This window comes from Pseudomonas sp. MG-9, from assembly GCF_018729515.1.
Classification (GTDB): Bacteria; Pseudomonadota; Gammaproteobacteria; order Pseudomonadales; family Pseudomonadaceae; genus Aquipseudomonas; species Aquipseudomonas serboccidentalis.
The window spans coordinates 110,805-166,460 of the sequence record NZ_JAHHZH010000011.1; the positions used below are offsets into that span (position 1 = coordinate 110,805).

Below are 55,656 nucleotides of genomic sequence, written 5' to 3' on the forward strand. Positions count from 1 at the left end.
CCTGCTCGCGATAGGGCCAGCCGATTCAAAGAAGATTTTGAATGGACAAAAAAAGACCCGGTGCAACGCAAGTCGCACCGGGTTTTTGTTGCCAGCGAGCAGTGGATGTCGTGGATCCGCCACCCGCCGTTGAACTCGTTGTTTAAGTGCGTTCCAGCGCCAGCGCCACGCCCTGACCACCGCCAATGCACAAGGTCGCCAGACCTTTTTTCGCATCACGCTTGATCATCTCGTGCAGCAGGGTCACCAGCACGCGGCAGCCCGACGCACCGATCGGGTGACCGAGGGCGATGGCGCCGCCGTTGACGTTGACCTTGTCCAGATCCCATTGCAGATCCTTGGCCACCGCCAGCGATTGTGCGGCGAAGGCTTCGTTGGCTTCGATCAGGTCCAGTTGGCCGATGTTCCAGCCCGCCTTGTCCAGGCAGCGGCGGGTAGCGGAAACCGGGCCGATGCCCATGATCGCCGGATCAACGCCCGCATTGGCATACGCGGCTATTTTCGCCAGCACTGGTAGGCCCAATGCTTTGGCTTTTTCTGCGCTCATCAGGATCACCGCAGCGGCGCCATCGTTCAGCGACGAGGCGTTGCCGGCGGTGACGCTGCCATCCTTTTTGAACGCCGGGCGCAGTTTTGCCAGGGATTCGGCGGTGGTGTCGCCACGCGGTTGTTCATCGACCTTGAACGCCACCGGATCGCCTTTGCGCTGTGGAATCAGGATCGGGGTGATCTCATCAACGAAGCGACCCGCCTCAATCGCGGCGGCCGCTTTCTGCTGCGAGGCCGCGGCGAAGGCGTCCTGCTGCTCGCGGCTGATGTCGTACTTGTCGACCAGATTTTCTGCGGTGATGCCCATGTGGTAATCGTTGAACGCATCCCACAGGCCATCGCTGATCATGGTGTCGACCATTTGCGCATGGCCCATGCGCAGACCGGTGCGCGCACCCGGCATGACGTAGTTGGACAGGCTCATGTTTTCCTGACCGCCGGCGATGATCACGTCAGCGTCGCCGCAACGGATCGCTTGCGCGCCCAGATGCAGGGCTTTGAGGCCCGAGCCGCAGACCTTGTTCAGGGTCATGGCCGGAACGGCGTGGGGTAGCCCGGCCTTGATGGCGGCCTGACGCGCCGGGTTCTGGCCGGCGCCGGCGGTCAGCACCTGGCCCATGATCACTTCATCGACCTGCGCACCGTCCAGGCCGGTCTGTTCGAGCAACTGGCGGATCACCGCCGCGCCCAGATCAACCGCGGACACGCTGGCCAGGGAACCCTGGAAACTGCCGATCGCGGTGCGCGTGGCGGCAACAATTACGACGTCTTGCATTTTCGAATTCCTCACTGGGCAGTGAACTGCATTTCCGGTACGTGATCCGGGACGATCAGTTTACCAGCGGTTTTGGCGACGATTTCCTCGACGCTGACGCCAGGTGCGCGTTCCTTGAGGACAAAAGCGCCATTTTCGATTTCCAGGTAGGCGAGGTCAGTCAGCACCCGCTTGATGCACCCGGCGCCAGTCAGCGGCAGGCTGCACTTGGACAGCAGCTTGGACTCACCGTCCTTGGATGCGTGGGTCATGATCACGATGATGTTGTCGGCACCGGCCACCAGGTCCATGGCGCCGCCCATGCCCTTGACCAGCTTGCCGGGAATCATCCACGAGGCGATGTTGCCTTCGACGTCGACTTCGAACGCGCCCAGCACGGTCAGGTCGACATGACCGCCACGGATCATCGCGAAGGATTCGGCGGAGTTGAAGATCGACGCACCGATGCGTGCGGTCACGGTTTGTTTGCCGGCGTTGATCATGTCGGCATCAATGGTTTCTTCAGTCGGAAACGGACCCATGCCGAGCAGGCCGTTTTCCGATTGCAGCATGACTTCCATGCCTTCGGGAATGTAGTTGGCGACCAGGGTCGGAATGCCGATACCGAGGTTCACGTAAAAGCCGTCCTGCATTTCGCGGGCGACGCGCTGAGCCATTTGTTCGCGGGAAAGTGCCATGTTGTTGTTCTCCGTCTGGGCTTGAGTTATTTGCGGATGGTGCGCTGTTCGATGCGTTTTTCGAACGTGCCGCAAATGACCCGGTCGACGTAGATGCCGGGGGTATGGATCTGCGACGGATCCAGCTCGCCGGGTTCGACGATTTCTTCGACTTCGACCACGGTGATCTTGCCGGCGGTGGCGGCCAGCGGGTTGAAGTTCTGCGCGGTGTGACGGTAGATGACGTTGCCGAAATGGTCGGCTTTCCAGCCTTTGACGATGGCGAAGTCACCGGTGATGGACTCTTCCATCAGGTACTTGCGCCCTTTGAACTCACGCACTTCCTTGCCTTCGGCGACCGGGGTGCCGACCCCGGTGGCGGTGAAGAACGCCGGGATGCCGGCGCCGCCTGCGCGCATTTTCTCGGCGAGGGTGCCTTGCGGGGTCAGGATGACTTCGATGTCGCCCTTGAGCAGTTGCTCTTCGAACAGTTTGTTTTCGCCAACGTAGGAGGCGATGACTTTGCTGATCTGGCGGTCGGTCAGCAGCACGCCGAGACCGAAACCGTCGACGCCACAGTTGTTGGAGACCACGGTGAGGTTGCGGGTGCCTTTGCGCTTGATCTCGGCGATCAGATTTTCCGGGATGCCGCACAGGCCGAAGCCGCCGGCGATCACGGTCATGCCGTCCTCAAGACCCGCCAAGGCTTCCTCGTAGGAACTCACGCGCTTGTCGAAACCTGCCATATGCACCTCTTTTATTGTTTGTCGGGCGGCTGGCTAGCCGAATGACTGGAGTGTCTCGCTGGAGGATATATTTGTTAAGTTGATTTTTAAGGTTGATTGATAGATAAAACTCAACAATAGACTCCATTACCGGTAGGAGCTGCCGCAGGCTGCGATCTTTTGCTCTTGTCTTTTAAAGTCAAAAGATCGCAGCCTGCGGCAGCTCCTACAAGGATCAAGGCGTATTCAGTATGACCATCAAACAGATCCGCGCCTTTCTCGCCGTGGCCCAGAGCCTGAGCTTCGCCGTGGCTTGCGAGCGTCTGCACCTGTCGCAATCGGCGCTGAGCCTGACCATCAAGGCGCTGGAAGAGGGCCTGGGCGGGCGGCTGTTCAGTCGCAACACGCGCAACGTGGCGCTGACCGCCGAGGGTGAGTCACTGCTGCCGTTGGCCCGGCGCCTGATCGCCGACTGGGACAACGCCGAAGACGAAATGCGCCAGCGCTTCAGCCTGCAACGCGGGCGGGTGACGCTGGCGGCGATGCCGTCGTTTGCCGGCAATCTGCTGCCGCCGATCCTCAAGACCTTCCGTGCGCGCTATCCGAACGTCAACGTCACGGTCAACGACGTGATCAACGAACAAGTGCTGGAAATGGTCCGCGACCGGCAGGTGGAACTGGGCGTGGCGTTCGAGCCGATGCAGAGCACCTCGCTGACGTTCACGCCGCTGTACATGGACCGTTTTGTCGCCGTGGTGCCGCAGGATTCGGCGCTGGCCGGGCGCAACGAAATCGACTGGCAGACCTTGCTGCAGGAACCGTTCATCACCCTGCAACGGCCGTCGACGGTGCGGGTGATGCTCGAAGAACACCTGCAGGCCCGGGGCATGAAGCTGCCGGTGGAATTCGAAAGCCATCAACTGGCAACGGTCGGGCGTATGGTCGCCAGCGGGCTGGGGGTCAGTGCGGTGCCGGCGTTGTGCGCCGAGCAGATGCTGGAGCTGGGCGCCTGTTGCCTGACCTTGAATGACTCGGTGGAGCGGGCGATTGGCGTGCTGACCGACCCGGGTAATGACCTGTCGGCGGCGGCGCAGGCACTGTTCGACATCCTCAAAGCCGAACACTGAACTGCGATCCCATCCCTGTAGGAGCTGCCGCAGGCTGCGATCTTTTGATCTTGCTTCTAAACACAACGTCAAAAGATCGTCCGAACGCGGCCCGAGCCTGCGGCAGCGCCTACAGGGGAGTGCGGATTCAGGTGGTCAGGTGTTGCGCCAGCAACGGCAGCAGCTGTTCGCACGACGCTTCGATCTTCAAATCCAGCAACTCATCCGCCCGGGTCTTGCCCAGATTGATCGCCATCAACGGCTTGCCCCGATCGGCGATCACCCGGCACAGGCGAAATGCCGAATACGCCATCAGCGACGAGCCCACCACCAGCAAGCCCTTGGCATCTTCCGCTGCGGCCATGGCCCGGGCCGCCGTCGGCTGCGCCACGTTCTCGCCGAAGAACACCACGTCCGGTTTCATCCGCTCGCCTGCGCAATAGGGGCATTGCGGTGTCTGAAAACGTGCTTCGAACGCCGGGTCGAGCAGGGTATCGCCGTCCGGCGCCTGCACCGCGTCGACCCCGGCCAGATACGGATTCTGCTCAACCATTCGCTGCTGAATATCATCGCGCGCGCTGCGCTGGCCGCAATCCAGGCACAACACCCGGTGCAGGCTGCCGTGCAGTTCGATCACGTCATGACTGCCGGCCTGATCGTGCAGGGTGTCGACGTTCTGGGTGATCAATGCGTCGATTTGCCCTTGGCGCTGCAACTCGGCCAGCGCCGAATGTGCTGCATTCGGCTGCGCCTGACGCACCCGCGGCCAGCCGAGCATGGCCCGCGCCCAGTAGCGACGGCGGGATTCGGGGGCGGCGAGAAATTCCTGGTACATCATCGGCTGCCGGCCCCGGCGCACACCTTCGCTGTCGCGGTAATCCGGGATGCCCGACGGCGTGCTGATGCCGGCGCCGGTCAGCACCACAAAGCCACCATCGGCCATGGCCTGGTGCAGGATGTCGAGGTGTTCGCGGATCGGGCTGTCGAGCATGGTCAGCACTCCGGGGCAATTGGGGTGCCAAGCAGATTAGCACCTACCTCTGTGGCGAGGGGGCTTGCCCCCGTCGGGGTGCGGAGCAGCCCTCAAAAAGCGGGCCTGTTGCGCAGTCCAACGGGGGCAAGCCCCCTCGCCACGGGTTTCAGTCCCGGTATCTATTTGCGCGCCTCCAGAATCAGATTGAACGGTGTCTGCGTCGCCCGGCGAAAATGCTTGAACCCGGCCTCGGCAAACACTTTGCGCAAGCGCATTTCACCGGCCTGTGCACCGAGGCCGAGACCGACTTCCTGTGACAGCGAGTTCGGCGTGCAAATAAAGGTCGACGCCGCATAAAACAGCCGACCGACCGGGTTGATGTTGTCGTCCAGCGTATCGTTGGCGAACGGTTCGACCAGCAGCACCGTGCCGTCGTCCTTCAGCGATTCGTAAGCGTGCCGGGCCGCACCGACCGGGTCGCCCATGTCGTGCAGGCAGTCGAAATAGCAGATCAGGTCATAGTCGCCGCCGGGATAGCTTTTGGCGGTGTTCTGGAAGAATTTCGCCCGGCTGCTGACACCCCCTTCTTCAGCGCGCTGGGTGGCGACGGTGATCGACGGCGCGTGGTAATCGAAGCCGACGAAGCGCGAGTTGGGAAACGCCTGGGCCATGATCACCGTCGAGGCGCCGTGGCCGCAGCCGATGTCGGCGACCTTGGCGCCGTCTTCGAGTTTCGCCACCACGCCGTCCAGCGCCGGCAGCCATTCAGCGATCAAGTGACCTTTGTAGCCGGGGCGGAAGAAGCGTTCGGTGCCGCTGAACATGCACGGGTGGTGGTCACCCCAGGGCAGGGCGCCGTTGCCGCGCATCGCCTTGACCAGTTTGTCCTTGTCGTGGAAAAACGATGCCACCACGCCGAGCCCGCCGGCGACGTACACCGGTGAGTCTTCGACGGCCAGTGCCAGCGCCTGTTCTTCCGGCAGGCGAAACTGGCCATCGTGATGTTCCATGTAGCCGGACGCGGCATGGGCGCTGAGCCACTCACGGACGAGTCGGGGGTTGCAGGTGGTTTTTTCGGCGAGGGCTTGCGGGGTGATCGGCTGACTGTCGGCCATTGCCCGGTACAGCCCGAGTTCTTCGCCAACGATGACGTTCGCCAGCATCGCGGCGCCGCCCATGTCGTTGACCAGTTTGCCCATGAATGCGTTGAGTCGGGCCTCGTCCATCACATGTGCTCCTGAAACAGGATCACAGTCCGGCGGCGTTGAAGGTCGAGGCATACGCCACCGGGCGGTGGTCGTGGAAACGGGCAGGGCGACGGATGCGTCCTGCAGCCCCCTCGACTGGGTCATCAGTCAGTCTAGCCGGGCTGGGGCAACCTGCAGACTTTGTGAACCCTGCGAATCCCCTTGTAGGCGTGAGCCTGCAGGGATTTGTATGGGTCAGGCATGCAGTGGCAATTTCAGTTCTGCACACAGCCCACCGCCCTCGCGGTTGCTCAGGGTCAGCGACCCGCCAAGGGCCATGGCCAGTTGCTGGGCGATCGCCAGGCCCAGGCCGGTGCCGCCGGTGCTGCGGTTGCGAGAGTTTTCCACGCGGTAGAACGGCTGCATGACCTGTTGCAACTCGGCTTCGGCGATGCCCGGCCCGCGATCCATGACCTTGATCGACAGACCGTCGCTTGTGTCGACCTGCAACTGCGCCGCCCCGGCGAATTTCAGCGCGTTATCGGTCAGGTTCACCAGCACCCGGCGCAGGGCCTGGGGCCGGGTCTCGATCACCGCCGCGCTCTTGCCCTGAAGCTGCACGTCCTGGCCCATGTCCTGATAGTCGAACACCAGGCTGTCGAGGAACGAGTCGAGGTCGGTGCGCCGGCTTTCTTCGGTCGAACCGTGGATGCTGCGGGCGTACGCCACGCCTTCGCGCACCAGATGCTCCATCTCGCCGAGGTCGTTCCACAGTTTGTCTTTCTCCACCGAGTCGTCCATGAATTCTGCGCGCAGCTTCATGCGGGTGATCGGGGTTTGCAGGTCGTGGGAGATCGCCGCCAGCAGTTGCATGCGCTCTTTCAGATACGCGGCGATGCGCGCCTGCATCGCGTTGAAGGCCCGTGCGGCGTAGGCCACTTCCGTAGGGCCACGCTCGTCGAGCATGACCGGGTGAGCGTTGGGATCGAGGGTTTCCACGGCGTTGGCGAGGCGGGCGAGGGGGCGGATGGCGATGCGCACTGCCAGCCAGGTGCAGGCGATCAGCAGCGCCAATTGCCCGAGCAAGACCCCCGGCAGCCACGGCGACAGCGGCGGCATGGCCGGACGCACATCGATGGTCACCGGGCTGCCGTCGCTCAGGCGCACATGGGCCTGAAAGTGTTTTTGCTCCCCGGCAAACCGAGTGAAAGTCAGTGGGTGGGCGCCGCCGATTGCGGCGCTGATCGAAGTCGCGGCCACCGGCACTTCGTCGGCGTCGAGCGGGGCACCGGGATCGCCGTCGCTCAACAGATAGTCGTAGTGGGTGCGGGCCAGTTGCTTGAGCCAGGCGGGGCGTTCCTGCGCGGGCAAGCGGTCGAGGATCGCGATCGAAGTCGAGACGTCGCTTCGCATATTGCCGAGCATGGTGCTTCTGGCACTCTGGAAGCGCTCGTAATACTGCGCGCCGAACGACAGTGCCTGGGCGAGCATCAGCCCGACCAGAAAGATCAGCGACAACCGCGACGCCAGGGTGCGCGGCCACTGCAACTTGAGGCTCATGCCGAGGCCCCGAGGATCTCCACCGGCAGCGAGAACACGTAGCCCTCGCTGCGCACGGTCTTGATGCAGGCCGGTTCGCGCGCATCGTCGAGCAGACGCTGGCGCAGGCGGCTGACCAGCAGATCAATGGAACGGTCGAACAGATCAGCCTCGCGACCTTGAGTCAGGTTGAGCAATTGATCGCGGCTGAGCACTCGTTGCGGATGATCGAGGAACACCCGCAGCAAGCGGTATTCGGCACCGCTCAGCGCCACCAGCGTACCGTCCTGGTCCAGTAGATGGCGGGCCGAGGTGTCCAGTCGCCAACGGCCGAAGGCGAGCAGGCGACCGCTTTCGGTGACCACCAGATTCGGCGGCAGCATCCGCGTGCGACGCAGCACGGCGTTGATCCGCGCCAGCAATTCGCGGGCGGCGAACGGCTTGGTCAGGTAATCGTCGGCGCCCATTTCCAGACCGATGATACGGTCGGTTTCATCGTTGCGCGCCGTGAGCATCAGCACCGGCGTGGCCTTGTGTTTGCCCACGCGCAGTTCGCGGCACAGCTGCAGGCCATCGTCGCCGGGCATCATGATGTCGAGCACGATCAGGTCGACGGTGTTGGCTTCGAGGAAGCTGCGCATCTGCCGGCCATCGGCGACCACCGTGGTGCGCAGGCCGTTCTTCTTCAGGTAATTGCCGACCAGTTCGCGGATCTCGCGGTCGTCGTCGACGATGAGAATGTGATCGACATGTTCCATCGGTGCAGAACCTCTATCAAAGGGCAATGCCGTGCAGTCTATCGATGCTGGGCCGGTTCGCCTGCCCGGGTTTGTATTGCAGTGTATCTGGCGCAACGCGGGATACACACAAACGCAAAAACGCGATTTCTGCAGGGTTTTGTATCGCTGTGTATCTCCGGGCAGCGGGGATACACAGCGAGTTATAGCGGGTGTTTTCTGACACAGACGCGATACCTCACGCGCCTCAAATAGGCTCCATCGAGGCCCACACAGCTTGCCTCGGCTCAACCCACACCAGCCTTGAGGAAACCGCCATGACCCACAAAACCGTTGTCGCCGCCTGCCTGTTCGCTGCTCTGAACATCTGCACCCTGTCGGCTCGCGCCGAAGCCGACGTCAGCCCGCACACCTACACCTACGGCACACACCTGGACGTGCAGAAAGTGCTGTCGATGACTCAGGACACCTCGGTGAACTGCGGCATTGTCGACGCGCGCATGACCTACCTCGATTCGGCCGGCAAAACCCAGGTGCTGGATTACCGCAAATTCGCCGACGGCTGCAACAACGAAAACTGAGTGCTCACCGGCATCCGCGGTCGCTGGCCGTTCGCATCAATGGCTCACAGCTCGCGCACCATGAGCCATTGCTCGTTGTCCCAGGCGTGAAAGCGCTCCAGCACTGTCCAGCCACGTTTGGCGTAGTAGTTCTGTTTGTTTTGCGTGTGCAGGTAGAACCGCGCGCAGCCACGCTGTTTCGCCGCCTGGCTGATGCCTTCGATCAAGCGTTCCGCCAAGCCCTGGCCCCGAGCCTGCGGGCTGACAAATACGCATGCCAGCCACGGGCCGAGATCCGGGCGCAGGTCCAGATCCGCCCGGGCCAGCGCCGCACCGCCGAGCAGTCGGTCGCCATCCAGCGCAATCAGGCACGGCCAGTCGCCGTTGCTCTGGCCGGCAGCGAACTCGCGTTGCCATTCGGCCAAGGGTTGCCGGGCGTATTCGTAGGCGAATTGCCGGTGGATCCACTCGGCGTAAGTGTCGCTGTGTTGCAGGTGATCGACGAGCCATTCAAGGCGCAGGGACATGACGGGAATCCATTCTCGGAACACGGGAAGGCATAAGAGCCGATTGCCCCCGCCTGTGGCAATCCCGACAGTGTTTCGAGGGCTTTACAAAACCCCGCCATTCATCGGCCCGGCCCTTGTTTTACTGGCTCTTCGGACGATTGGCAGGGACGCCGACGACCCTCGGCGCGATAGTGAGTGAGTGGGTCAGTTCTGCAACCTGCTGTGGAGCACGATTGATGAGTACACCCATTGATCTGGCGGGCCTGAAAGAACGCCAGAAAGTCGCCTGGGCCAGCGGCGATTACGCGCTGATCGGTACCACCTTGCAGATCGTCGGCGAGAACCTTGCCGAGGCCTGCGACCTGCGCTGCGATGAACAGGTGCTGGATGTCGCGGCCGGCAATGGCAATGCCACTTTGGCGGCGGCGCGACGTGGTTGTCAGGTGACTTCCACCGACTACGTGGCGGCGCTGCTGGAACGTGGCCAGGACCGGGCGCGGGCCGAGCATCTGGACGTGATCTTTCAAGTCGCTGATGCCGAAGCGTTGCCGTTCGCCGATGAGAGTTACGACGCGGTGCTCTCGACGTTCGGCGTGATGTTTGCCCCGGATCAGGCCACAGCCGCTGCGGAACTGGCGCGGGTCTGTCGGCGGGGCGGGCGGATCGGCCTGGCGAACTGGACGCCGGAAGGGTTCGTCGGCCAGATGTTCAAGGTGCTGGGTCGCCACGTACCGCCGCCCGCCGTGGCGCAACCGCCGTCGAACTGGGGCACCGAAGCGTGGTTGCACAGCCACTTCGGCGAACGTGAATTCCTGCTGCAGGTGACGCGCCGCACGTTCAACTTCCGCTATCGCTCGGCGGCGCATTTCATCGACATTTTCCGCCACTGGTACGGGCCGGTGCACAAGGCATTCGCGGCGCTGCCGCCGGAAAGCGGGCAGGCGCTGGAGAGTGATCTGGCGGATCTGCTGAACCGGTCGAACCGGGCGGGGGAGGGATCGCTGGTGGTACCGAGCGAGTATCTGGAGGTGGTCATCACCAAGCGCTGAACGTCCGGAAAGATGCAAAACCGTTGTGGGAGCCTGCTCGCGAAGGCGGTGTGTCAGTGGAAAAATATCCGACTGACGCACCGCGATCGCGAGCAGGCTCGCTCTTTCAGAAAACGTTTCAGTCGTTGATTTCGGACACTACGCCTCGACCGACTGTTCGGCTGTCTTCACGGATATCGAAATGCTGACCTGGCTCCATTGCGATTGATTTGGACAGTTCAACTTTGAGTTCCACGGTGTCCCCCGGCATTACCGTTTCAACGCCACTTGGCAATTCGATCGCTCCGGTCACGTCAGACTTATGGAAGTAGAACTGGGGTCGGAACTCCCTGGAAAACGCGGTATGACGTCCGCCTTCTTCCTTCGACAATACATAGATACTGGCGGTAAATTTTTTGTGAGGTTTGATTGATCCTGGTTTGGCCACAACCTGGCCAAGTTCAATGTCTTGAGGCTGGAGCCCGGCCAGCAACAGGCCGATATTTTCCCCTGCGTGGCCCTCATCCGGCATTTTGTTGGACGTTGCGACGCCAGTGCAGGTGGTTTTTCTTGTGTCACGTCTACCGACTAATTCCACTTCGTCGCCAACCTTGATAACACCTCGCTCAATGCGCCCCGTTACCACAGTACCGCGACCTTTGAGCGTGAAAACTTCCTGCACAGGCATCAGAAAAGCCCCAGCTTCAGCCGGGGGAGTAGGACGGGGGTCATCGAAAACATCTACCGGGCCGCTCATGGCAATGACGCCCCCGAATGTGACGCCTCCGTATGATCCGGATAGTCCAAATGCTCGAAGTCGAGACCTTTTTGTCCGAGGGTACCGACGTAGATGATGGGTTTGTCAGTGTTGGCGACCATGATGATGAGCTCCCGTGAGTAGCGGCGAATCGTGTTTTCGATTTCACGGTAGCGAGTTCAGAGTAAAGGCGGCAACTGTCAAAGCTGACAGTTGACGGGCATTCAAAGATTCACTAAGAGAGCTGCTGAACACCAAGAAATCGGCTGTTTTAATAGCCTTGAACGCTAAAAAGAGAGTGTTAGTAGTGAATAGATCTAGAGGCAGGAGATTGTGGTCACCCAGCGTTGATTCAGCATCATGAAGATCCCCTCTAGACCTTCGCTTGCTCGCGAAGGCCTAGAGGGAGATGGTGTTTGGCGGGGCTGGCAGCTATTTCAAGTGCGGCCGATCAAACCACTCCAGCGCCGTGCGCCAGATGCAGATTCCCAGAAAGTACGCCGACATCAGCAGCCACAAAGCCATCACCAGCGGATTGAGCGCTGGGTGGTTGAGCACCAGCGACAGGCTGCACAGCAGCCAGATCGCCGTCACCGCGATGTTGATCGGCATGAACCGGCGCACGCGGAACGGGTGGAGGAATTTCATCCGGGTGACGGTCAGCAGGGCCAGGCCGATCACCGTCAAAAAGGTGATCCACGGCCCCGGGCCGATGATGTACAGGCACAGGGCAACCACGTTCCACGCGGCCGGGAAGCCGACGAAATAGTTGTCCTTGCTCTTCATGTTGACGTTGCAGAAGCAGAACAGCGACGACACCAGAATCAGCGACACGGTCAGCAGCAGGGTGTAGTCGGGCAGGGGAATGTAGCGGTAGATGAACAGTGCCGGGATGAACACGTAGGTGAGGTAGTCGATTACCAGATCGAGGATCGAACCGTCGAAACTCGGCAACACCGATTGCACATTGACCTTGCGTGCCAGCGCGCCGTCGAGACCATCGACGATCAACGCCACGCCCAGCCACATCAGGCAATGGGTCGGCTGGTTTTCCAGCAGCGCGAGGGTTGCCAGAAAGGCAGTGACCACGCCGGTCGCGGTAAAACCATGGGCGCCCCATGCTTTGAGCCTGGCGATGTGTACGGTCGATATCACAGGGGCGTTCTCCAGAAAAATGAAGCAAGCCGGGTATCACCCTTGGGCACAGGGCGCCGGCAAACCGGGTCGGGGTTGCAGCTATCGACCGGTTCGGCCGGGATAAGGTTCACCACCTTTGAATCTTAGCTGGCCGCACAAAAAATACCTCGGCGAAATCCGCCGGTGGCGCCAGGCGTCAGCTAAATGGTGTTGGCGCGATGGCTGCGGCAGTCTATCGTTGCCTGACGCAATTAATGCCAATGCCTGAGGACGACATCATGAACACCAGCGATTTGCTCGAACAACTGCTGCGGGGCCAGGCCTCGGCAGGACAACAAAGTGGTGCCTCGGCCGGTGGTGGTCTGGATGGGTTGGGCGGCTTGCTCGGCGGCCTGTTGGGCGGCGGTGCGAGCGCTGGCGGCAGTGGGGCGCAGTCCGGTGGGCTGGGTGGTCTGGGCGGCTTGCTCGGTGGCCTGCTCGGCGGTGGCAGCGGCGGTGGTTTGGGCGGCGCGCTCGGCGGAGCACTGGGCGGCGGCGGTACGCAAAGCCGCTCCGGCGGCACCAATTATGCGGCGCTGGCCTCGCTGGGGATGATGGCGTTCCAGGCGTATCAGGCCTGGCAACGCAGTCAGGCCTCGGCCGCACCACAACAGATCCCGCAAACGGCGAATCTGCTGGCCGGGCCCGAGGTCGAGGAACACAGTCACGCGGTGCTGCGGGCGCTGATCGCGGCAGCCAAGGCTGACGGTGAGATCGATGAACGTGAACAACAGATGATCAACGGTGAAATCAGCAAGCACACCGACGATCCGCAATTGCAGCAGTGGTTTGAAAGCGAAGTCGCCAAACCGCTGGATGCGAACGAAGTCGCGCAGGCGGCCAACGGCGATCCGGCCATGGCCGCTGAGATGTATCTGGTCAGTGTGATCCTGGTGGACGACCAGCAGGATGCCGAGCGCAACTACCTGGATGAACTGGCAGCGGCGCTGCAGATCGATCCGCAATTGCAGGTGCATCTGGAACAACAGGCCAAGGGTACGGCTTAAGGCAAAGTCAAAAGATTGTCCGCACGCGGCCCGAACCTTCGGCAGCTCCTACAGAGGATTGGCGGTGTACTCCAGATACCTGTAGGAGCTGCCGAAGGCTGCGATCTTTTGATCTTCAGAGCCAGATTGCGTCCCACAACGGATAATCACCCAAGCGCTGCACCAGTCCGGCTCGCAATGGGTTCATGACGATATAACGGGCTGCCGCTTTAAGATCTTCATCGCGACGCAAGGCCCGGTCGTAATAGCCGCGTTGCCATAGACCTCCCTGGCTGCCAGACATCAGGTTTACCGACCGACAACTGCGCGACTTGACGCGGCACATCAACTGCGCCAAGGAACCTTGTTGCAACTCAACCAGCCAGTGCAGGTGGTCCGGCATGACCACCCAAGCCAAAGATTCAATCAATCCTGCCTCATCGGCCGCGCGCATCTGTTCAACCAATAATCGTCCCGTTCTCCAGTCGGAAAAAACCGGTCGACGCGCCTCAACCACCGCCGTCAGCAAATAGACACGCCCAACCTCCGAATATCGCCCCTTGCGCAAACCACATGCTCTTGCAGCTTCAGGCATTCCATTGCCCTCCGTGACCATCGTCTTGGAACACTAGCGTTTCCGAGGCCAATCGCGAATCCAGCTCATTACACGATGTAAATGTAGGAGCTGCCGAAGGTTCGGGCCGCGTGCGGACGATCTTTTGATCTTCAAAAATCAAAAGATCGCAGCCTTCGGCAGCTCCTACAGTGATCGAGTGATCGAGTGATCGAGTGATCAAGTGATCAAGTGATCAAGTGATCAAGTGATCGAGTGATCAAGTGATCGAGGGTTGATCGGGCCGTCCGTCAGGGCGATTTTCATGTCGATTGAATTTTTCTCCGTAGCGGTTGCTCTGCTGCTGTAGAGGCGTGAAGCAACGCCCTGACAGGCCAACCGACCGAGAACATTGACATGACTGCCCTGACTTCCCTGCAAGCGCCGAGCGCGCAGCAACAGCCGATCATTGCCGACGGTGATCTGCGGCGCATTTATGAGGCACTGCTGCTTGAGGATTCGCCTGAAACCCTGGCGCAGGATTTTCTCGATGAACAATTGCTGCGTGCCGCGCAGTTACCCGAAGCGCTGCCGCAGGATCCGTCTGCCTGGCAGGCCTGGGTCGCTCAACGCTGCACCGAGGTTGCCCGGCAATATGCCGAGTACCTGCAACAGCGCCAGGCCGGCGGGCCGCGCCAGTTCTTCAGCAACAAGGCTCACGCGCTGTACTTTCTGCAAGCCGTGGCGCCGACCAAACTGGTCGATGGCGCGTGGCTGTACGGATTGTTGCCGCAATGGCGCGACCCGCGTTTTGACGGCTTGCTGTGCACCTATCTGGAAGAACTCGGCGACGGCAATCCTGCGCAAAACCATGTGGTGATCTACCGCAAACTGCTCGCCGAACATGGCTTGCAGGACGCCAGCGCCATCACGGATGAGCGCTACCTGCAAGGCGCGCTGCAACTGGCACTCGGTGCCTGTGGCGAGAACGTTCTGCCGGAGGTCATCGGCTACAACCTGGGCTATGAACAACTGCCGCTGCACTTGCTGATCAGTGCCTATGAACTCAGCGAGTTGGGCATCGATCCGTACTACTTCACGCTGCACGTGACCATCGATAACGCCAGCACCGGCCATGCGCAAAAAGCCGTGCAGTCAGTGCTCGACCTGCTGCCACTGGAAGCCGATCGCGGCGAATTCCTGCGCCGGGTGTCGCTGGGTTATCGACTCAACGATCTGGGGCAGGGCAGCCGCGCGATCATCGAGAGCTTTGACCTGGAACACGAAGTGCTGGCGATGCTCGAACGCAAGCGTCCGTTCGGCCAGCACATGCATTCGGACTACTGCCGCTTCGAAGGCAAAACCGTCAATCAGTGGCTGGCCACGCCCGAGCAACTGCCCGGATTTTTGCAGGCGATGCAGGACAAAGGCTGGATCAAACGCAACCAAGACCCACAGGCCAGTCGCTTCTGGCAGTTGATCGACGGTGACGGTGCGGCAATGTTCGGCGTGTTCAGCCCGTATGAAAAACAGCTGCTGCACGACTGGATTGCCGGTGACTGGACGCCATCCGACCCACGCAAGGCGCCACGACGCAGCCGTCAGGTCGCGACTCCCGACGCCGCCGTGCCCGCACACGATCCCGATGTGCAACGCCTGACCGCCGCCCTGCAAGGCCAGGACGGTCACGGGCAAATGGCAACGCTGATCCCGTGGCTGGCGCCAACCCGTCACGCCCACCCGGCGGGGCTGTTGGCGACGCGCCGTTTCATCGAACTCAAATCCAGTCTGCGCTAAGGAAATCCCCATGAATCAGGAAGAACAACTGTCCGCCAACGACCTCACGCTGCTGCAACTCGGCCGACGCTTGCAGGCCGACGGCTACCGTTTCATCACGCCGACGCCCTTGACCCATCAACGCGTCAACCAGCGAGATGAGGGGCAGGCCGCCGAGACCCTGCGCGACGTCTTCGGCTGGTCGCGTCCGTTCGAGCCGGGGTTGTTGTCTGCTGACGAACAGCGGCAATTGCAGGAGGCGCAAGTGATCGATGTCTACGACGGCCGCTTGAAAAGCCGGGTGCGCTGGTCGAGTCTGGATGACTTGCTCTTCGTCCACTCGGGGTTTCCCACCGACGCCGCCGACTCGGTGTTTTTCGGCCCGGACACCTACCGTTTCGCACAGCTGATTCACGCGCACCTGCAACAGAACTTCGCGCCGATTCAGCGCGCCGTGGACATCGGCTGCGGTGCCGGCGTCGGTGCGATCCTGATTGCCCGCGCGCGACGTGAAGCCGAAGTGCTGGCGGTGGACATCAATCCCGCCGCGCTGCGCCTGACCGCAATCAACGCGGCATTGGCCGAGGTTGCCAATGTCGAGTTGCAGGCCAGCGATGTGCTGCAGGGCATTGACGGCAGCTTCGACCTGATTGTCGCCAACCCGCCGTACATGGCCGACCCGGCCGGACGTGCCTACCGGCATGGCGGTGGCTCACTCGGTGCCGGGTTGTCGCTGCGCATCGTCGAGCAGGCCCTCAATCGACTGGCGCCCGGTGGTTCGTTGCTGCTGTACACCGGCGTGGCGATGGTCGACGGTCGCGACCCGTTTTTCGACACCGTGGTGCCACGGCTGGACTCGACGCGATTCGGCTGGACCTATCGTGAACTGGACCCCGACGTGTTCGGTGAAGAGTTGTTGAACCCCGGTTACCAGCGTGTGGACCGGATCGCCGTGGTCGCGCTGACCGTGACCCGCATGGGCTGAAACAAGGCAGGTGCGCCATGAACCGGAACCTCGACGACTACAACCGCATGCGCGATTTCTCGGCGACCTCAGAGCCCGCCGCCGTCAAGCGCCGTGCCCGCAGCAAGGCCACCGAGCATGCGCTGCAGTTCTGCATCCAGAAGCACGACGCGTCGCATCTGCATTACGACTTTCGCCTGGAACTCGATGGCGCACTCAAGAGCTGGGCAGTGCCCAAGGGGCCGTCGCTCGACCCCAAGGTCAAGCGCCTGGCCGTGCATGTCGAAGACCATCCGCTGGATTACGCCACGTTCGAGGGCAGCATTCCCGAAGGGCATTACGGCGCCGGCGATGTGATCGTCTGGGATCGTGGCGTGTGGATCCCGCTGGAAGACCCGGCCAAGGCCTACGCCAAGGGCAAACTCAAGTTCGAGCTGCAGGGCGAGAAGCTGTCCGGCCTCTGGAACCTGGTGCGCACGCACATGCCGGGCAAGAAGGAAAACTGGTTCCTGATCAAGCATCAGGACAGCGCCGCCCGCCCGCAAGACGACTACGATGTGCTCAGCGCGGAGCCGAACAGCGTGCTCAGCGAGCGAACCCTGATCAGCAAACCGAGGCTCGCCGCCGAGCAAGCCAAACCCGTGAAAAAGGCCCCGGCCAAACCGCGCAAAGCCGCGTCCGGGACGCTCACCGGTGCGCGCAAGGCCAAGCTCCCGGCGCAACTCAAACCGGAGCTGGCGACCCTGGTCGACAGCGCACCCGAAGGGCAGTGGAGTTACGAGATCAAGTTCGACGGCTACCGGATCATGGCGCGCATCGATCACGGCGAGGTGCAACTGTTTACCCGCAACGGTCACGACTGGACGCACAAACTGCCGCAACAGGCGCAAGCACTGGCCACGTTGGGGCTGGAATCGGCTTGGCTGGACGGTGAAATGGTGGTGGCCAACGAGCAAGGCGTGCCGGATTTTCAGGCGCTGCAAAACGCCTTCGAAGCCGGGCGCAGCGGCAACATCGTCTATTACCTGTTCGACTTGCCGTACCTCAACGGCGTGGACCTGCGTGAGGTGCCGGTCGAGGAGCGCCGCGCGGCACTGTCCACGGTGCTCGGTGGGCATGAGCAGCCCTTGCTGCGCTTCTCCGAAGCCTTTGACGAAGCCCCGGACGCGCTGCTCAACAGCGCCTGCCAGATGCAGATGGAAGGGCTGATCGGCAAACGCCTTGGCTCACCCTACGTGTCGCGGCGCAGCAGCGACTGGATCAAGCTCAAGTGCAAGCATCGGCAGGAATTCGTGATTGTCGGCTACACCGATCCGCAAGGCGCGCGCAGTGCCTTCGGTGCCTTGCTGTTGGGCCTGCATGATCGTGACAACGGCGAGCTGCGCTACGCCGGCAAGGTCGGCACCGGGTTCAACGAAGCGACGCTGAAAAGCATCCTCGCCCAACTCAAGCCGTTGCAGGTGAAGAAGGCCACGGTGGTCAATCCGCCAAGTGGCTTCGACGCCAAAGGCGTGCACTGGCTCAAGCCGAGCCTGTTGGCAGAAGTGGCGTTCGCCGAAATGACCAAGGACGGCTCGGTGCGTCACGCCGTGTTCCATGGTTTGCGCAATGACAAACCGGCCAGGGCCATTACCGAGGAGCGAGCGAAAACCGTGAAGACGTCAGCCAAAGCCAGCCCATCGAAAAAGGCACCTTCAGCAAAAAAAACCACCCCTTCGAAGACCAGCGAACCGGCACCGTCGCAGCTTGGCCTCGCCAGCGGCAAGGTGCGCATCACCCACCCCGATCGGGTGATCGATGCAGTCAGTGGCACCACCAAGATGCAACTGGCCGAGTATTACGCCAGTGTTGCCGAATGGATTCTGCCGCAACTCAAGGATCGCCCGGTGGCGCTGGTGCGGGCGCCGGACGGTATTGCCGGCGAACTGTTCTTCCAGAAAAACGCCGAGCGCCTGGCGATTCCCGGCATCACCACGCTGGACAAAGACGTCATCGGCCAACCGGTGATGCTGATCAACAACGCCGAAGCGCTGATTGGTGCGGTGCAGATGAGCACGGTCGAGTTGCACACCTGGAACGCCACCACGGTCGATCTGGACAAGCCTGATCGATTCGTCCTCGATCTCGACCCGGACCCCGCGCTGCCGTGGAAAAGCATGGTCGAAGCCACCGCGTTGACCCTGACCGTGCTCGATGAACTGGGACTCAAGGCGTTCCTCAAGACCAGCGGCGGCAAGGGTATTCACCTGGTGGTGCCGTTGACCCGCAAACATGGCTGGGACGAGGTCAAGGATTTCAGCCACGCGATCGTCAGCCATATGGCGAACCTCTTGCCGGAGCGGTTTTCAGCGGTGTCCGGGCCGAAAAACCGTGTCGGGCGGATCTTCATCGATTACCTGCGCAACGGTCTGGGTGCCACCACCATTTGTGCCTACGCGGCGCGCACCCGTGAAGGGTTGCCGGTGTCGGTGCCGCTGTTTCGTGACGAGGTGGCGGAGATCAAGGGCGGCAATCAGTGGAACATCAGCAATGCCCATGAGCGTCTGAACGAGGTCGGCGATGAGCCGTGGGCCGAGATGAAGAAAACCCGCCAGAGCATCACGGCCGAGATGCGCAAGCGGGTTGGCATGAAAAAGTGATCAGGTGTCGCGCAGCAAGTCGTGGGCGTTGAGCAGTTCGAAGGCGATTTCGGGGTGGTTGTTCAGGCCCCGACGAATCGCTGCGGGGATCGACTTGCGCGTCTTGCGACACATCCCCGGCAGCTCCGCGATCTGAATGTCGATGCCAAGCATGGTGCGCACTTCATGAAATCCCGGGGCGACTTCCACACGTACGCCTAACTGCTCGTACATACGGTTCTGCAGGTGCCGCAGGTCGGCGAGGTCCTGTAGTTGTTCCAGGCGCGCGAGGAGGATTTTTTCCTGCTCGCGCGTGAGACGAAGGATGCGTAGATCCGTGCCGGGCGTCTCCAGCAACGATTCGCGCCCGCAATCGCAGGCGCCGGGCGGGCAGGGTGAGCGCAAAGGCGCAAGGGGCGCAAGAGTCGTCATGGCCTCCATCATAGAGGCCGTCGGACCGTTTTGCCTATGCGCCTTCAGCTGCCGTCCATCGGCCGCCGCATCCGTGACAGCTACTGATTCAGGCCTTCGTAATGCACCAGAATCGCGTTGGCGAGGTCCTCATCGCTGGCGTTCAGACCAGGGTTGTCGTGGCGCACCTGTTGCAGTACCGACTCAAGATAAACGCCACGGATGGCCCCGCCGCTGGCGACAAATGCGGACAAGTCGTCGCGTGCCGGGATCACCATTTTGTGATCCTTGAAGGTCGAGTACAGCGAGGCGGACACACCCGCCGAAGTGGCGACGTCTCCGGCATCGACACGAGCCAGAGCCGAGCCGACAGGGAGGCACAGCAGGAGAGAAGAAATGAGCACTAACTTGCGCATGACGGTGTTCCTCCACAAGCGCGAAGCAAAAAGGAAGGACTACATAATCTCAGAGGGGCGCCGCTTGCCGGAGTTCCATTCGAGCGCAAGGATACTTGCTGAAACGCTCTGGGGCGGCGCATTTGCCCAAATAGGCTTAACTGAAACCCTGACAGGCGCATTCCAGCGAGCCTCAGGAGGAACCCACGGTGTCGATCAAATTGCGTTTGCTGTTGCTGATTGCAACCAGCCTGCTGACGGCGCTGATCGTGAGTCTGGTCAGCTATGTGGGGAATACGCGGATGTCCGGCGCGGTGAACGACAACGCGGTGAGCATGACCGCGCTGCGCAATCATATGGAAGCCGACATGATGCACGATGCGCTGCGTGCCGATGTGTACTCGGCGATGCTGGCGGGCCTGGGCAAAAGCACCGGCACGGCGTCCGAGGTGCGGGAGTCGATCAACGAGCACGCGACGCACTTTCGCGAAGTGCTGGATGAAAACCTCAAACTGCCGGTCAACCCGACGCTCAAGGCTGCGCTGGAACAGATCAAGCCCAGCCTGGACACCTACATCGAGGCGGCCGAGCGCATTGTCGGCCTGGCACTGGACAACCCGGACAGTGCCCAGCGGGAACTGGGTACGTTCAACGCGGCGTTCAGTCACCTCGAAGAGCAGATGGCCGCGCTCAGCGAACTGATCGAAAGCAATACCCGCGACACCAGTCAGGCCACCGAAAGCGCCATCCGCAGTGCCAACATCGCCCTCGGTGCGGTGTTGCTCGCCAGCCTGTTGCTGTTATTGGCGCAAGGGCGCTGGGTGACCCGCAGCATCATGGGGCCGCTGAAGTCCGCCAACCACATCGCCCAAAGCATCGCCCACGGCAACCTCAGCGAGCCGATCAGCGAACCGACCGGCAAGGACGAAGCCAGCACATTGATTCGCAGCCTGGCGACCATGCAGCGCGATCTGCGCAACATGATCGACGCGGTGCGACGCAACGCCCATGGCGTCAGCGGCATGAGCGAGCAACTGAGCCAGGGCTGCCATCAGGTGGCCGACAGCAGTCAGCAGCAAAGCGCCGCCGCCGGCACCATGGCTGCTGCCGCCAGCCAGATGACTGCCAGCATCGAGGAAATCACCCGCCACGCCGAACGTGCGCTGGGCATGGCCAATCAGGCTGAGTCGCTGGCCAAGAGCGGCGGGCAGGTGATCCATCAGGTGGTCAGCGACATGGACGACATCGCCCGCTCGGCGCAGCAGTCGGCGCAGGTGATCCGTACGCTGGATCAGGAATCCGAAGGCATCTTCAACATCATTCAAGTGATCAAGAGCATTGCCGACCAGACCAACCTGCTGGCGCTCAACGCGGCCATCGAAGCAGCGCGAGCCGGCGAGCAGGGCCGGGGCTTTGCGGTGGTCGCCGACGAAGTGCGCAGTCTGGCCGCACGCACCAGTGCCTCAACCCAGGAAATCGCCGCCATGGTCGCGCGCATCCAGCACAGCACCCGCGAGGCGGTCAGCAGCATGGAGGCCGGCGTGGCTCAGGTCGACAAGGGCATGGCGGTCACGGCCGAAGTCGAACGGGCGATCCGCGAGATCCTCGACGCCACCCTCAGCACCACACAACTGGTCAACGACATCACCCGCACCATCGGCGAGCAGAGCCAGGCCAGCAACGAAATCGCCCATCAGGTGGAAATGATCGCCGGCATGTCCGAGGGCAACAGCAAGGTGATCGGGCAGACGGCCAATACCACGGATGAATTGTCGAGTCTGGCGGGGGCGTTGGCGCTGTCGGTGGATCGGTTTCGGTTGTGAGGCGAATGTGGATGTTTGCTCACGACGAACTGAGCATATCGATCACTGATCCGCCTTTCGCCGGACCTTTATCGCGGCCTCAATCTTCAGCCTGAAATTGTATTTCGAGAAAAGATTCTTCGCGTTGAATTCTGGTTTAACGAAGGGGGATTTTTTGTTGCAGACGTACGCTATTTTGGGATGGTAGCTAGCCAAGAATTGTTCGCCGTGTGCTGCAATCAAAAATTTAATAGTCGACTCTAATTGCTTTATTCCTTGGCTTTGCCAGCCACTTCCAGCTCGATCCTTGAGCTCCACCAAGTACAAGGCGTCTTCGGTATTCAGCATGCAGTCACAGCGCTCCCGACCTTTTTCCTCTCCGTCTTTGATCACGCATTTGTCAATCGCGGTAAATACAACCGATCTTTGGAGGGGATTTACTACGGACGCTACCCATGTTGCCCGGTTTCCGGCGTCAACATAGGCTACGGGAAACTCTTGATCGTCACGTATTCCAAATTCGGCATCAGTAAACGGGCCTGTCTGGCAGCGAGTATCAAGAAAATTCACCCTTTCAGCTCCTCCTCAATATCGAGGAGTGCGTCAAATAGATCATTGCCTTCTTGCAAGGATCTGTTCAGAAAGTTGTCATCGGAAGGGATGCCATCAACTATCGGCAGCGTCTTGATTGATCCGTTTTTTTCATCTGCTTGGTAAATTGCCAACTCGTTGATGTCCACCAAAGCATGTAAAGGGATAACCGTGGCAAGTTTAGGGAGGAGGTCCTTATCGCGTTTTTTCTTGTGAATGCTGTCCTGCAGATGTTTGCCTTGTACGGCAATCGTCAAGTAATTAACCACATAGGGGCTATGGGTTGTCATCACCAGACGATTGTTCTCTCCCTGATTATTGAACTGCAGGAGACTCTGCAAAACGCTCCATTGCGACTGCGGATAAAGATTTTGTTCCGGCTCTTCCACTATATTGATAAACGCTGACTTGTTGAATCTGGACGAGAGAGCGGAGAGAGCGATACGCCGCTGTTCCTCCGTCAGAGAATCGATAGAAAATATTTGTACGACCTCCTTTCTGAAGCGATCCAGTTCTTCGGCGCTCATGTTCTCCTGTCGCTCTTCACTGTGTACTTGAACAGCATTGGCCAGGTAATGGCTTACTAAATGCAATGGCACAGCAGATTGAAATCCACTGGAGGCGTCGGCCAATCTGAGCTTGTAATCGGAGTCACGAATATTGAGGAGGTCGTTCAGTTTGTCGTATTCGAGTTCTGCCTGGTTGATAGGCAATAACAGAGTGCCCTTCATATTGGCTTTGGCTGCATCGAACTCAGTCAGAAATTCCTTAAGCGAGTCAGAGGATAATTTCAGCTCGCGAGGGTGTCTGACGTACGAGATGAAGTTGCGCTCAGCAGGCACATACATAATCTGAGGCAGATGGTAATTTCCGCCCTTCGAAGCAGTGATATGTAGTTGGCCCCGCAGGTAGCGAATGGAAAAGGCCTCACCTTCGTATTCGATCTCTGAGGAGTCAGAGATGTAGTGTTCTAGCCTGTGATAAGTCAAAAAGGGTTTGATGAATTTATTCTTTCGTTCAAACCATTTTTGTTCGTAATCCCCGCGCACCAAAGCCTTTTCTATCCACGAAAAGGTTGAGTACAGCTTGGCCAGCGTGCTTTTCCCGGAGCCCTGATTGCCCACGAATACGGTCACGCGTTTGAACTCTATCCAACCGTCATTCTCAACTCCATCGCGGATAGGGCCAAAATGCTTGACGCGTAGTCGGGTCATTGAACACTCCATGAGAAATAGCTTGGCAGGTACAGCTGTGCAGCATATCAGGGCGTTAAGCAAACGGGAGGGGCAAATGCGTGAAGCTTGCCGGCGGAACGTGCTTTTCTCCTAAGAATAAAAGCTCCGCCAATTCAAATCGGCGGAGTGCTACACATCAGTCAGAATTTGTACGCCTGTCTCCCGACCAGCAACCACGTTCCTTGCTGCTTCTGCCAGATCTGGAAATTCTCGATCTCCGTCGGTACCACCTCTGTGCCTTTCAGTGCCTGCGCCGAAAAATGATGACGCACCAGTGCGGTGTCACCAGAAAGGGTGATGGTCTGGTTCTGCATTTCAAGTGTCTTGAATGCACTTTTGCCTGTTTCGATGTCGGCGATGAACGCTTTTTTGTCCTGGATCTTGCCGTTGGAGTGGCCGTAGGTCAGGTTGTCGGCTGTCAGGGCGTTCAACTCGGGGATGTTTTTGTGCAGCATCGCCTGGGTCAGATGATCGACCGCTTGGGCGACATCTTTTTCTGCCGGGGCAGGGGCAGCCATGGTGTAACCGCAGAAGGTGCAGAGAAATCCGATCAGAAGTCGGGTCCTGGTCATGGGGCTGTTTCCTTGTAGTTATGGGGTTGATGACTGATCACCTGACTGCTCATCATCAGTCATCGTACAACGTAGCAGGTTTTGGATTGTTCAGGCAGCCGTTCCAGGCTTTCCGTCACAAGGGCGCTAAACTGGAAGGGTTAAAAGGCTTCAATCAGAGTCTCACCGGATCATGTTCGGCCTTTGGCAGCCGATAAGACCCAGAGCAGAAAAAGACTCTCAAGTCGGGAACAGACGCGCGGGTTTGCCCTGACGTGATATTCTTCGCGCCAACTTGGTTTGACCTTATTCGGTTTGCCTGCCTTTTGGGCGGGCTGACGGAATCCCTGTCGCTCAAGTAGCTGAAGCCAATAATGATAAGAAGTCAGTTCAGAAGGGACATTAACTGAGGTCGATGCGGTACATCGGCCTTGTGTGCCCACCCGTCAAAATTGCAGTGTGAAGGTGCCCGCGACCCTGGCCTGAGTGTCGCGACAAAAGGCTCTCATACCCACAACAGCGGCGGGCGGAAGGCGTTTTATCATAGGTGCAACGGATGTTTAAGAAAGTGAACACAGCCTTGCTGGGGCTGGCTTTGGCGATGGGGATGTCGTCTGCCAATGCTGCAGAAGCAAAGAAAGTCGACGTTCTGCTGATCGGCGGCGGCATCATGAGCACCACCCTGGGTGTGTGGATCAATGAGCTGGAACCGAGCTGGTCGATGCAAATGGTCGAGCGCCTCGATGGCGTCGCCCTGGAAAGCTCCAACGGCTGGAACAACGCCGGTACCGGTCACTCGGCTCTGGCCGAGCTGAACTACACCCCGGAAGACGACAAAGGCAACGTGACGATCCCGAAAGCTGTCGAGATCAACGAAGCGTTCCAGGTGTCCCGTCAGTTCTGGGCCTGGCAGGTTCAGCAAGGCGTTCTGAAGAACCCTCGCTCGTTCATCAACACCACGCCGCACATGAGTTTCGTGTGGGGTGATGACAACATCAAGTTCCTGAAAAAGCGCTACGAAGCCCTGCAGGCGAGCCCGCTGTTCGCCGGCATGCAGTACTCCGAAGACCCGGCTGTGATCAAGAAGTGGGTCCCGCTGATGATGGAAGGGCGTGACCCGAACCAGAAAATCGCGGCCACCTGGAGCCCGCTGGGTACCGACATGAACTTCGGTGAAATCACCCGCCAGTTCGCCGGTTACCTGCAGACCAAGCCTAACTTCGACCTGAAGCTGTCGAGTGAAGTCGAAGACATCACCAAGAACGCCGACGGCACCTGGCGTGTCAGCTACAAAAACCTGAAAGACGGCACCAAGACCGAAACCGACGCCAAGTTCGTGTTCATCGGCGCCGGTGGCGGCGCTCTGCACCTGCTGCAGAAGTCCGGCATTCCTGAAGCCAAGGAATACGCTGGCTTCCCGGTCGGCGGCTCGTTCCTGGTGACCGATAACCCGGCCATCGCCGAGCAGCACCTGGCCAAGGCCTACGGTAAAGCTTCGGTGGGCGCACCGCCGATGTCGGTTCCGCACCTGGACACCCGTGTCCTGGACGGCAAGCGCGTCATCCTGTTTGGCCCATTCGCGACCTTCAGCACCAAGTTCCTGAAAGAAGGCTCGTACCTGGACCTGCTGACCAGCACCACCACCCACAACATCTGGCCGATGACCAAGGTCGGCATCAAGGAATACCCGCTGGTCGAGTACCTGGCCGGTCAACTGATGCTGTCGGATGAAGACCGTCTGAACGCGCTGAAGGAATACTTCCCGAACGCCAAAGCCGAAGACTGGCGCCTGTGGCAAGCCGGCCAACGCGTGCAGATCATCAAGCGTGATGAAGCCGCTGGCGGCGTGCTGAAACTGGGCACCGAAATCGTTGCCGCACAAGACGGCTCCATCGCCGGTCTGCTGGGCGCATCGCCAGGCGCATCGACCGCTGCACCGATCATGCTGAGCGTGCTGCAGAAAGTCTTCAAAGACAAAGTCGCGACCCCTGAGTGGCAAGCCAAGCTGCACCAGATCGTTCCAAGCTACGGCACCCAGCTGAACAACGATCCGGCCAAAGTGGCACAAGAGTGGGCGTACACCGCCAAGATCCTCGAACTGCCAACCCCTCCGGTGATTGGTCAGGCTGTTGCTCCGGCAGCACCTGCAGCTGAAAAAGCTGAAGCGCCGAAGGAAAACGCTGCACGTGACATGGCCCTGTAACTAGACGCCAGACACACAAAAGCCCACTGAATCGGTAACGGTCAGTGGGCTTTTTTTTGAGCAGTACAAATCGGAGTCGACCTGCCAATTCACCCGTTCGAGGGTGTCTCCTATCGGTTTTTTGTCTCACGAGGCATTGATCGTACGCGCGATAAGTATCTGATGGTCTTTATGGATAGATAGGATCGTGCATATGCCACTGTGAATATATTGCGTCTCTGCCAGTGCTATTGCCCCTGTCTTTTTTACAAGCTTCGCAAATACAGGTGCATCTGTGCAACTGAGGTGATGGGCTGCGATTGAATTCATTTGGGGCACCCGGGCTGAGGGTAGGTTTTGGTACGCCTGACTCATGTCTGTTGCCAACTTGGTCTTTGAATTCCATTTTCATCTCTCCTTGCTTATAGGAATTTAGCATCTCCCGGGAACCCGCATACCAGCGAATTTCCCAATGATTGAACCTCAGGTTAATTATTTTTTCTCTTTCGTTCACCTGTAAAATCTGACAGGTTTTTATAATTTTTCTTCATTTCCTAATTACAAATGAAGGATATCGAATATAAGATTTTTCATTAAAAAACCCACTGAGCCTGGAACGGTCAGTGGGCTTTTTTGTGTCGCCATTTTGATTGGAACTGCCAGCGATCTGTTTTTGAAGATCAAAGTCAAAAGATCGCAGCCTGCGGCAGCTCCTACAAAGGTTTCGCTTTCGCTAGATAGGCGGCGAGACGCCGCCCCATTTCTTCCCCCAGCGCTTGTAAGCCGCTCAGCGGGCGCACCATCACTTCAAACTCGACAATCTTCCCGCGCTCATCAAAGCGAATCATGTCGACGCCCTTGAGTTCTTTCGAGCCGACTTTCGCGCTGAATTCCAGAATCACGTTCAAGCCATCGGCAGTCGCCAGTTTGCGGTGGTATTTGAAGTCTTCGAACACGTTGAACACGGTGTTGAGGATCATTGTCACCACCTGCGCGCCGGGGTAGGGCGTGTGGGCCATGGGCGAGCGGAACAGCGCGTTCGGGTCGAGCAGCTCGGGCAGGGCCTTGAGGTTGCCGGTGCGGATCATTTCGTGCCAGCGCTGCAGAGATTCGGCGGCGTTGGGGTGCAGGTTCAGTTTGGACATGGGCCACTCCTGGGATTGTTGTTCTTCACGCGACGGCAATGACTCTAGATCAAAGCGGCCGAGGGCGAACCTTTGTGGGGCGATCTGAATACCGGGTCATGGCCGGAGCAGATCAGATTGGCATCTGATCCGTATTTTTCTGTTGAATCTGCCTCTGTTACCGGTTCAGTCAGGCGCTCAAAATACCCCTGCAGTTCGGTTACCCGCGGCAGCCCTTCATCCCGAAGCGCCCGGTGCACCGCAAGCTCAGCATTGAGGAGAGCAGCATGAACAAGATGGCGATTTTCCTGGGTGGGTTTCTGACATTGACCATTCTGATCGGAATGCTCGCGACGATTTCTCCGGTCTGACCCCCGGCCGTTCCAACAGCGACCTCCGGCGCCCTTTTTTTGTGGAAGGGCGCGTCTGTTTCTGCTGCTTTGTCATTTCTCGCATCACACTGCACTGGTGCCCACCTGCGAACTGAACTAAACCGGGATATCCAATCCCGGGAATGTTCACTGTGCCTGATCTGTCATGGACTCGTTGATCAACGCCGCCGGCCGTGCGCTTGCGGCGGGTGATCCGCTGGCCGCACTTAAGCTTGTCGCCCTGCGCGAAGACCCGCCTGCGCTGGCCCTGCGTGGTATTGCCATGGCTCAGCTTGGGGATTTGTCCCGGGCGAGAGCGTTGCTGCAGCGGGCGGTCAAGGCGTTCGGCGCCAATGAGCCGTTGTCGCGGGCGCGCTGTGTGGTGGCCGAGGCTGAAGTGGCGCTGGCGACGCGGGATCTGGGCTGGCCGGTGAAAGCGCTGGAGGCCGCGCGGCGAGTCTTGCTTGATCACGCCGATCACCTGAATGCGGCGCACGCCCGGTATTTGCAGATCCGTCGTTTGCTGCTGATCGGTCAGCTCGATGCGGCGCAGGCGCTGCTCGCGGAGCTGGATCCCGCGCCGTGGCCTCCGTCGTTGCGCGCCGTCCACGAGTTGCTGACAGCAGGGATCGCGCTGCGTCAGGTGCAGGCGCACACGGCGCGGGCGGCGCTGGAACGTGCGCAACGGGCGGCGCAGCAGGCCGCTATCCCGGCGCTGACGGCAGAAATCGAACATGCCCTGCAAATGCTCGATGCTCCAGCGGCGCGATTAATCATTTCTGGCCAGTCTCAAACAGTGACGCTTGCGCAGGTTGAAGCGCTGCTCGCCTCGTCGACGCTGGTGGTCGACGCCTGTCGCTACAGCGTGCGCGGCGCCGGGATGACAGTGGCGTTGGCGACCCGGCCGGTGCTGTTCAGTCTGCTGCGGATGCTGGCTCAGGCGTGGCCGGCGGATGTGCCGAGAGACGCGCTGATCGCCCAGGCGTTTCGCTTGAAACTGAGTGACGATTCCCATCGTGCACGCCTGCGGGTGGAGATCGGCCGGTTGCGTTCGGCGTTGCAGCCGCTGGCGCGGATCGTCGCGACCGCGCGCGGTTTTGCCCTGGCGGCCGATGACGTGGCGTTGCTCACTTTGCCGGTCGAGGACAAACACGCCGCGCTGCTGGCCTTGCTCGCCGATGGCGAAGCCTGGTCAAGTTCGGCGCTGGCCCTGGCGTTGGGCAGCAGCCAGCGGCAAGTGCAGCGCTCACTGGAAGCGCTGGCGCTGGCGGAAAAGGTGCAGTGGTTTGGCGTCGGCCGTGCGCGGCGCTGGACCACGCCGCCGGTGCCGGGTTTCGCGACGATCTTGTTACTCCCGGTGGCGTTGGGCAATGGTTAGGCTGGACTCACTCAGACTCACCCACCAGCGAGGAAGGCATCATGAAACAGGCAAAGGCAGAAATCCTTCGTGAGTACGGCCCGTTCGAAGGCGTCGAACGTGTCCACGGCGTGACCTTCGATGGCCAGCAAGTGTGGTTCGCCAGCGACGGCCAGCTCAATGCGCTGGACCCGGCCAGCGGTGAAACCGTGCGCACGCTCAAGGTCGGCGCCGACGCCGGCACCGCGTTCGACGGCCAGCATCTGTTCCAGATCGCGGACAGCCGCATCCAGAAAATCGACCCGGCCACCGGTCGTGTGCTCAGTACCCTCCCGGCGCCGGGCGGCGGTAACGATTCGGGGATGGCCTGGGCCGAAGGCTCGCTGTGGATCGGCCAGTATCGCGAGCGCAAGATCTATCAGGTCGATCCGGAGACCGGCGAGGTTTTGCGCACGCTGACGTCAGACCGTTTTGTCACCGGGGTGACCTGGGTTGACGGTGCGTTGTGGCATGGCACCTGGGAGGGTGATGAAATTGAATTGCGTCGGGTCGATCCGCAAGATGGCGAGGTGCTGGAAAGCCTGATGATGCCCGCAGGGATCGGCGTTTCCGGGTTGGAAGCGGATGGCGGTGAGCGGTTTTATTGCGGCGGCGGGGGGAGTGGGCGATTGCGGGCGGTGCGTCGGCCCAAGTGATTGATGGTGTTTGTGCTGGCCCTTTCGCGAGCAGGCTCGCACATTTTCACCGGTTAACGCTGAACCAATGTGTGCGAGCCTGCTCGCGAAAGGGCCAGTAGCTCCAGTGAAAATCTCCCAGGCGAATCAAGGCGCGCCAAACACCATCGTCCAGTAAACCCCCTCATCACTGCGCGCCTCACTGGCAAACCCGGCGCCGACCTGGGTGAACATCGGGTTCATCAGGTTGGCGCAATGCCCGGGGCTGGCCAGCCACCCGGCCATCGCCTTGCCCGGTGAACTCTGGCCGGCGGCGATGTTTTCGCCGATCTGCCGACCCCGATAACCCGCCGCCCGGGCGCGATCCGCCGGCATGTCGCCGTCCGGGTCACGGTGGGCGAAATAGTTGCCGTAGGCCATGGCCTTGCTGTGCCCCTGTGCGGCGGCGCCCAGTGCCGGGTTCCAGCTCAAGGGGCGGGCGGCGGCGAAACGCTGGCGTCCGCACATCCGTGGGCGTGCCCGGGCGGCGTTGACCTCGGCGAGCAGGGCTTTACCGACGCTGCGGTTGTCGCCGACACGACTGTCGAGCACCGGTTGCGCCAGCACCACTTGCCATTCACCCCGGGAACGGCTGATGCCGATGTCGGCGTATTGGGCGTCAAGCAGTGCGCCACAATAACGGTCTTGCAGCCTGTCGAATGCCTCATCGGCGTCTTCGGCGCCGACAATACGGATGCTGCGCACGGCCACGGCCGAATACCCGGACGATTTGAGCGTCTCGCGCAATCCGCCGCCGTAGCCATAGCCGATCGGCAGTGCCAGATTCGATTTCAACGCCAGGGGCGCCAGACGTTGTGCCGGACGCCGGTCGCAACGTTGCGGGTGGGCGCGGTAGTCGTTGATGGCAGCCACCAGTTGCCGCTCTTCACTGGCGTGGGCGGTCTCGGTGAACAGCGGGGTAAGGATCAGCAGGCACAGCGATACGAAGCGTGTTGAGCGAACGGCATGGCGCATGGGACGGCAGGCTCTGGGAAAAGGACAGTGCTGAAGTGGGCGGCCGCAGTATGTGGCGCCACTAGGACTGGGCTTTTTGCACTTGGTTCATGATGGCCATAAGGCTTTTTTGCTGGGTTGATGAAGGGCAGGGCATGCCTGGATTTTGTGTTGCCCGCACTGGTCTCTTCGCGAGCAGGCTCGCTCCCACAGGGGGCATGCATTGCCAAGGTGCGAGCGAGCTTGCTCGCGAAGAGGCCAGTCCATACGAATGCCTATCAACGATTGAGCACATCCCCCATCCACTGCAGATACTGCACCCGCTCGGAAATCGAGTTGTGCCCCGCGTCCGGCACCACCCGCAGCGTCGCCACACCGTTGGGGAAATGCTCCAGCAGCCGTTGGGTGCTGGCACGGGGAATCACCTCGTCATCGCTGGCCGCCAGCAGCAAGGTCGGCACTTGTATGTGCGCGGCATAGCGGCCCGACTCGAAACGATCCTTGAGCAACCATTTCACCGGAAACCACGGGTATTGGCGGACGGCGATTTCTGCGAGGCTGTTGTACGGCGTCACCAGAATCAGTTGGGTCGCCGGGCGCTGACTCGCCAGCCGCACCGCCACCCCGGACCCCAGGCTGCGCCCGATCACGGCAATCTGTGGATGGCTGGCGTACACCTGATCGAACAATGCCAACGCATCTTCGGCAATCGCTTCCTCCGAGGGCGCGCCGCCGCTGCCGCCAAAACCCCGGTAGTTCAGCAGATACACCGCGTACTCGGGAAAGGCGTCGCTGAACGCCGGCAGGTTGCGCGACACGTCCTCGGCATTGCCGCCAAAGTAGATCAGCGCCTTGGGCCCCGCGTGCTCGCGAACGGTCACCCAGACATCGGCATCCGGCATCGCCAGTTTCAGCCGCGAATCCGCCGTGGCGACGGCGCTGTCAGGCTGGGGGAAATAGATCAGCGAACGCTGAAACACGAACAGCGCAACGCACAGCAACACGTACAGGGTGATGATCAAGGCGACGAGTGACATCAGGATTCTGGACATTCGGCTAACTTTAACGGGGCGCGGGTGTTCGCCGTCGCAGTGTAGTCCAGCGGACCGGGCAGGCCGCCGTCGCACACAACGTGCAACAGATTCACGCAGCAGGGGAACCAGCATGCGCCACACTGAGGGTTGCTCCCGTCGCCGATTGCTCACGCTGGCTGCCGGGGTTTCGGCGGTCCTGACCTTTGACCGGGCGTTGGCCACTGCCACGACGCCGACTGCCACTTCGCCGAGCCAGGCAGGAGACCAGACCATGCAGACCCGCGCCATCCCTTCCAGCTCCGAGCCGCTGCCCATGGTGGGCCTGGGCACGTATCGCGGCTTCGACGTTGCGCCCGGTGAAACCGCTTATAGACAACTGCCCGCGGTGCTCGACGAGCTGTTCAGAAAGGGTGGCACGCTGATCGACAGCTCACCGATGTATGGCCGCGCCGAGCAAACCACCGGCGAACTGCTGTCGATCCACGAACCGCGCTCGCCGGCATTTCTCGCCACCAAGGTATGGACCCGCGGGCGCAAGGAAGGCATCGCGCAGATGGAACAATCCTTCAGTCTGCTGCGCACCGAACGCATCGACCTGATGCAGATCCACAACCTGCTGGACTGGCAAACCCATCTGCCGACCCTGCGCGAATGGAAAGAACAGGGGCGCATCCGCTACATCGGCATCACCCATTACACGCCCTCGGCCTACGACGAAGTCGAGTCGGTGCTCAAGGCCGAACAGCTCGACTTCCTGCAAATCAACTACGCCCTCGATGACCGTGGCGTGGAAAAACGCATCTTGCCGCTGTGCCGCGAGCGCGGGGTCGCGGTGATCTGCAATCGGCCGTTCGGCGGTGGCGGGTTGCTCGCGCGGCTCAAGGGCAAACCGTTGCCGGCCTGGGTCTCGGACGTGCAGGTCAACAGTTGGCCGCAACTGGCGCTGAAGTTTCTGCTGTCGCACCCGGCGGTGACTTGCGTGATTCCCGGCACCGGCAATCCGCGCTACATGGCCGATAATGCCGGCGCAGGGTTCGGGCTGATGCTGACGGATGCGCAGCGTCATCAATTGATCGCGCTGCTGGAATAGGCGCTTACCCGCGATAACGCAACGCCTCCAGCAATAGCGCAAACGCCGGCGCTGCCTGACGTCGGCTCGGGTAATACAGGTGATAACCGGCAAACGTCGGACACCAGTCTGCCAGCACTTGCAACAGACGCCCGTCGGCCAGATACGGCGCGACAATATTTTCCGGGATGTAGCTGAGGCCGAAACCATCCAGTGCGGCGTCGAGCAGCGGATAAACACCATTCAGCGTGACTTGTCCGGACACCCGCACCTTGAGGCTTTCGCCGTTCTTCTCGAACTCCCAGGTGTACAGCCCGCCATTGGTGGGCAGGCGCAGGTTGTTGCAGGCATGTTGGGTCAGATCCCTCGGCGTCTGCGGCCGCGTGCGGTTGGCGAAGTAGGCGGGAGAACCGACCACCGCCATGCGCATGTCCGGGCCGATGCGGGTGGCGATCATGCCCTGTGCCACGTCTTCACCGAGGCGAATGCCGGCGTCGAAGCCTTGCCCGGCGATGTCGACGAAACCGTAGTCGCAGATCACCTCCACGGCGATGTCGGGATACTGCGGCAGGAAGCCCTTGAGCACCGGGCGCAACAGCCAGTTCAGCGAATGGTCGGTGGCGCTGATGCGGATGCGCCCAGCCGGGGTTTCGCGCAGGTTGCTCAGGGCCGCCAGTTCCAGTTCGATCTCTTCGAAACGCGGGCCGATGGTCTGCAGCAAATGGTCGCCGGCCTCGGTGGGCGAGACGCTGCGGGTGGTACGGGTGAGCAAGCGCAGGCCAAGGCGCGCTTCGAGGGCGCGGATGGTATGGCTGAGCGCCGATTGCGAGACGCCGAGTCTGGCCGCCGCTTTGGTGAAGCTGCGCTCGCGGGCCACGGCGAGGAAGGCGAGCAGGTCACTGGCGTTTTCTCGAAGCATTGATGAGTGTCCTGCATAAGTTCTTTCGAATTCTAGTTGATTATCTGAACAGTCCGGCTCGCTAAAGTGACGCAAGTTCCCTGTAGGAGCTGCCGCAGGTTCGGGCCGCGATCGGACGATCTTTTGCTCTTGCTTGAGAAGTTAAAGTCAAAAGATCGCAGCCTGCGGCAGCTCCTACAGGGGAGGGGTGCGGGGGATCAGATCATCGGCGGTAACGACGAGAGAATCTTGTCCAGGGTGATCGGATACTCGCGCACCCGCGCCCCGGTGGCGTTGTAGATCGCATTTGCCACCGCCGCACTCACACCGCAAATCCCCAGTTCCCCCACACCTTTGGCTTTCATCGGTGACGAAACCGGATCAGTCTCGTCAAGGAATATCACCTCCTGATGCGGGATGTCGGCGTGCACCGGCACCTCATATCCGGCCAGGTCATGGTTGACGAAAAAGCCCAGCCGCTTGTCCACCGCCAGCTCTTCCATCAACGCCGCGCCGACGCCCATGGTCATCGCCCCGATCACCTGGCTGCGCGCCGCTTTCGGGTTGAGAATCCGCCCCGCCGCGCACACCGCGAGCATGCGCCGCACGCGGACTTCGCCGGTCGCCGCGTCCACCGCGACTTCGACGAAATGCGCACCGAAGGTCGACTGCTGATACTGCTTGGCGAGGTCGGCGAATTCGATACTGTCCTCGGCCTCGACCACACCATTTTTGGCAGCATCACGCAACGGCAGGGTCTTGCCGCCGGCGCGGACCTGACCGTCGGCAAACTCGATGTCGCTGCCGCTCATGCCCAGTTTGCTGACCACCGTTTCGCGCAGCTTCATGCACGCGGCATAGACCCCCGCGGTCGAGCAGTTGGCGCCGAACTGGCCGCCGGAGCCGGACGATACCGGGAAGGTCGAGTCGCCCAGATGCACGCTGACATCCGCAAGACCGACGCCCATCATCTCGGCCGCCGTCTGGGCGATGATCGTGTAGCTGCCGGTGCCGATATCGGTCATGTCGGTCTCCACCGTGACCTTGCCGTCGCGCTCCAGCCGCACCCGGGCGCCGGATTTGAGCAGCAGGTTGTTGCGGATCGCTGCGGCGACACCCATGCCGATCAGCCAGCGACCTTCGCGACGGCTGCCGGGTGTGGCGTTGCGCTGGTTCCAGCCGAACTTCTCGGCGCCGGTCTGCAGGCATTCGATCAGGCGCCGCTGGGAGAATGGACGTTCGGTTTTCACCGGATCGACCTGGGTGTCGTTGAGGATGCGGAACTGGATCGGGTCGAGCTTGAGCTGCTCGGCCATCTCGTCCATGGCGATTTCCAGTGCCATCAGCCCCGGCGCTTCACCGGGCGCGCGCATGGAGTTGCCTTCAGGCAGATCCAGCGGCGCCAGGCGCATGGTCACCCGACGGTTTTGCGCGGCGTAGAGCAACTGACTTGGTTGCGCGGCGACTTCGACCTTGCCGTCCTTGAGGTTGCCCGACCAGCCTTCGTGGGCGATGGCGCTGAGCTTGCCGTCCGCGGTGGCGCCCAGACGAATGCGCTGGATGGTGGCGGGGCGGTGGGTGGTGTTGTTGGCCATTTGCGGGCGGGCGAGGGCGACTTTCACCGGGCGATTGGCCAGGCGCGCACCGAGGGCGGCGAGGATCGCGTCGGCGCGGATGAACAGTTTGCCGCCGAAGCCGCCACCAATGTACGGCGAGATCAGGCGCACGTTTTCCTTGGGCAAACCGAGGGTGGTGGCGATGTCGCCGACGCTCCAGGCGATCATCTGGTTGGAGGTCCACAGGGTCAGATGATCACCTTTCCAAGCGGCCAGTGTCGCGTGCGGCTCCATCATCGCGTGGGACTGATCGGGGGTGGTGTAGGTCTGGTCGAACTGCACCGGCGCGGCGGCGAAGGCCGAGTCGAAATCGCCGTGGGTGACGTCGGGCAACTCGTCGTCTTCGACACCCTGGTCGCGCACGTTGGCCAGTTCGAATTGGCCTTTGGCCGCGACGTAATCGACCTTGACCATTTGCGCGGCGGCGCGGGCCTGTTCGAAGGTCTCGGCGACCACCAGCGCAACGGCCTGGTGATAGTGCTGCACCTCGGGCCCGGCCAGCAGCGGTGCCGAGTTGTATTGGCCCTTGCCGAGCTTGCCGGCATTGGCGGCGGTGACGATGGCCAGCACGCCGGGCGCGGCTTCGGCCGCATTGAGATCGATGTGGCTGATGCGGCCCTTGGCGATGGCCGAACCGACCATGAAGCCGTAGGCCTGATTCGCCACGGCGTCATGCTGCTCGTAAGCGTACGGAGCCTGGCCGCTGGTTTTCAGCGGGCCTTCGACGCGGTCGGTGGGTTTGCCGATGACCTTCAACTGGTCGATCGGGTTGGTGGTGGCGGGCGTGTCGAATTTCATGCTTCATCCCTCGCTTGCGCCAACACCGAGCCGAGCGTGCGCTCGACCAGGGTCAGTTTGAATTGGTTGTCGTGAGTCGGCGTGGCGCCGTCGAGCAGGCGTTCGCTCACGGCTTTCGCGCCGTTGGGCAGCAACGCGTCGGCGGCTTCGACCCGCCATGGTTTCGGCGCAATACCACCGACCGCCACGCGACCGCTGCCGTCCTTTTGCAGGATCAAACCGACCGACACCAGGGCAAAGGCGTATGACGAACGATCACGCACCTTGTGATAAAGGTGCGTGCCGCCGACCGGGGCAGGCAGGGTCACTGAGGTAATGAACTCGCCGGGCGTGAGGCTGGTTTCGATGTTCGGCGTGTTGCCCGGGAGCTGATGGAAATCGGCGATGGCGATGCTGCGGGTGCTGCCGTCCGGCTTGACCGTTTCAATCTGTGCATCGAGGGCGCGCATGGCAATCGCCATGTCGCTGGGGTGGGTGGCGATGCAGGCGTCGCTGACGCCGATCAGCCCCAGTTGCCGGCTGACCCCGCCAATCGCCGCGCAACCACTGCCGGGCTGGCGTTTGTTGCAGGCCTGATTGACGTCATAGAAATACGGGCAACGGGTGCGTTGCAGCAGGTTGCCGGCGGTGCTTGCCATGTTGCGCAATTGGCCCGAGGCCCCGGCGAGCAGGGCGCGGGAGAGCAGCGCGTAGTCCTTGCGCACGCGGCTGTCGGCGGCCAGATCGGTGTTGCGCACCAGTGCGCCGATGCGCAATCCGCCGTCGGGCGTGGCTTCGATTTGGTCAAGACCAAGATGGTTGATGTCGATCAGGTGCAGCGGGGTTTCGATGTCGAGTTTCATCAGGTCCAGCAGGTTGGTGCCGCCAGCGATGAACTTCGCGCCTTCGACCTGCGCCGCCAGCGCTGCGGCTGCGGCGGGGGAGTCGGCGCGGCTGTAATTGAACGGTCTCATGCCGGCACCTCCGCGACTTCAGTGATGGCTTCGATGATGTTGGAATAGGCGCCGCAGCGGCAGATATTGCCGCTCATGCGCTCCTGGAATTCGCTGGCGATCAGTTGCGGCGCGTCGGTCAGGCTGGGGCTGACGTGGCTGGGAATACCCTCGCGGATTTCCTTGAGCACCGCCACCGCCGAGCAGATCTGCCCCGGCGTGCAATAGCCGCACTGGTAGCCGTCGTGCTTGATGAACGCAGCCTGCATCGGGTGCAGGTTGTCGGGCATGCCGAGGCCTTCGATGGTGGTGATCTCGCTGCCGTCGTGCATCACCGCCAGGGTCAGGCAGGCATTGATCCGCCGCCCATCGGCGATCACCGTGCAGGCGCCGCACTGACCGTGGTCGCAGCCTTTTTTGCTGCCGGTCAGGTGCAGGTGCTCGCGCAAGGCATCGAGCAGGGTGGTGCGGTTGTCGACTTCAAGGGTTTGGGGTTTACCGTTGACGTTGATCGTCACTTTGGCCATGGCCGGTTGCTCCAGACTGGCCGCGTAGGCCTTGAGGCTAATGAAAGGCGGCATCGCGAATGCCGTGGCGGTCACGGCACCGAGGATCAGGAATCTACGTCGGGAAATCGTCATGCTTCGATTCCTCTCTGGCTTAATCAGGACGGCAGGGATTGAAAGGCCCAGTCGGGCGCGCCGGCATGCTTGCCGGTCTCGTTCTTGGAATGACCTGCGCGGAGGGGAAAAGGTTTTTGCGGATTTGCGCTATAGAGTTATGCGCATGGCTCATGAGTCTGCTGAGCGACATGTAGCCAAATGTGGGAGGGGCGGTGCGACGATTCGACTTGCTCCCACAATTGAAATGCATTTCAACTGTGGGAGCCTGCTCGCGAAGAGGGCGTCATGACCGACCTCAATGCCCGCCAACCACCATCGAGGTAAACGGCGCCACATACGCCTGCAACGTCACCAGCCCACCCACCAGGATCGCCAGCACAATCGAGTGGAAGAACACGTAGCGCAGAATCTCGCCTTCATGCCCATACCAACGGGTCGCGGTGGAGGCGACCACGATCGATTGCGCGTCGACCATTTTGCCCATCACCCCGCCGGAACTGTTCGCTGCCGCCATCAGGATCGGGCTGATGCCGAGCTGTTCCGAGGTCACCCGCTGCAAACCGCCAAACAACACGTTTGATGCCGTATCCGAACCCGTCAACGCGACACCCAGCCAGCCGAGCAACGTGCCGAACATCGGATAGAAAATGCCCGTCGCCGCAAACGCCAGGCCCATGGTCGCGTCGAGTCCCGAGTAACGTGTGAGGAAGCCCAGCGCCAGCATCGCGGCAATGGTGATCAGCGAAAACCGCACCACCCATAACGTGCGCAGGTACTGCTTGATCAATTGCGGGATCGAATAGCCCATCAGCAGCCCGCCGACAATCGCCGCCAGCAGAATGCCGCTGCCGGTGGCGGTGAACCAGGTGAATTTGTAGATCGCTTCTTCGGCTTTCGGCGCCGGCACCACCGGCGGGACTTTCTGCACTTGCAGGTGCAGGGTGGTGAAGGTCAGCGCCGGCGAAAAAATCGGGTTGGCCTCGTTCAGTGGTTTGCCTTGGGGATCGAGTTTGACGGAATGGGTCACCGGGTCCAGCGCCGGGCGCACGTCAAAGATGTTCTTGAAGCCCTGAGTGCCCCAGGCAAACACGAACACGGTGAGGATGATCCACGGCATCCACGCACGCATCACCGCCGGGCGCGCCTGATCGCTGAACGTGGCGCTGGCGGTGACTTTTTCTTCCTCGACCCGGGAGTTGTCGACGCGACCTGCCAGGGCGGCCGAGGTGTACACCGTCGCCGGTTTCCAGACCCGCAGAAACAGGGTCAGGCAGGCCATGGAAATCAGCGCGGCAATCACGTCCACCAGCATTGGGCCGTGGTAGTTCGACACGAGGAACTGCGGCACCGCGAAGCTGACCCCGGCTACCAGAATCGCCGGCCAGATTTCGAGCATCTTGCGCCACCCGGCAAATGCCCAGATCAGCCAGAACGGCACCAGCACCGAGAAAAATGGCAACTGCCGACCGACCATCATCGACAGCTCCATCTCATCCAGCCCGGTGACCTTGGCCAGGGTGATGATCGGTGTGCCGAGCGCGCCGAATGCCACCGGGGCGGTGTTGGCAATCAACGCCAGACCGGACGCGGCCAACGGCGAAAAACCGAGGCCGATCAGAATCGCCCCGGTCACCGCCACCGGTGTGCCGAACCCGGCCGCGCCTTCAAAAAACGCACCGAAGCAGAAGGCGATCAGCAGCAACTGCAAACGGCGGTCGTCGGTGATCCGCGCCAGTGAATCCTGCAGCACTTTGAACGAGCCGTTCTCGGTGGTCAGGCGATGCAGAAAGATGATGTTGAGCACGATCCAGCCGATCGGCAGCAAGCCATTGGCCGCACCAAACAACGCCGCCGAACCGGCCATGCTTGCCGGCATGCCGAAGGCGAAGATCGAGATCAGTAACGCCGAAGCGAGGGCGAGCAGGGCGGCCAGATGCGCCTTGACGTGAAAGAACGCCAGCGCCGCGAGCATCACCACCACCGGTACGGCGGCCATGAGCGTGGAGATCACCGGGTTGCCGAACGGGTCGTAGATTTGCTGCCAGACCATGGTCCACCTCTGCTTGTTGTTATTGAGGGCGCAGATCCATTGCATGGGGCTTGGTTGCAAGGAGTATAGGTGGCATTTCGCCGCCGCTCGGGCAGTGCGGACAGGGCGACAAACGGTCGATAGTGGCCACTGAATCAACGGCGTTTTGCCCGGTCGTATCTGCGGCTGTCCGTAAAGCGTCATGAAGGCGCGGGCAGCGTGGCCGATTCCGTCGTCAAAACCTTGGTTTTAGGGAAGTGTTGAATGAAGCGCGCAACAACGATGCTGCTGACCGTGACCGCCGCCGTATTGCTCGGCGGCTGTGTGGCGGACTTTGATGATGACCACCACTATGGCCGGCATTACGACCTCGATCACCGCCGCTATTACGATCATGACCGGCGCTGGGATGACCGCGATGACCGCCGCGACGGGCGTCGCTACTACCGTGATCGGGATGATGACTGATTGAACGCCAAGAGGGCGTCCCGCCACGGGACGCCCTCTTGGTTTAGCCTTCGAATTAAAAGTGAGCGCTCGCCCGGACGCTGGATCGCGCAGGCACGGCGGCCTCGATGTCCAGCAAATGGGTGGCGAGAATGTCGCTCAGAAAACGGAACTGATCGTTGATGCCGACCACTTCATTGCTGAAATGATGGGTCGCGGCGGGCATCAGCAGATTTTCGAAATTTTCGTTGAACACCAGTGCCTCAGCTTTGTGCGACACGGCGTGTTGGTCGTAGTAGTTACTGCCGAACACCGGGAAACGCACATTCAGGGCGACGTAGTGACTCATGGCATTTTCTCCATTCGAGAATTGTCTTCGAGATGGGACCATCGTGCCTGACGGTGGGGGGCTGCGGAAGGCAATCCTCGCAATGGTCAATATCGATACCATTGATGATCGCCTGTTTCATTCGGTTCACAAGCCGCTGACGCTGGCACAAGCGTTTGCCGCTCTGCCAGCGCTGCGTTTATTGGCTCAGGGGGTACCGTTTCTGCCATACAAACGGAAGCCGGGACGCGAGTTCAAGCGATCGTAGTATGCACTGACTGCCGGCAAGTCTGGGTGCGCCAGGGGGGTCTCGAACCAACGGTTCACCGACAGCCCTATCGGTATGTCCGCCAGAGAAAATTCGTCGCCGCTGACGTAGGCACCGGTCTTCTGGAGTTGTTGCTCCAGGATTGTCATGTGCGCTACCCATTGATGAAAACCTTGCTGTAAAGCATCGGCGTCTTGGTGAGCCGCACTTTTGCGCACCAGTGACATGAATACATAACCCCAGGACTTGTTGAGGTCGGTAGCCTGCCAGTCTATCCATTGGTCGATCCGCGCCCGATGCCGGGGGGCCGAGGGGTAAAGGTGCAAAGCGTTGTCGCGATTTGCCAGGTAGCGAATGATCGTATTCGACTCCCACAGCACGAAACCCTGATCGTTAATCACCGGCACCATTGCATTGGGGTTCAACGCGATGAATTCGGGGGTGCGCGTATCCCTGAAGCCTGATCCCCAGTCTTCTCGTTCAATGGCAATCTGCAGCTCTGCGCAGGTCCAGAGTACCTTGCGGACATTGATCGATGACGCTTTGCCAAATACCTGTAGCATTTTATCTCCCTATCGTATGCCACCTGGCTGAGGCCCTATGATGCCACCGGCCATTAGGTTAAACGAGCATGACGGTTGAATTTTCACGTTGTTTAAATACATCGGTTGCCTAGACTGTACGGTGTGCTTATAACGTTAATAAAAGTCTGCTGTGATAGCGGTTTTTTTTATACAGTGCATGTTTAAGCGTGTCTTGATGGCTATGTTTCAACCTTTTTTTAATGGTCGTTTCCCTGCCCGAATGGGCGGGTGTCATCATTGAGGTAAACGGTTTAAATTTTAGTTTCGTGTATTCGTTAAAGTTGTAAGTGGGGCGGTACTAACGGGTGCCGTCATCGGTATTTATTGCAGGAGTCGTATTGGTGCAGATCGCTATTTTTCAAGTGGATGCGTTTGCTTCTCGACCTTTTGATGGAAACCCCGCAGCGGTTTGCCCATTGAGCGAATGGTTGCCGGACGAAAAGTTATATGCGATCGCTGCTGAAAATAACCTCTCGGAAACGGCATTCTTCGTTAAACAGGGTGATCTCTATGAGTTGAGATGGTTCACGCCTCAGGTCGAAGTTGACTTGTGCGGCCATGCGACATTGGCTGCGGCGTGGGTCATCTTTAACAAGGTTGGAGACGATGCCCAGGTGCTGCGGTTTTCGACGCGAAGCGGCGAGCTTCGAGTGCGACGTTCAGGCACCGGATTGACGATGGATTTTCCGGCGAAAGTGCCAGTGCGTTGCGAGCCTCCGCCCGAGTTGTTGCCAGCGCTTGGCTTGACCACGGCGGACGTTCTGGCCACTGACGACTTTATTGTCGTGGTTGCAGATGAGGCGATTGTCGAGGGACTGTCCCCTGACTTCGCCAAGCTCAAGGGGCTGCCCAAGCGGGGCGTCGTGGTGACTGCCGCCAGTCGCTCGTTTGATTTTGTTTCGCGCTGGTTCGGTCCGAATGTAGGGGTAAACGAAGACCCTGTCACCGGTTCAGCTCATACATCACTCGCACCTTACTGGGCACAGACTCTGGATAAACAGACGCTGAGCGCGCAACAAGGAGGTACCCGCAAGGGCCAGTTACGCTGCGAGATCGCTGGCGATCGGGTGTTGATCAGCGGTGAGTCAGTGCTCTATATGGTCGGGGAAATCACGGTCTAGCGCTGATGCGCGGTACGCCGCCGGAAACTGCCTTGGAGGCAAGTTCCGGTGGCAGACGATTTCTCTGTGCTGTATTCATATCGAGTGGTCAAACTCAATGAAGCATTCCCAATGCATAAGCTTTCATGGCGGCCTCCACTTTATTGCTGGAATGAAGCTTGCGCATGGCGTTGACCAGATGAAATTTCACGGTCCGTTCGTCTATGGACAATATCAGTCCGGTCTCGCAGTAGGTTTTGCCCGTCGCCGACCATTTCAATGTTTCCACCTCCCTGGCTGTCAATGACGCACCTACTTCCGGAATGTATTCATTCGCGATGAAGTTGAGCATGGTGGAATGTGCCAGATGCGTAATCCACGTGAGCTTGGCTTCTTTTTCGTTCAGCTCCAGCAGCGATACAGGCATAGTGGATCTGACCAGCGAGAGCATGCCGATGGTGTCATGTTTGGCGCGCGAAGGCGTACACCAGCCATGGGAAAGTTGATAGTGCCTGGCGTCTTCCCAGAAATGTGGGTTGTCATCAAAAGTCTCAGCCGACCAGCACAAGGGTTGATTCTGGGTCAGGCCATGCTTGACGGTGGGGTCTACACTGAAATAGTTTTTGCTCTTGTAGGTGTCTTCCCACTGGGGAGAATAGTTCGAGGATAAGTGAAATTTCGGGCTGGAAATGGGTAGGGGGAAACGTATGCCAAGGGAATATTGATCAAACTCGAAAGAGCGAACAACGGAATCAAGCAGCGTGAGCAATCCTTCCTTGGATGTAACGTTCATGAACAGAGATAAATAGTGCTCGCGCCAATCAGTCATCTTACTTACCAGCGTAGTAAAGTGTGATGGGAGGTGTCCAGGCTTTGGGTTGTTGATGCCGTTATGGCAATAAATTCATCAAGGCAATAATGAAAATTTATAACTAATCAGGGTGATTGAAATGCTGTCGTTAGCGCCCGATCAATTGATACGTCTGTCCTATGCCGAATTGAGTAGTGTGGTTTTTCAGCCCTCGCTTGCCTGGGTCGACACCTGTTTGACCGCCGAGCTAAAAGAGATCGGACTGCAAGTGGCATGTGCCGGTTACAGTGAATGGGAGTCTCACGGTTTTGCACCAAAACTGAGCATTGGTTGGGCTTGGTTTAAAGCCAGTTTTTCCGGGAAAGTTCTTATAGCACCGGGCGGGATTAGCTGCAACATTATGTTACGTTCATCGCGGGGTTACGATCTCGGTGCGAACACCACCCAAGAGTTGATTCTTCTGTGGTTATCTGGTCAACCTCTGGAGCGAACTTTGCCCGAGAGTTTGACGCGTGAATACAATGGTTAACGGTAAAGGGTGCAACCGCGAATGTATTGGTGCAACCCACCGTGTCAAGTTGATACAGGCCTTTTGATCAATGAGGAAATGGGTCTGTTCCTTGCTCGAATGAAAAGGTGCAACCCGCAGACTCGCCGTTCTCATTGACTCCCCAATGCGAGTGCGTCTGGCGCGCTGGTCGTAGCTGGAGCGTCCTGCACGTAAGGTCGGCCTTCATGACCCGCATCAATATTCTTTTGTGAATCCCGTCTAAACTGGCGACTGTCATACCCGGCCCGGCTGATCGCGAACGCAGCGGTGGGGTTGACTGGCGGATCGTCTACCTCGCCGCAGCAGTCTTGCACCGTTTGCATCGGTTATTGTCAGGTCGCATCCGGCCCTGGCTGAAGCCGTACGCCAGGAAGCTGCCCTTTTGGGCAGCTATTTTGTTCTGCACCCATGACTTCTAATTCAAGGAACTGGATTGGAAGCTGGTGCGGAATGTTAAATATAATAAATGGCAAAACTCAGCAACTTACTCCTGAGCTTATCTCTGGGCTCGGTCTCTTCCGCTATAAAATATTTGTCGAAAAAATGGCCTGGCCTCTGCAATGCGAACCAGGCCTTGAATATGACGAATTTGATCGCGATGACACTCACTATGTAATTGCGCAGGACGGCAACGGGCATGTCTGTGGTTGCGCAAGACTGTTGTCGACCATGAACGATTATTTGCTTGAGCAGATTTTTCCAGAGTTGATGGGCGATATCCCACTCCCCAAATCACCCGATATCTGGGAACTTTCTCGCTTTGCCTTTGAGTCCGAAAACTCAAGTTCGGGTCATTGGCTGGATACATGCCGGCTGATGAAGCAGATTGTCGCGCTCGCCAATAGAAATAACGTTAAACGTCTGATCGCCTTTTCCGCGCTGGGTAACGAACGCTTACTCCGGCGGATGGGGGTGGATGTTCATCGCGTATCTTCTGCGCAACTGATCGACGGCAAACCAGTGCTGGCCTTCTGGGTCGAAATTAACGACAAAACGATCAATGCCTTGTCAGTTTATTAAAGCGTGAGCCGAGCGATCGTCATACAAATAATGAGGGGTTAGCCATGATTGTTTATCTGATAGGTGTTGCGTTGGCGGTGCTTGTGCTAGAGCAAATTATTCCAGGGTGGAAGTTGCCGAAAGTCAGTACCTGGTTCTTTCGATCCATGACGCTCAACATTGTGCAGATCGCCGTTGCGTTACTTGCGGGTGTGTCGTGGAACAAATGGATGCAGGGCCATAGCCTGTTTCATCTGTCTGAAAGCTACAGTCCGTTGCTGGCAGGTTTCATTGCCTACGTCATCAATACATTCGTGACGTATTGGTGGCACCGCTGGCGTCATGCGAACAATTTCCTCTGGCGCCTGTTCCACCAAATGCATCACGCCCCGCAACGCATTGAAGTGTTTACCTCGTTTTATAAACATCCCACCGAAATGGTATTCAACTCGATGCTGGGCAGCGCTGTGGCCTACGTGTTACTGGGTATCAGCGTGGAAGCCGGTGCGTTCTATGTGATGTTTGCTGCGTTGGGTGAAATGTTCTATCACTCCAACCTTCGGACACCGCATTGGCTGGGGTACTTTTTCCAAAGACCGGAGATGCATCACGTTCATCACCAGCGTGATCGCCATGAGTGCAACTACAGTGACTTTCCAATCTGGGACATGATGTTCGGGACTTTTGAAAATCCCAAGGAAAATCTCCATCCTCAAGGATTTTCCGATAACAAGGAAAACCGGTTTATCGATATTTTGCTGTTCAAGGACGTCCACGAAGCACCTGCGAGTATGAGTGAGTCTGTTCCTCAATTGACCGAGTCCGTTGTAAAGCGTGGGTGAAGGATATGTTTCTTGATATTGATTCGAGATTAAGTCGCGACCTGCTCAAGTGCATCAATTCGGGCATCCCGCATGATGCGTTGAATGTGCCAAAAGATCCGGAGTCGCTGATCGAGAGGATTGAGGATTTACGCAATCGGTATGTTGCATTGCGCAGGTCATTTGGCAACAAAACGCTCCCGGTCAGTAATTATCTGTTTTATATGATGCTCAAGGATAAATATTCCGAGTTTGATTTCGAGTTGCGTAATAGCAGGGCGCGGGTCGTGACCAATATTCATGTGTTCAAATCCAAAGGGCGCATTCCTTCTATCGCCTCTTTGCTGTTATCGGATAATCACGTGGCGAAATCTGCGCTTGAACTCAAATATGCGACGGTGGAGCACATGGCTTTATATGGGGCTGCGCTGTCCCGGTTGGTGTCCGACGGTGGGTTAATCACGCCGACACGGCCAGCGGTTGAAGGGGCGGTTGCGCAGATCCATCGCTGTAAAGCGACCAGCCAGCCGTTGACTGTTGTCAGTGCGGTATGCCCGGATTATTCGTACGACCTGACGGCTGAAGGCAAACCCCGATACACGTTTACGCAGGTGGGTGATCAGCCAGGCTTGGCGGGCACCAAACTGATCAATGCCGATGAGGCCTTGACTGCCTTTTCGGCAGCGGTAGGCGTGACGGTGGAGCACCGGTTATTCGGTGGTGAATTCGAATATATATCGTTCAACAAGAATGCTGGCTCATCCAGTGCGCGTGAGGCGTTTCTCGATAAGGTCAATCGGCAGTTGCGGACTATTGGCGATCAGTTGACGGCGCCCGCAGCCGTCGGTTCTTTCTTCGAACTGTGCGGCAATGAACAGGGCTGGCACGACCAGCATGCAGACATCCTGGAGCGGCTACGCGCAGGCGATTATGGTCAGACCGGTCTGAACCTTGAGCAAATGAATGAAATATTCGAAGCCAGACGTCCGCTGTATTCCAAATGGTTTACGGGGCAAAGCGACGAATTGATCTGGAATAACTTCCTGTCACAAGCCGCCGAATACGCGCTGATGGGAAGGATATTTCTCGACGTTTACAAAGACTTTGTGGTCCTGGCCGTTGACCATTACAAGATGGAGCCGTTCTATTCCTTCTTTGGGCCGGTCGCTGTTTTGTATGTGAAAACGGATTATCTATAGGCGATAGGAAGCTGCCAATATGAAACAGGAACTTTTCAAGACACGCTATACGAAATACGGTCACGGCTTTGATGTCAGGGCCACTTATGAGCAACTGCCACTGCAAGGCTTCTGGACATGGGTGACTGGGAAATCGGGTAATAAAAATGCTCCGAAAGCGGCCAAGGAAACATTACTGAAACCGTGGCAGTTGTTTCTTCAGATCAGCTGGGGTTATGCGGTTTTCTTTGCGGCAGTGCTATTGGGCAATGAGATCCTGCAGTCGGAACTTCACTGGGTCGCCAAGGTTATATTGTCGATTCCTCTCATGTGCATGGTTGTCAACCGCCAGCGGGGGCTATTGCATACGTTCCACTATACGATTCACGGTGCGGGCATTGCTAACAAGAAGTTGGCAAAGTTTGTGTGCAAGTGGGTGCTGTCGATGCCTATTCTGCACACCCCGTGGAACAACTACATGAAACTTCATGTAGGCGAGCACCACAGCGTCAATACGTTTTGCACCGACAAGGATGTTGATCTGCAGTTCATGACCAGCCATGGCTTTTACAAAGGCATGAGCGAAACCGAGTACTGGACAAAGTTGGTGGTCGCGCCGTTTCATCCGATGCGCATCTATGAGCACATCAAATTTCGGCTCGAAGTTTGTTTTGTCAATACTGACAGACACGAGAAAGTCAGTCGTGCGATCTACTGGGTGCTATTGCTGACGGCTGTTTATCTGTCCGGATATTTCACTCCATTCGCTCTGTATTACCTGCTGCCGATTTTGTTGATCACGCAGTTTTCTTCGTGGATTCAACACGTCACTGAACACCTGTGGTTTGCCGAGAATTCAGAAGGGTTACCAAAGTACATTTTTTACGGGTCGCTCAGTTGGGGGCGTTTCTTTGGTCGCCCGTATCCGATTGGCCATACCGGTTGGTCCTTTGCCTGGCGTGTTGTGAAGTGGGGGCTGGGCACGCTGTTCATCGATATTCCGCTGCGGGTCTTTTCCTTCATGCAGGACTTGCCCAGTCATGATTTTCATCACCGCAGTCCGGGGGTGAACTTCTGGAGTATCGCGCCCGAGCGAGCGGCTAATGAGGGCCTGGTCTCCCGTTTCGGCCCGATGACTGAAACCTGGAGCATGACCGAGAGCTTCCTGATCCTGCGCGATCACTTGTGCCGCAATGAAAGTGATCCGTTCGGCATTGTCACGTGGTACCAGAGCAATAAACAGCAACTTGAAACCAAACCGGCACGTGAAGCCGCCGCCGTCGAAGCCGCTGCTTGATAGTCGATTGATAACGAAGGAACGTGAAATGAATATTGTTGAAGTTGCAAAGCGGGAATTGGCGCAGAAAGGTTCGTTTTATTCGCCTGTCAGTGAGTTTGTTTACAGTCAGCACGACTGGGATGACATCAATGAAATTCTCGCCAGCAAGGCACTGCCGTGGGAGCAGGTGTTCATCGGTGATGCCGACGAACTCAACGACCTGACGGTCGCTCGATTCATGACGGACATTGAGCGACCAAAACGTGTCAACCAGCCGCTCGCCGATCAAATGATCTCGGTGGTGTGCAACCAGAAGCTGATGCAGTTTGTTTCGGGCCTGCTCGACGGTGAAGAGTTTTATATCCGGCGGATGCAAGTCAATAAAATGAAAGATGGTTCTTTCATTGGCAAACATCTCGATGTCGACAGTAATCCCGATTATTTGTACTCGATCGTTTTGCAACTCGGTAAGGGGTTTTCCGGTGGTGAGTTCCTGATCTTTAACGAGCAGGGTGAGCAGGTCAATACGATTCACCCCGCGCTGCAATCCATCGTCATCACTGACTGCACATTCCCGCATCAGGTGGAATCGGTGACTGAAGGCGAGCGCATATCGCTGGTATTTTTTGTCAGCAAGTACGCAGAAAAGAATCGCCGGGTTGCGTGAGTCTTCAGGGTCGGAATTTTGTCATGAAAACGATGAGTAAAACGTTACTGTTCGGTACGCTGGGTGTATTCGGTATCGGGCTGGTCGGGGTGATGTATGTGTTGCATAACATCACCCTGTCCAATGTGTTTGCGACGGGCATCCTTAAAGTCAGCCAGGGACTGTCTGAAAAAGGCACCATTGCCTGGGATGCCAACGCCGTTCCGCACATCAAGGCGGCAAATGACCGGGATGCGTATTTTTTGCTGGGCTATAGCCACGCCAGGGATCGGTTGTGGCAGATGCAATTCAGTAAAAACTACGCCAATGGCACACTATCGGAAACCTTCGGTTCGAAGACCCTGGAGATGGATAAGTTCTCCAGAACCCTGGGCTTCAGAAAGACTGCGGATTCGATCTATCAACAGTTGAATCCGGATACACGGGATGTGCTGCAGAGCTACAGCGACGGGGTGAATTACTTCATCGATAAATTCTCTGACCGGCTCCCGGTGGAGTTCGCCCTGACCCGTTCTGCGCCGCCGAATCACTGGCAACCTTCTGACTCGGTTGCGCTGCACTTATTGTTTTCATGGACGTTGAGTTCAAACTTGGGCATGCAGTTGCAGCGCCTGTCATTGTCGAAAGATCTGACGGTCGCGCAAATCAATGAAGTGTTCGCTCCTTATCCGGGAAGCGCCGCGGTGAAAACCCGGGATTATGCGGCGCTTTACAGAACGCTTGATGTCACCGATACCGGGATGGCGCTGCTGGACAAGTTACCGCCTTCGAATGTCGAGGGCGTGGGTTCCAACAACTGGGTCATCAGCGGTGAGCATACGGCGTCAGGCAAACCGATACTGGCGAACGACCCGCACCTGCGCTTGACCAATCCTGCGTTGTTTTACCTGGCATCCATCGAAACGGCCAAGTCTTCGTTGGTGGGGGCCACGTATGCCGGGGCGCCGCTGTTTGTGATCGGGCACAACAAGAAAATCGCTTGGGGCTATACCAACACAGGTTCGTCTGTTCAGGACGCCTACCTGGAGAAGGTAAACCCTGGCGATGCCAGTCTGTATCTCGGCTCTGACTCGACCTGGCAGCCATTTCAAATCGCGGAGGAGACGATCAATGTCAAAGGCGAGGATCCGGTCAGGCTTGCTGTTCGCGCCACCCGACACGGTCCGGTCATCAGTGACATCTACCCGGCCGCACAACAGGCACTCAACGGTAAGAAATCAGTGGTCATTGCGCTGGCCTGGACAGGGCTGGACACCCGCGACAAAACTTTCGACAGCATTCTGGGGATCAACCGTGCCGAAAACTGGCAGCAGTTTTTAAGCGCTTCTGCCGATTTTGGCTTGCCTCCGCAGAACATGGTCTACGGCGATACCGCCGGCAACATTGGTTATGTTTCGGCCGGTCGGGTGCCCGTGAAGGCACAGGACAATGACCTTTTGGGGCAAGGCCCCGCGCCAGGCTGGGAGGGCAAGTACGACTGGACAGGCTATGTTCCAGAATCGGCAAAGCCAAAGCAGTTCAATCCGCCGATCGGCTACATTGCAACGGCCAATAACCGTATTGTCCCGGATAATTACGCATTCAATTTCGGTCACGATTGGGTGCTGCCTTATCGCTATGATCGAATCATGCAATTGTTGAAGGCGCACGCGCCGCACACGTTGCAAACGTCTGCCGATATTCAGCTGGATCGTTACTCGACTTCAATGTCCGATCTCCTGCCGAAAATGATGGCGCCGCTCGAAAACCATCCGGCGGTCAGCAATGAACTGAGTATTCTCAAGGCGTGGCGGTTTGATTCCGATCCCGACTCAGCAGCGCCATTGATTGCAGCGTATTGGGTGAAGAACCTCACGCAGGCGTTGCTGGAGCCGAAAATTGGCAAGGAACTGTTGGCCGCTGGCTGGAACCAGCGTAACTATGATGCGTTTCTCAATTTGCTGTTGAGCAAACAAGCGGATCAGGCTTTCTGGTGTGGCGCCGCGGATTGCCAGCGCCTGCTGGAGGAGTCCCTGGTCGCCTCGTTGCGTCAGATCAAGGAAAAATATGGCGACCAAGTCAGCGGCTGGCATTGGGGGCAAGCGCATCAGGCGGTATCCGAGCACGTCCCTCTGCACAAGAGCCCCGCAGCATGGTTTTTCGATAATCATAATGCCGTGGGCGGTGACAATTTCACGGTCAATGTCGGTCGCTACAACTACAGCGACCCGGTGAATCCGTTCAATACAAACATTGCCGCGACATTCAGGATGGTCGCCGATCTTTCTGATCTTGATAACTCAAGTTACATCCTCTCGTCCTCTAATACCGGTATCAAGTTCAACGGTTATGTCGATATGAACAGGCTCTGGGCGCGGGGTGACTATGTGAAGATTCCGGTCGCCCGGCAGATGTCTGAAAGTCATGCGCTCAGGTTTTATCCAGATAACAAATTCTAAGAAGGGTGATATATGTCCGATGTGAAAGGTGGTACGGATTGGGATCTGGATTATTCGGCTATTGGCCGTAACTTTCCTGAAAGTTTCAAAACCAAGATTGTCGTCGATCTGCAGCAGGGTATGCCTGATTATGATGTGAATCAGTACTTCGGCAACCAGCCCGGGATTTTCGATATTTATGAGCATCTGGCGCTGGCGATTGACTCGACGACGGAGAAGGTGGTGGGGATCATTGGGGCGAAGAGTATTCCCTTTGGCTCTTCATCGTTTCTGTATCTGTGGACGGCGATGATTGCCGATGAGTGCCGCGGTTCTTCGCTGTTCAAGAAGCTCAATCAGTTTTTTCTGAAGAACGTGATACAGCAGATCGGCCTGCCTAAACTGATAGTGGCCAAGACCTATAATCCGGTGGTTTACAACATGTTCCGGGTCATGTCTTCAAGGGTGCCAGCGGCGCGGTTTTATCCGGACTTGCGACAGGATCCTCAGCCAGCAGATATGTCGGCGCTGGCGGTTGAAATTGTTCAAGCCCTGTCCAAGGACCTGGTGCTGGACATCAATACGGGGGTGATCCCAGGTGGGCAGAGTTCAGTCGCACCAAACTTCTTTCCGAAAATGGACATGTCCAGTGATGACGTAACAAATGCCCACTTCATCAAGCATGTCGGGTATTCGGACCAAGTGTTGTGCCTGGTTCTGTTACAGCCGGACTCGGAAGGATTCATCCAAGATAAAATCATTCGCTGACATGCGTGTCTCTCACGTTTCACTTTTGCTTTCAGCACTGCCAGCCGCCATTTTCTATGGCGCGCTGGCGGCAGCTGCCAATAGCGGGCACGGTGTTTCGGTCGCCGTGCAGGCTGCGGTTGTTCAAGCGCTGATCAGTTACACCTCGACGCTCGTTGCCCTGTCGCTGATGTTCAGACTGGCGAATCTGCTGAGCGGTTACAGTGCTGTCATTCGCCGCAGTATCGTTCCGTTAACGATCATCAGTGTGTTCAGTTCGGTCTCGATCATCATCCATTTGACGGTAGACACGCCCAATGTGTTGTTGACGGTTGCCCCTTCATTCTTCATCGGTTGGGTGTATTTTACGGTCGTCTATTGGCTCAAGGACTCCAGCCAGGCAGTGCCCGACACGGCTGATCCGCTGTAGGCACCTATACTCCTACTGCATATCGGAGAACACCCGGCACAGTGTTCGGCAGTGTTATGGGACATCGTTATCTTGAGTCCGCACTCGTTGATTGTCGTCGCGATTCTGGCTTTGGCGGGGTGCGCCAGCCCGGTTCATGCCCCGCAGACACCGATCGCCGTCCCCGTTTCCGCCGCGACCTGGCACCAAGTGGACAGGGAACTGGTCAGCGCGTCGCAGCAAGCTACCGAACAGGTCAAGCTGTTCGCCCGTGGCTCGATGGAACATTGGCGCACTCGCGTCTACCAGCAAACTGAAGAAAATTTCATCCCGTGGTTCAGCAGCTACTGGACCCAGGAATGGCTGTCGATGAAGGTCAGTTGGTACACCATCAATGCCGGTGGCGAACAGGACGCCTCGGCCAAGCGCCTGGCGGCATATCTGCTTGAGCAATATCAGGAAAGGGTGCTGGCACCGGTCGCGGTGGAGATTGACCCGGACGCGATCCTCGGCCAGGCCACGGCGTTCTACGCGCAGCTGATGGCGCAGCAGATGCCGCTCATCGCCCAGCGCTATGGCGTGCCGGTGGCGCAGCTCAACGGGCGTCTGCAGAAGGTTCCGGCCATTGCCCTCGGGCCTCCGCCGGCGCGGGATGCGTCGCTGTATCAGATCATCAGTACCGAGCCGCTGAACACCCTGCCGGCGTACGCCGCGCTGATCGACAAGATTCACACCGAGGGTGGCAGCAAGGGCATCGCCTCGACCGACGCCGGCATGGCCCCGGTGGCCAAACGCGCCAGTCAGCGGATGGAAGCGGAAATGGCCCCGCGCGGTGCGGCCAGTGCGGTGGCGGCTGCGGCGGGCAAGTTGGTCGGCGGGGTGATCTCGATCGGCGTGGCGGGCATCCGCGCGATCATTCAGGCCAACGACCGGCCTGACAGCGAAGCGCTGATTCGCAGCAGCCTGGGCAGCACCTTCGACAAGGCCTGGTCGAAACTGCTGCAGAACCCGACCACCGGGGTCATGGCCGGTACGCTGCATATCGCCGGGCAGGTCGAAGGTAGCTTGGGCGGGGCTGAACAACCGTCGGTCGGGCTGGGGGTGAATCGTGTCGAATGGCAGCCGCCGCAATCGACTACCCAGCAGATCCAACCCAACGTGCAAGGAGAGTGATCATGGCTTACATCGATATTTTTGTAGCACCTGTGCCCAATGCCAATCGCGAACAGTACAAAAAACACTGTGAAATCGCCGCCAGGCTGTTCAAGGAATACGGCGCAAAGGAGGTGGTTCAGTGCTGGGGCGATGACGTGCCGGAGGGCAAAGTCACGTCATTCCCGATGGCGGTAAAACTCAAGGACGGCGAGACGGTTTCGTCCGGCTGGCTGATCTGGCCAGACAAAGCCACCCGCGATGCCGGCATGGCAAAAATGATGGAAGACCCGCGCATGCAACCGGACGTCAACCCGATGGGGTTTGATGGTCAGCGCATGATCTTTGGTGGCTTCAAAAACATTCTTGAGTCCTGAAACTCCCACATATCCCCGTAGGAGCTGCCGAAGGCTGCGATCTTTTGATGTTGATTGTAAAAAACAAGGTCAAAAGATCGCAGCCTTCGGCAGCTCCTACAGGGGGGCGTCACTCGGCTGAGGGGGTGATACGGCAACTTTTGCGGTGGCGGATCTGCTCGTCCGTCGGCCGTTCGCGGACGAATTCGAAACGCGGTTCACCTTCGCTGTAATGCACCAGCCAGCCCCATTCCAGCTCGGTTTCATCCTGCCCGGGGTTCGGTGGTCGGGCCCACCACGGTTCTTTGCTGAGGATCTCGCGCATGGCGGCCTCCGGTTCGATGGCAATCCTTGAACTATAGACGGGTGTCGCGAGTCGTCAGAGAAGGCTGTGTAGAATCGGCCGATCGACCAGCGAAGGAGCAGGGCCATGACCGATGACGCGCGCAGGGATGAACCGTTCAAGCGACTGTTTTTCGCCCTCGACTGCCCGCCACCACAGCGCAAGGCCATTGCTCAGTGGCGCGGCGACCTGGGGTTGCGCACCGGCAAACCGGTGCCGGCGGATAACTTTCACCTGACGCTGCTGTTCCTCGGTGCCGTGCCGCTGGCGCAGATCAATGAAGTCTGTGAGGCCGCCGGCAAAGTGCGCACGCCGGGTGAAACGCTGAGGATTGCGCTGGATCGCCTGCAGGTCTGGCATCGCGCCGGGATCCTGTCTTTGGCGCCCGAGCAGGCTCCGCCGGCCTTGTTGCACCTGGTGTATGCGCTGGAGCAGGCGATGCTGCCGTTTGGTTTTGAAGAGTCGCCGCGCGAGTTTCGCCCGCACCTGACCCTGGCCCGGGACTACCGTGCCGCGGAGCCGGAATCCGCCACGCCGCCGGAGTTTTTCCTGCGGGCCGAGCGCTTCGCCTTGTTCGAATCGCACAAGGGCCGCTATCGAGTCCTGCAGGATTGGCCACTGAGTTGAGCGCACAAAAAAAGGCGCCCGAGGGCGCCTGAAATTCACCTGAACCGAGGAAGCCAGGTGAGGCCGTTCATTGCAGGGTGCAGCGGTGGTAAGGCGCTGCGTGAACGGGAAATCATTAGTTCTTTGTGTCACAACACCGACCCACTGTAGGAGTGAGCCTGCTCGCGATGACGTCGGCACATTCAGCATCATTGCTGCCTGACATACCGCCATCGCGAGCAGGCTCACTCCTACAGGGGTATTCGGTTATTTACCGAGCTTCACCCGTGTCCAGCCCCGGGTCATGATCCGCTGCGTGGCAATCGGCTGATCCGGCACCGCGTACAACGTCGCCATCACCGCTTGCGACGGGTACGACCCCGGGTCGTTGCGGATCGCTTCGTCCACCAGCGGCGTCGCGGCCGAGTTGGCGTTGCTGTAGCCGTTGCTGTTGGTGATCTCGGCAATGATGTCCGGACGCATCAGGAAGTTCATGAACAGGTAGGCGTTGTCGACGTTGGCGGCATCGCGCGGGATGGCGACCATGTCGTAGAAACTGCCGGCGCCTTCCTTCGGAATGCTGTAGTCGATCTGCACCTGGTTGCCGGCTTCCACGGCGCGGGCCTTGGCCTGCAGCACGTCGCCGGAGTAACCGACTGCCACGCAGATGTTGCCGTTGGCCAGGTCCGAGATGTACTTCGAGGAATGGAAGTACGCCACGTACGGACGGATCTT

Annotated in this window: 55 protein-coding genes (1 of these 55 cut by a window edge); 26 read left to right on the forward strand and 29 right to left on the reverse strand. The window is 59.1% G+C overall.

The features are described from left to right. Positions 1-142: 142 nt before the first annotated feature. From KKQ10_RS25355 to KKQ10_RS25365, 3 genes are read right to left on the reverse strand one after another with little or no spacing between them, the layout of a single operon-like run. Positions 143-1,324, reverse strand: a complete 1,182-nt coding sequence (locus KKQ10_RS25355; protein ID WP_215502642.1) for an acetyl-CoA C-acetyltransferase — start codon at positions 1,322-1,324, stop codon at positions 143-145. 11 nt (positions 1,325-1,335) lie between these two features. After that, positions 1,336-2,001 carry a CoA transferase subunit B gene (locus tag KKQ10_RS25360; protein ID WP_127651751.1) on the reverse strand — a complete coding sequence of 222 codons (666 nt, stop codon included), beginning with the start codon at positions 1,999-2,001 and terminating at the stop codon, positions 1,336-1,338. Between the two features lie 26 nt (positions 2,002-2,027). Continuing rightward, positions 2,028-2,726, reverse strand: coding sequence for a CoA transferase subunit A (locus KKQ10_RS25365; protein ID WP_215502643.1), 699 nt, complete (start codon positions 2,724-2,726; stop codon positions 2,028-2,030). A gap of 230 nt (positions 2,727-2,956) precedes the next feature. On the opposite strand from KKQ10_RS25365, the gene KKQ10_RS25370 reads away from it, so the two are divergent. Continuing rightward, a complete protein-coding gene (locus KKQ10_RS25370) occupies positions 2,957-3,832 on the forward strand; it encodes a LysR family transcriptional regulator (protein WP_215502644.1) in 876 nt (291 codons plus the stop codon). A gap of 127 nt (positions 3,833-3,959) precedes the next feature. Here the strand turns inward: KKQ10_RS25370 and KKQ10_RS25375 are convergent, their stop codons facing one another. The 4 genes from KKQ10_RS25375 to KKQ10_RS25390 all read right to left on the reverse strand — a co-directional run bounded on the left by KKQ10_RS25375 (position 3,960) and on the right by KKQ10_RS25390 (position 8,268). Further along, positions 3,960-4,802: an NAD-dependent protein deacetylase gene (locus tag KKQ10_RS25375; protein ID WP_215502645.1), complete on the reverse strand. Its 843-nt coding sequence runs from the start codon at positions 4,800-4,802 to the stop codon at positions 3,960-3,962. 161 nt (positions 4,803-4,963) lie between these two features. Beyond that, entirely contained in the window at positions 4,964-6,010 is a 1,047-nt protein-coding gene (locus KKQ10_RS25380) for a class I SAM-dependent methyltransferase (protein ID WP_127651747.1), read from the reverse strand. Positions 6,011-6,226: 216 nt separating this feature from the next. Next, a complete protein-coding gene (locus KKQ10_RS25385; protein WP_215502646.1) occupies positions 6,227-7,531 on the reverse strand; it encodes an ATP-binding protein in 1,305 nt (434 codons plus the stop codon). Further along, positions 7,528-8,268, reverse strand: coding sequence for a response regulator (locus KKQ10_RS25390; RefSeq protein ID WP_127651745.1), 741 nt, complete (start codon positions 8,266-8,268; stop codon positions 7,528-7,530). Before KKQ10_RS25390 ends, KKQ10_RS25385 begins: the two co-directional genes overlap by 4 nt. Before the next feature lie 296 nt (positions 8,269-8,564). On the opposite strand from KKQ10_RS25390, the gene KKQ10_RS25395 reads away from it, so the two are divergent. Beyond that, positions 8,565-8,828 carry a DUF2790 domain-containing protein gene (locus tag KKQ10_RS25395; protein ID WP_127651744.1) on the forward strand — a complete coding sequence of 88 codons (264 nt, stop codon included), beginning with the start codon at positions 8,565-8,567 and terminating at the stop codon, positions 8,826-8,828. A gap of 44 nt (positions 8,829-8,872) precedes the next feature. Here KKQ10_RS25395 and KKQ10_RS25400 read toward each other — a convergent pair whose 3' ends face one another. Next, positions 8,873-9,334, reverse strand: a complete 462-nt coding sequence (locus KKQ10_RS25400) for a GNAT family N-acetyltransferase (protein WP_127651743.1) — start codon at positions 9,332-9,334, stop codon at positions 8,873-8,875. Between the two features lie 218 nt (positions 9,335-9,552). Between KKQ10_RS25400 and KKQ10_RS25405 the strand changes: the two genes are divergently transcribed. Beyond that, entirely contained in the window at positions 9,553-10,365 is an 813-nt protein-coding gene (locus KKQ10_RS25405; protein ID WP_215502647.1) for a class I SAM-dependent methyltransferase, read from the forward strand. Between the two features lie 118 nt (positions 10,366-10,483). Here the strand turns inward: KKQ10_RS25405 and KKQ10_RS25410 are convergent, their stop codons facing one another. Then, positions 10,484-11,101, reverse strand: a complete 618-nt coding sequence (locus KKQ10_RS25410) for an EF-Tu C-terminal domain-related protein (protein ID WP_215502648.1) — start codon at positions 11,099-11,101, stop codon at positions 10,484-10,486. 432 nt (positions 11,102-11,533) lie between these two features. Beyond that, positions 11,534-12,256 (reverse strand): phosphatidylcholine synthase, encoded by a 723-nt coding sequence (gene pcsA, locus KKQ10_RS25415; RefSeq protein ID WP_215502649.1) that lies wholly within the window; start codon positions 12,254-12,256, stop codon positions 11,534-11,536. Between the two features lie 260 nt (positions 12,257-12,516). On the opposite strand from pcsA, the gene KKQ10_RS25420 reads away from it, so the two are divergent. Next, positions 12,517-13,284 carry a tellurite resistance TerB family protein gene (locus tag KKQ10_RS25420; protein WP_127651740.1) on the forward strand — a complete coding sequence of 256 codons (768 nt, stop codon included), beginning with the start codon at positions 12,517-12,519 and terminating at the stop codon, positions 13,282-13,284. Between the two features lie 115 nt (positions 13,285-13,399). On the opposite strand, the gene KKQ10_RS25425 is transcribed toward KKQ10_RS25420, so the two are convergent. Continuing rightward, positions 13,400-13,858, reverse strand: coding sequence for an REP-associated tyrosine transposase (locus tag KKQ10_RS25425; protein WP_215502650.1), 459 nt, complete (start codon positions 13,856-13,858; stop codon positions 13,400-13,402). A 375-nt stretch (positions 13,859-14,233) separates the two neighbouring features. Between KKQ10_RS25425 and KKQ10_RS25430 the strand changes: the two genes are divergently transcribed. Genes KKQ10_RS25430 through ligD form a run of 3 tightly spaced genes read left to right on the forward strand, consistent with a single transcriptional unit; the run spans position 14,234 to position 19,195 of the window. Beyond that, on the forward strand, positions 14,234-15,613 hold the full coding sequence (locus KKQ10_RS25430) for an iron-containing redox enzyme family protein (RefSeq protein ID WP_215502651.1): 1,380 nt from the start codon (positions 14,234-14,236) through the stop codon (positions 15,611-15,613). Positions 15,614-15,623: 10 nt separating this feature from the next. Then, the gene (locus tag KKQ10_RS25435; RefSeq protein WP_215502652.1) at positions 15,624-16,577 is read left to right on the forward strand and encodes a methyltransferase; all 954 of its coding nucleotides are present in this window, start codon (positions 15,624-15,626) and stop codon (positions 16,575-16,577) included. A 17-nt stretch (positions 16,578-16,594) separates the two neighbouring features. Then, a complete protein-coding gene (ligD, locus tag KKQ10_RS25440) occupies positions 16,595-19,195 on the forward strand; it encodes a DNA ligase D (RefSeq protein ID WP_215502653.1) in 2,601 nt (866 codons plus the stop codon). On the opposite strand, the gene KKQ10_RS25445 is transcribed toward ligD, so the two are convergent. Further along, positions 19,196-19,618, reverse strand: a complete 423-nt coding sequence (locus KKQ10_RS25445) for a hypothetical protein (RefSeq protein WP_502941669.1) — start codon at positions 19,616-19,618, stop codon at positions 19,196-19,198. A gap of 68 nt (positions 19,619-19,686) precedes the next feature. Beyond that, positions 19,687-20,001, reverse strand: coding sequence for a DUF2388 domain-containing protein (locus KKQ10_RS25450; RefSeq protein ID WP_007962425.1), 315 nt, complete (start codon positions 19,999-20,001; stop codon positions 19,687-19,689). 188 nt (positions 20,002-20,189) lie between these two features. Here KKQ10_RS25450 and KKQ10_RS25455 point away from each other — a divergent pair, with 188 nt between their 5' ends. After that, positions 20,190-21,803, forward strand: coding sequence for a methyl-accepting chemotaxis protein (locus KKQ10_RS25455; protein WP_215502655.1), 1,614 nt, complete (start codon positions 20,190-20,192; stop codon positions 21,801-21,803). 42 nt (positions 21,804-21,845) lie between these two features. Here KKQ10_RS25455 and KKQ10_RS25460 read toward each other — a convergent pair whose 3' ends face one another. The 3 genes from KKQ10_RS25460 to KKQ10_RS25470 form a co-directional block, all read right to left on the reverse strand. Next, complete coding sequence (locus KKQ10_RS25460; protein ID WP_215502656.1) at positions 21,846-22,352, reverse strand: hypothetical protein; 507 nt, start codon at positions 22,350-22,352, stop codon at positions 21,846-21,848. Next, positions 22,349-23,587 (reverse strand): AAA family ATPase, encoded by a 1,239-nt coding sequence (locus KKQ10_RS25465; protein WP_127651732.1) that lies wholly within the window; start codon positions 23,585-23,587, stop codon positions 22,349-22,351. The genes KKQ10_RS25460 and KKQ10_RS25465 overlap by 4 nt, the downstream gene beginning before the upstream one ends. Before the next feature lie 161 nt (positions 23,588-23,748). Beyond that, positions 23,749-24,180, reverse strand: coding sequence for a nuclear transport factor 2 family protein (locus tag KKQ10_RS25470; protein WP_215502657.1), 432 nt, complete (start codon positions 24,178-24,180; stop codon positions 23,749-23,751). A gap of 535 nt (positions 24,181-24,715) precedes the next feature. On the opposite strand from KKQ10_RS25470, the gene mqo reads away from it, so the two are divergent. Further along, positions 24,716-26,362, forward strand: a complete 1,647-nt coding sequence (gene mqo, locus KKQ10_RS25475; RefSeq protein ID WP_215502658.1) for a malate dehydrogenase (quinone) — start codon at positions 24,716-24,718, stop codon at positions 26,360-26,362. 692 nt (positions 26,363-27,054) lie between these two features. Here mqo and KKQ10_RS25480 read toward each other — a convergent pair. Next, positions 27,055-27,486 carry a nuclear transport factor 2 family protein gene (locus KKQ10_RS25480; RefSeq protein WP_215502659.1) on the reverse strand — a complete coding sequence of 144 codons (432 nt, stop codon included), beginning with the start codon at positions 27,484-27,486 and terminating at the stop codon, positions 27,055-27,057. Between the two features lie 516 nt (positions 27,487-28,002). Here KKQ10_RS25480 and KKQ10_RS25485 point away from each other — a divergent pair. After that, a complete protein-coding gene (locus KKQ10_RS25485; protein ID WP_215502660.1) occupies positions 28,003-29,214 on the forward strand; it encodes a winged helix-turn-helix domain-containing protein in 1,212 nt (403 codons plus the stop codon). A 41-nt stretch (positions 29,215-29,255) separates the two neighbouring features. Next, positions 29,256-29,888: a Vgb family protein gene (locus KKQ10_RS25490; protein WP_215502661.1), complete on the forward strand. Its 633-nt coding sequence runs from the start codon at positions 29,256-29,258 to the stop codon at positions 29,886-29,888. Positions 29,889-30,014: 126 nt separating this feature from the next. Here KKQ10_RS25490 and KKQ10_RS25495 read toward each other — a convergent pair whose 3' ends face one another. Together KKQ10_RS25495 and KKQ10_RS25500 are read right to left on the reverse strand one after the other, a co-directional pair. After that, positions 30,015-30,881, reverse strand: a complete 867-nt coding sequence (locus KKQ10_RS25495; protein ID WP_127651726.1) for a CAP domain-containing protein — start codon at positions 30,879-30,881, stop codon at positions 30,015-30,017. A 257-nt stretch (positions 30,882-31,138) separates the two neighbouring features. After that, positions 31,139-31,912, reverse strand: coding sequence for an alpha/beta hydrolase (locus KKQ10_RS25500; RefSeq protein ID WP_215502662.1), 774 nt, complete (start codon positions 31,910-31,912; stop codon positions 31,139-31,141). A gap of 112 nt (positions 31,913-32,024) precedes the next feature. On the opposite strand from KKQ10_RS25500, the gene KKQ10_RS25505 reads away from it, so the two are divergent. Then, positions 32,025-32,984 (forward strand): aldo/keto reductase, encoded by a 960-nt coding sequence (locus tag KKQ10_RS25505; RefSeq protein ID WP_215502663.1) that lies wholly within the window; start codon positions 32,025-32,027, stop codon positions 32,982-32,984. Between the two features lie 4 nt (positions 32,985-32,988). Here the strand turns inward: KKQ10_RS25505 and KKQ10_RS25510 are convergent, their stop codons facing one another. From KKQ10_RS25510 to KKQ10_RS25530, 5 genes are all read right to left on the reverse strand, one after another. Next, positions 32,989-33,882: a LysR family transcriptional regulator gene (locus KKQ10_RS25510; protein WP_215502664.1), complete on the reverse strand. Its 894-nt coding sequence runs from the start codon at positions 33,880-33,882 to the stop codon at positions 32,989-32,991. 197 nt (positions 33,883-34,079) lie between these two features. Continuing rightward, a complete protein-coding gene (gene paoC / locus KKQ10_RS25515) occupies positions 34,080-36,275 on the reverse strand; it encodes an aldehyde oxidoreductase molybdenum-binding subunit PaoC (RefSeq protein ID WP_215502665.1) in 2,196 nt (731 codons plus the stop codon). Beyond that, complete coding sequence (locus KKQ10_RS25520; RefSeq protein ID WP_215502666.1) at positions 36,272-37,228, reverse strand: FAD binding domain-containing protein; 957 nt, start codon at positions 37,226-37,228, stop codon at positions 36,272-36,274. Before KKQ10_RS25520 ends, paoC begins: the two co-directional genes overlap by 4 nt. After that, positions 37,225-37,848, reverse strand: a complete 624-nt coding sequence (gene paoA, locus KKQ10_RS25525; RefSeq protein ID WP_215502667.1) for an aldehyde dehydrogenase iron-sulfur subunit PaoA — start codon at positions 37,846-37,848, stop codon at positions 37,225-37,227. Before paoA ends, KKQ10_RS25520 begins: the two co-directional genes overlap by 4 nt. A 277-nt stretch (positions 37,849-38,125) precedes the next feature. Further along, complete coding sequence (locus KKQ10_RS25530; RefSeq protein WP_215502668.1) at positions 38,126-39,880, reverse strand: L-lactate permease; 1,755 nt, start codon at positions 39,878-39,880, stop codon at positions 38,126-38,128. A gap of 243 nt (positions 39,881-40,123) precedes the next feature. Between KKQ10_RS25530 and KKQ10_RS25535 the strand changes: the two genes are divergently transcribed. Continuing rightward, positions 40,124-40,327 carry a hypothetical protein gene (locus tag KKQ10_RS25535; RefSeq protein WP_215502669.1) on the forward strand — a complete coding sequence of 68 codons (204 nt, stop codon included), beginning with the start codon at positions 40,124-40,126 and terminating at the stop codon, positions 40,325-40,327. 55 nt (positions 40,328-40,382) lie between these two features. On the opposite strand, the gene KKQ10_RS25540 is transcribed toward KKQ10_RS25535, so the two are convergent. Beyond that, the gene (locus tag KKQ10_RS25540; protein WP_215502670.1) at positions 40,383-40,655 is read right to left on the reverse strand and encodes a hypothetical protein; all 273 of its coding nucleotides are present in this window, start codon (positions 40,653-40,655) and stop codon (positions 40,383-40,385) included. A gap of 186 nt (positions 40,656-40,841) precedes the next feature. Further along, positions 40,842-41,465: a glutathione S-transferase family protein gene (locus KKQ10_RS25545; RefSeq protein WP_215502671.1), complete on the reverse strand. Its 624-nt coding sequence runs from the start codon at positions 41,463-41,465 to the stop codon at positions 40,842-40,844. A gap of 362 nt (positions 41,466-41,827) precedes the next feature. Between KKQ10_RS25545 and KKQ10_RS25550 the strand changes: the two genes are divergently transcribed. Continuing rightward, complete coding sequence (locus KKQ10_RS25550; protein ID WP_215502672.1) at positions 41,828-42,607, forward strand: PhzF family phenazine biosynthesis protein; 780 nt, start codon at positions 41,828-41,830, stop codon at positions 42,605-42,607. Between the two features lie 94 nt (positions 42,608-42,701). Here KKQ10_RS25550 and KKQ10_RS25555 read toward each other — a convergent pair whose 3' ends face one another. Then, entirely contained in the window at positions 42,702-43,415 is a 714-nt protein-coding gene (locus KKQ10_RS25555) for an autoinducer binding domain-containing protein (RefSeq protein ID WP_215502673.1), read from the reverse strand. Positions 43,416-43,536: 121 nt separating this feature from the next. Between KKQ10_RS25555 and KKQ10_RS25560 the strand changes: the two genes are divergently transcribed. The 11 genes from KKQ10_RS25560 to KKQ10_RS25610 all read left to right on the forward strand — a co-directional run bounded on the left by KKQ10_RS25560 (position 43,537) and on the right by KKQ10_RS25610 (position 53,993). After that, on the forward strand, positions 43,537-43,926 hold the full coding sequence (locus KKQ10_RS25560; protein ID WP_215502674.1) for a DUF4902 domain-containing protein: 390 nt from the start codon (positions 43,537-43,539) through the stop codon (positions 43,924-43,926). A 429-nt stretch (positions 43,927-44,355) separates the two neighbouring features. Next, positions 44,356-44,967, forward strand: a complete 612-nt coding sequence (locus KKQ10_RS25565; RefSeq protein ID WP_252191754.1) for an acyl-homoserine-lactone synthase — start codon at positions 44,356-44,358, stop codon at positions 44,965-44,967. A 44-nt stretch (positions 44,968-45,011) separates the two neighbouring features. Next, the gene (locus KKQ10_RS25570) at positions 45,012-45,788 is read left to right on the forward strand and encodes a sterol desaturase family protein (protein ID WP_215502675.1); all 777 of its coding nucleotides are present in this window, start codon (positions 45,012-45,014) and stop codon (positions 45,786-45,788) included. A gap of 5 nt (positions 45,789-45,793) precedes the next feature. Then, positions 45,794-46,966 carry a hypothetical protein gene (locus tag KKQ10_RS25575; protein WP_215502676.1) on the forward strand — a complete coding sequence of 391 codons (1,173 nt, stop codon included), beginning with the start codon at positions 45,794-45,796 and terminating at the stop codon, positions 46,964-46,966. A 19-nt stretch (positions 46,967-46,985) separates the two neighbouring features. Continuing rightward, positions 46,986-48,242, forward strand: a complete 1,257-nt coding sequence (locus tag KKQ10_RS25580) for a hypothetical protein (RefSeq protein ID WP_215502677.1) — start codon at positions 46,986-46,988, stop codon at positions 48,240-48,242. A gap of 28 nt (positions 48,243-48,270) precedes the next feature. Then, the gene (locus KKQ10_RS25585) at positions 48,271-48,891 is read left to right on the forward strand and encodes a 2OG-Fe(II) oxygenase (protein WP_215502678.1); all 621 of its coding nucleotides are present in this window, start codon (positions 48,271-48,273) and stop codon (positions 48,889-48,891) included. A gap of 23 nt (positions 48,892-48,914) precedes the next feature. Further along, positions 48,915-51,329, forward strand: a complete 2,415-nt coding sequence (locus KKQ10_RS25590; protein WP_215502679.1) for a penicillin acylase family protein — start codon at positions 48,915-48,917, stop codon at positions 51,327-51,329. Positions 51,330-51,341: 12 nt separating this feature from the next. After that, positions 51,342-52,076, forward strand: a complete 735-nt coding sequence (locus tag KKQ10_RS25595; protein ID WP_215502680.1) for a hypothetical protein — start codon at positions 51,342-51,344, stop codon at positions 52,074-52,076. Between the two features lies 1 nt (position 52,077). After that, positions 52,078-52,485 (forward strand): hypothetical protein, encoded by a 408-nt coding sequence (locus tag KKQ10_RS25600; protein ID WP_215502681.1) that lies wholly within the window; start codon positions 52,078-52,080, stop codon positions 52,483-52,485. Between the two features lie 72 nt (positions 52,486-52,557). Further along, positions 52,558-53,637 carry a hypothetical protein gene (locus tag KKQ10_RS25605; RefSeq protein WP_215502682.1) on the forward strand — a complete coding sequence of 360 codons (1,080 nt, stop codon included), beginning with the start codon at positions 52,558-52,560 and terminating at the stop codon, positions 53,635-53,637. Between the two features lie 2 nt (positions 53,638-53,639). Then, on the forward strand, positions 53,640-53,993 hold the full coding sequence (locus tag KKQ10_RS25610) for a DUF1428 domain-containing protein (protein ID WP_215502683.1): 354 nt from the start codon (positions 53,640-53,642) through the stop codon (positions 53,991-53,993). Positions 53,994-54,102: 109 nt separating this feature from the next. Here the strand turns inward: KKQ10_RS25610 and KKQ10_RS25615 are convergent, their stop codons facing one another. Beyond that, positions 54,103-54,297: a PIN domain-containing protein gene (locus KKQ10_RS25615; RefSeq protein WP_127652571.1), complete on the reverse strand. Its 195-nt coding sequence runs from the start codon at positions 54,295-54,297 to the stop codon at positions 54,103-54,105. A gap of 105 nt (positions 54,298-54,402) precedes the next feature. Here KKQ10_RS25615 and thpR point away from each other — a divergent pair, with 105 nt between their 5' ends. Further along, positions 54,403-54,942 (forward strand): RNA 2',3'-cyclic phosphodiesterase, encoded by a 540-nt coding sequence (gene thpR / locus KKQ10_RS25620; RefSeq protein ID WP_127652572.1) that lies wholly within the window; start codon positions 54,403-54,405, stop codon positions 54,940-54,942. 246 nt (positions 54,943-55,188) lie between these two features. Here thpR and KKQ10_RS25625 read toward each other — a convergent pair whose 3' ends face one another. Next, positions 55,189-55,656: the end of a polyamine ABC transporter substrate-binding protein gene (locus KKQ10_RS25625; protein WP_215502684.1), read on the reverse strand. It continues 630 nt past the right edge of the window; only the last 468 of its 1,098 coding nucleotides appear in the window; its start codon lies off the right edge, out of view; its stop codon occupies positions 55,189-55,191.

Bases quoted from the DNA above. Each gene is read 5' to 3' on its own strand.
- KKQ10_RS25355 (WP_215502642.1), bottom strand. From the start codon at position 1,324: ATGCAAGACGTCGTAATTGTTGCCGCCACGCGCACCGCGATCGGCAGT.
- KKQ10_RS25360 (WP_127651751.1), bottom strand. From the start codon at position 2,001: ATGGCACTTTCCCGCGAACAAATGGCTCAGCGCGTCGCCCGCGAAATG.
- KKQ10_RS25365 (WP_215502643.1), bottom strand. From the start codon at position 2,726: ATGGCAGGTTTCGACAAGCGCGTGAGTTCCTACGAGGAAGCCTTGGCG.
- KKQ10_RS25370 (WP_215502644.1), top strand. From the start codon at position 2,957: ATGACCATCAAACAGATCCGCGCCTTTCTCGCCGTGGCCCAGAGCCTG.
- KKQ10_RS25375 (WP_215502645.1), bottom strand. From the start codon at position 4,802: ATGCTCGACAGCCCGATCCGCGAACACCTCGACATCCTGCACCAGGCC.
- KKQ10_RS25380 (WP_127651747.1), bottom strand. From the start codon at position 6,010: ATGGACGAGGCCCGACTCAACGCATTCATGGGCAAACTGGTCAACGAC.
- KKQ10_RS25385 (WP_215502646.1), bottom strand. From the start codon at position 7,531: ATGAGCCTCAAGTTGCAGTGGCCGCGCACCCTGGCGTCGCGGTTGTCG.
- KKQ10_RS25390 (WP_127651745.1), bottom strand. From the start codon at position 8,268: ATGGAACATGTCGATCACATTCTCATCGTCGACGACGACCGCGAGATC.
- KKQ10_RS25395 (WP_127651744.1), top strand. From the start codon at position 8,565: ATGACCCACAAAACCGTTGTCGCCGCCTGCCTGTTCGCTGCTCTGAAC.
- KKQ10_RS25400 (WP_127651743.1), bottom strand. From the start codon at position 9,334: ATGTCCCTGCGCCTTGAATGGCTCGTCGATCACCTGCAACACAGCGAC.
- KKQ10_RS25405 (WP_215502647.1), top strand. From the start codon at position 9,553: ATGAGTACACCCATTGATCTGGCGGGCCTGAAAGAACGCCAGAAAGTC.
- KKQ10_RS25410 (WP_215502648.1), bottom strand. From the start codon at position 11,101: ATGAGCGGCCCGGTAGATGTTTTCGATGACCCCCGTCCTACTCCCCCG.
- KKQ10_RS25420 (WP_127651740.1), top strand. From the start codon at position 12,517: ATGAACACCAGCGATTTGCTCGAACAACTGCTGCGGGGCCAGGCCTCG.
- KKQ10_RS25425 (WP_215502650.1), bottom strand. From the start codon at position 13,858: ATGCCTGAAGCTGCAAGAGCATGTGGTTTGCGCAAGGGGCGATATTCG.
- KKQ10_RS25430 (WP_215502651.1), top strand. From the start codon at position 14,234: ATGACTGCCCTGACTTCCCTGCAAGCGCCGAGCGCGCAGCAACAGCCG.
- KKQ10_RS25435 (WP_215502652.1), top strand. From the start codon at position 15,624: ATGAATCAGGAAGAACAACTGTCCGCCAACGACCTCACGCTGCTGCAA.
- ligD (WP_215502653.1), top strand. From the start codon at position 16,595: ATGAACCGGAACCTCGACGACTACAACCGCATGCGCGATTTCTCGGCG.
- KKQ10_RS25445 (WP_502941669.1), bottom strand. From the start codon at position 19,618: ATGATGGAGGCCATGACGACTCTTGCGCCCCTTGCGCCTTTGCGCTCA.
- KKQ10_RS25450 (WP_007962425.1), bottom strand. From the start codon at position 20,001: ATGCGCAAGTTAGTGCTCATTTCTTCTCTCCTGCTGTGCCTCCCTGTC.
- KKQ10_RS25465 (WP_127651732.1), bottom strand. From the start codon at position 23,587: ATGACCCGACTACGCGTCAAGCATTTTGGCCCTATCCGCGATGGAGTT.
- KKQ10_RS25470 (WP_215502657.1), bottom strand. From the start codon at position 24,180: ATGACCAGGACCCGACTTCTGATCGGATTTCTCTGCACCTTCTGCGGT.
- mqo (WP_215502658.1), top strand. From the start codon at position 24,716: ATGTTTAAGAAAGTGAACACAGCCTTGCTGGGGCTGGCTTTGGCGATG.
- KKQ10_RS25480 (WP_215502659.1), bottom strand. From the start codon at position 27,486: ATGTCCAAACTGAACCTGCACCCCAACGCCGCCGAATCTCTGCAGCGC.
- KKQ10_RS25485 (WP_215502660.1), top strand. From the start codon at position 28,003: ATGGACTCGTTGATCAACGCCGCCGGCCGTGCGCTTGCGGCGGGTGAT.
- KKQ10_RS25490 (WP_215502661.1), top strand. From the start codon at position 29,256: ATGAAACAGGCAAAGGCAGAAATCCTTCGTGAGTACGGCCCGTTCGAA.
- KKQ10_RS25495 (WP_127651726.1), bottom strand. From the start codon at position 30,881: ATGCGCCATGCCGTTCGCTCAACACGCTTCGTATCGCTGTGCCTGCTG.
- KKQ10_RS25500 (WP_215502662.1), bottom strand. From the start codon at position 31,912: ATGTCCAGAATCCTGATGTCACTCGTCGCCTTGATCATCACCCTGTAC.
- KKQ10_RS25505 (WP_215502663.1), top strand. From the start codon at position 32,025: ATGCGCCACACTGAGGGTTGCTCCCGTCGCCGATTGCTCACGCTGGCT.
- KKQ10_RS25510 (WP_215502664.1), bottom strand. From the start codon at position 33,882: ATGCTTCGAGAAAACGCCAGTGACCTGCTCGCCTTCCTCGCCGTGGCC.
- paoC (WP_215502665.1), bottom strand. From the start codon at position 36,275: ATGAAATTCGACACGCCCGCCACCACCAACCCGATCGACCAGTTGAAG.
- KKQ10_RS25520 (WP_215502666.1), bottom strand. From the start codon at position 37,228: ATGAGACCGTTCAATTACAGCCGCGCCGACTCCCCCGCCGCAGCCGCA.
- paoA (WP_215502667.1), bottom strand. From the start codon at position 37,848: ATGACGATTTCCCGACGTAGATTCCTGATCCTCGGTGCCGTGACCGCC.
- KKQ10_RS25530 (WP_215502668.1), bottom strand. From the start codon at position 39,880: ATGGTCTGGCAGCAAATCTACGACCCGTTCGGCAACCCGGTGATCTCC.
- KKQ10_RS25535 (WP_215502669.1), top strand. From the start codon at position 40,124: ATGAAGCGCGCAACAACGATGCTGCTGACCGTGACCGCCGCCGTATTG.
- KKQ10_RS25540 (WP_215502670.1), bottom strand. From the start codon at position 40,655: ATGAGTCACTACGTCGCCCTGAATGTGCGTTTCCCGGTGTTCGGCAGT.
- KKQ10_RS25545 (WP_215502671.1), bottom strand. From the start codon at position 41,465: ATGCTACAGGTATTTGGCAAAGCGTCATCGATCAATGTCCGCAAGGTA.
- KKQ10_RS25555 (WP_215502673.1), bottom strand. From the start codon at position 43,415: ATGACTGATTGGCGCGAGCACTATTTATCTCTGTTCATGAACGTTACA.
- KKQ10_RS25560 (WP_215502674.1), top strand. From the start codon at position 43,537: ATGCTGTCGTTAGCGCCCGATCAATTGATACGTCTGTCCTATGCCGAA.
- KKQ10_RS25565 (WP_252191754.1), top strand. From the start codon at position 44,356: ATGACTTCTAATTCAAGGAACTGGATTGGAAGCTGGTGCGGAATGTTA.
- KKQ10_RS25570 (WP_215502675.1), top strand. From the start codon at position 45,012: ATGATTGTTTATCTGATAGGTGTTGCGTTGGCGGTGCTTGTGCTAGAG.
- KKQ10_RS25575 (WP_215502676.1), top strand. From the start codon at position 45,794: ATGTTTCTTGATATTGATTCGAGATTAAGTCGCGACCTGCTCAAGTGC.
- KKQ10_RS25580 (WP_215502677.1), top strand. From the start codon at position 46,986: ATGAAACAGGAACTTTTCAAGACACGCTATACGAAATACGGTCACGGC.
- KKQ10_RS25585 (WP_215502678.1), top strand. From the start codon at position 48,271: ATGAATATTGTTGAAGTTGCAAAGCGGGAATTGGCGCAGAAAGGTTCG.
- KKQ10_RS25590 (WP_215502679.1), top strand. From the start codon at position 48,915: ATGAAAACGATGAGTAAAACGTTACTGTTCGGTACGCTGGGTGTATTC.
- KKQ10_RS25595 (WP_215502680.1), top strand. From the start codon at position 51,342: ATGTCCGATGTGAAAGGTGGTACGGATTGGGATCTGGATTATTCGGCT.
- KKQ10_RS25600 (WP_215502681.1), top strand. From the start codon at position 52,078: ATGCGTGTCTCTCACGTTTCACTTTTGCTTTCAGCACTGCCAGCCGCC.
- KKQ10_RS25610 (WP_215502683.1), top strand. From the start codon at position 53,640: ATGGCTTACATCGATATTTTTGTAGCACCTGTGCCCAATGCCAATCGC.
- KKQ10_RS25615 (WP_127652571.1), bottom strand. From the start codon at position 54,297: ATGCGCGAGATCCTCAGCAAAGAACCGTGGTGGGCCCGACCACCGAAC.
- thpR (WP_127652572.1), top strand. From the start codon at position 54,403: ATGACCGATGACGCGCGCAGGGATGAACCGTTCAAGCGACTGTTTTTC.